Here is a 56,277-nt window from a genome sequence, read left to right as displayed (position 1 = left end):
GCGATGAATTCCCTGGCGCTGATTCAGGCTGGCCGCGAATCGGCATTGTTTCACCTGTACGGGGCGCTGCTGGGGCTGTGTCATGAAATTGCCGGTTTTTATCGTTTGCCCCAGGCTAATGCGTCCCGGGCTGAATCATTGCTGAATCGCGAAGTGCTGCAAAGCATCGCCATTCCTGAAATGGCCGAGATGGTCGAGCTGGCCAACAACCCGGAAACCTGGCTGGCCAAGCTGCTGGCGGCCCATGCCGCGCTGTTTCAGCCGCCAAGGGCGCCGCACAAACCCAAGGGCGATGTGACGCAACCTTTGATCCTGGCGGTAAACCTGGACGAAGAAGAGGCGCCTGAAGAGTTGAGCCGTGAAGAGCTGGAGAATTGGCGTCAGAACCTCAAAAGCCTGGCGATCCGCTTTCGCGAAGGCTTGAACGAGTGCTGAAGGACTGATTTTTTTGACGGACGACACGGAAGGCGGTCCGTACAGGGAAGAGTGTTGTCGGAAATTTCTCTTCGTGATGGCATCTGGTCAAGATCCCGAGCGAAGCCTTGCTGATGCCTATATAATCGCCGCCTTTCGTGGAGAACAAACCTTTATGCCAACGTCCTTTCTAGAAATTGTCGAGTTACCAGACGGCCGTATCGAGCTGCGCAGGGCTGAGGACGAGGGTTCTCTGGTTACTTTGGATTTCTCCGAGGACGCCAAAGCGTTCCTGCAAGGCCAGCACGTAGAAGTCGCCAAAGCGATGCTGAGTGTCGGCGTTCAGATGGCCGGACGCTTGGTTGAAGGTGAATTCGACAAGGATGAGGGCGCGCGGGTTCTTCATTGATCCCCGTTCGTCGAATTCTTTCGAATACCGTTTCAGACCAGCTTCTCTATCCTTGGAGAAGCCCTGCGCTGTTCAGCGTGCACGTACTTACCAGTTAACCCAATCGAATATTCAGGCTTTGCGCGTCCCCGGTCCGGGCGGCGCTGATCAACTGTTGCCGCGAACTTATACTCAACGAGTTGAGCCAGCTGACGACTGTGTGACTGCGGCCGAGACGAAGGGCTTCGCAGGTCAGTTGCTGGGCGCTCTGGGTGCCGCGCGGTTGCAGCAGCAGGATGCGTTCGCGATTGAGGCCGGCGTCCCGCAACCAGGCCTGGGTCAGGCTGGCGGGTGGGGCGATCAATGTCAGCCAGCGTGCATCTTGATCCTGGCTCAATTCCCGCAGGATCGGCGCCAGAAGGTTCAGGCAGTTCCCGGCGGCCCCACGCAGGGACAATTCACTGAAGACTTCGGGTTCGGCGCTCCATGGAGACTCGACCACTTCCTGCAGGATCGGAGCCAGCGGCTGCGCCAGGAATGCTTCGAACAGCAGAGGCAGTTGGGCTTGCTGTGATGTGTGTGGGAACTGCATGGAGCCTCCTTTAGCGGCGAATGACGCCGACACTCAAACCTTCGATCACCAGTTCCTGATCTTTAAGGTTCACTTCGATAGGGGCGAATTCAGGGTTCTCGGCAATCAGCCAAACCTTGCTGCCGTCACGCTTGAAGCGCTTGACGGTCACTTCGTCGCCGATACGTGCCACCACGATCTGGCCATTGCGGGCCTCGCGGGTGGTATGGACGGCCAGCAAGTCGCCGTCGAAAATACCCACGTCCTTCATGCTCATGCCATGCACGCGTAGCAGATAGTCGGCGCGCGGATGGAAAAACGAAGGATTGATGTTGCAGGACTCTTCGACATGTTGCTGGGCGAGGATCGGCGCACCGGCCGCTACCCGGCCAATGATGGGCAGGCTGGAGTCATCGGCCTTGGCTTCGAAACCGGGTATGCGGATCCCGCGGGACGCACCCGGGGTCATTTCGATCGCGCCCTTGCGGGCCAGCGCCTTGAGGTGTTCTTCAGCGGCGTTGGGCGATTTGAAACCCAGTTCCTGAGCGATTTCCGCGCGGGTCGGCGGGTAGCCGTTATCTTCCAGGCAGCGTTTGATGAAGGCCAGGATCTCGGCTTGGCGTGGCGTCAGCTTTAGCATATTGATCGCTCTGTTTTTTTATACAGTGACTGGGATTATATACAGTGAAGCGATCTTGGCAATGCCCGTTTTTTCAGTCGCCGCCGGACGGTCGAACAGCCAGTTGATTGAAGCTTTGCGGTTGTATGGTTAAATGTCTGACCGACCATTCCCAAAACGAACTGCCAGACTTGACAAGGCACAGGTTGAAACGTATGTTTCAAACAAGTGTTTGTCAGGCGGAGTAGCCATGGCCCAGTCGGAAACCGTTGAACGCATTCTTGATGCTGCCGAGCAGTTGTTCGCGGAAAAAGGTTTCGCTGAAACCTCGTTGCGTCTGATCACCAGCAAGGCCGGTGTCAATCTGGCTGCGGTGAACTATCACTTCGGTTCGAAAAAGGCGCTGATACAAGCGGTCTTTTCGCGCTTTCTCGGACCGTTCTGCATCAGCCTCGATAAAGAGCTGGAGCGACGCCAGGCCAAGCCTGAAATCAAGCCCACGCTCGAAGAGCTGCTGGAAATCCTCGTCGAGCAGGCCCTGGTGGTTCAACCGCGCAGCGGCAACGATCTGTCTATCTTCATGCGCTTGCTGGGCCTGGCCTTCAGTCAGAGCCAGGGGCATTTGCGTCGTTATCTGGAAGACATGTACGGCAAGGTGTTCCGTCGCTACATGATGCTGGTTAACGAAGCTGCGCCGCGCATTCCACCGATCGAACTGTTCTGGCGCGTGCACTTCATGCTCGGCGCGGCTGCTTTCAGCATGTCCGGCATCAAGGCCCTGCGTGCAATTGCCGAGACCGACTTCGGGGTAAACACCTCCATCGAGCAGGTCATGCGGTTGATGGTGCCATTCCTCGCTGCCGGCATGCGTGCCGAATCCGGTGTCACCGATACGGCCATGGCCAGTGCACAACTGCGTCCGCGCAGCAAATCGACACCGGTTGCCGCCAAGGTTTGACCGCACATGGGTGGGCGCGGCAGCTGACATCCGTTAAGCTAGCCGCCCATGCCGACTCTCGTTCTGAATCCGTTTCCCATTGATATCGCCGATCTGCCGGGCACTGTCCGCGGCGGCGAATTCGTGTGGGCGGGATTCATCGTTATCAAGGAATCTCTATGACTGCTGGCCTGCAAGGCTCGTTGATGGTGGACGTCGCCGGTACCTGGCTGACGGCTGAAGATCGCCAATTGTTGCGCCAACCCGAAGTGGGCGGTCTGATCATTTTTGCCCGTAACATTGAACATCCGCGGCAGGTCCGCGAATTGAGCGCTGCAATTCGCGGCATTCGCCCCGACCTGCTGTTGGCGGTGGATCAGGAGGGCGGACGGGTGCAGCGCCTGCGTCAGGGCTTTGTACGGCTGCCCGCCATGCGTGCGATTGCCGACAACCCGAATGCCGAGTACCTGGCTGAGCAATGCGGCTGGATCATGGCCACCGAAGTGTTGGCCGTTGGCCTGGATCTGAGTTTCGCCCCGGTGCTGGACCTCGATTACCAGCGCAGTGCCGTGGTTGGCACTCGCTCGTTCGAGGGCGATCCGGAGCGTGCGGCGGTGCTGGCCGGTGCATTCATTCGTGGCATGAACAGCGCTGGCATGGCCGCCACCGGCAAGCATTTCCCCGGGCACGGCTGGGCCGAGGCAGATTCCCACGTCGCGATCCCGAACGACGAGCGCAGCCTCGACGAAATCCGCGCCAACGACCTCGTGCCGTTCGCCAAATTGAGCAAACAGCTGGCTGCTGTCATGCCGGCCCACGTGATTTACCCGCAAGTCGATGCCCAGCCTGCCGGCTTCTCCCGTCGCTGGTTGCAGGACATCCTGCGCGGCGAGCTGCTATTCGACGGTGTCATCTTCAGTGACGATCTGTCCATGGCCGGCGCTCATGTAGTCGGTGATGCCGCCAGCCGCATCGAAGCGGCACTGACCGCCGGTTGCGACATGGGCCTGGTGTGTAACGATCGCGCGGCCGCCGAACTGGCCCTGAGTGCTGTGCAACGCATGAAGGTCAAGCCGTCTGCACGGATTGCGAAGATGCGCGGTCAGTCGTATGCGCGCACCGATTACCGTCAGGACCCGCGCTGGCTGGCAGCCGTCGGCGCGCTCAAAGAAGCTCAATTGATTGATTAAGGACTGTTCGTTATGACGGTTTACGCGATTATCGGTGGTACCGGCCTGACTCAGCTCGAAGGCCTGAGCATCCGTCAGTCATTGGCGGTCGATACCCCTTACGGCGCGCCTTCGGCCGACGTGCAGATCGGCGAATATGCCGGCAAGGAAGTGTTGTTCCTCGCCCGTCACGGCCATCCGCACCGTTTCCCGCCGCATCAGGTGAACTACCGCGCTAACCTCTGGGCGCTGAAGCAGGCCGGGGCCGAGGCGATTATCGCGGTCAACGCCGTGGGCGGGATTCATGCGGCAATGGGCACCGGACATTTCTGCGTGCCGCATCAGTTGATCGACTACACCAGCGGTCGCCAGCACACCTATTTTGCCGATGACCTGGAACAGGTCACGCACATCGATTTCAGCTATCCGTACAGCGAACCGCTGCGGCAGCAATTGATCGCGGCACTGGCGGTTGAAGGCGTTGGATACAGCAGTCATGGCGTGTATGCCTGCACCCAGGGTCCACGGCTGGAAACCGTCGCCGAAATCGCACGCCTGGAGCGTGATGGCTGCGACATCGTCGGCATGACAGGAATGCCGGAAGCGGCATTGGCCCGTGAGTTGGAGCTGGACTACGCCTGTCTGGCACTGGTGGTGAACCCGGCGGCGGGCAAGTCGACAGCGGTGATCACCATGGCCGAAATCGAGCAAGCTCTGCATGACGGGATGGGCAAGGTGAAGTCGACGTTGGCGCGGGTGCTCAAGGGCTGAGTTAGCGTCAGGCCGAGTTGCCCCCTTCGCGAGCAGGCTCGCTCCCACAGGAAAGGTGATCACCCTGTGGGAGCGAGCCTGCTCGCGAAAGCGATCTATCAGGCGAAGCCAATTTCAACGTTTTTCCAGCTTGTCCGGCAAAGGCGCAAACAACGCCTCGATATCATCGCTCTGCAGTTTCCAGTCCCCAGCCTGACGCCCATCCAGCACACCGGCCGCGAGGTCGGATTTTTCTTTCTGCAGATGCTGAATCTTCTCTTCCACCGTACCTCGCGCGATCAGTTTGTAGACGAACACCGGTTTTTCCTGGCCAATGCGGTAAGCGCGGTCGGTCGCCTGGTTCTCTGTCGCCGGGTTCCACCACGGGTCGTAGTGAATGACGGTGTCTGCTTCCGTCAGGTTCAAGCCGACGCCACCTGCCTTCAGGCTGATCAGAAAGATCTGACGTTTGCCGCTTTGGAAGTCCTTCACCGGCGTGCGCCGATCGCGGGTCTGTCCGGTCAGCAAGGCGTAGGCAACGCCGCGTTTGTTCAATTCGTCTTCAATCAACGACAGCATTGAAGTGAATTGCGAGAACAGCAGGATTCGGCGGCCCTCTTCGAACAACTCTTCGAGCATTTCCATCAGGCTGTCGAGTTTGCCTGACGTGCTACCGCGAGCCGGCAGCGCAGCGTCGTTGACCAGGCGCAAATCGCAGCACACCTGACGCAGTTTCAGCAGAGCCTCGAGGATGATGATCTGGCTGCGCGCGACGCCCTTGCGGGTGATCTCGTCGCGGACTTTCTTGTCCATGGCCAGGCGCATGGTTTCGTATACATCGCGCTGGGCCTCGTTGAGTTCGACCCAGTGAATGATCTCGGTTTTCGGTGGCAGCTCGGTGGCCACCTGCTCCTTGGTCCGACGCAACAGAAAAGGTTTGATCCGACCGTTGAGGTGCTGAAGTCGTACCTCGCTGGTGCGCTTTTCAATCGGCACGCGGTAATCGCGGTTGAAGCTCTTCACATCGCCAAGCCAGCCTGGCAGGAGGAAGTGAAACAGCGACCACAGTTCGCCCAAGTGATTTTCCAGCGGCGTGCCGCTCAGGCACAGACGCTGACGGGCGTTCAGCTCACGGGCGGCATGGGCGGCCTTGCTGTTCGGGTTCTTGATGTATTGCGCTTCATCCAGTACCAGGATATGCAGCGGCTGCGCCGCCAGGCGTTCGACATCCTTGGGCAGCAACGCGTAGGTCGTCAGGATCAGGTCGTAATCCGCCAGGTTCTCGAAATGCTTTTTGCGACTGGCGCCATACAACGCCAGCACTTTGAGCTGCGGCGTGAAGTGCGCTGCTTCATCGAGCCAGTTGGGGATCAGGCTGGTGGGCATCACTACCATGCACGGGCGGTCGAGACGTCCGGCGTTTTTCTCGCTGAGAACGTGCGCCAGGGTTTGCAGGGTTTTACCCAGGCCCATGTCGTCCGCGAGAATCCCGCCTACCTCCAGCTGCCGCAACGACTGCATCCAGCTAAGGCCTTCCAGCTGATAGGGGCGCAGTGTCGCGTTCAAGCCTTCCGGGACACTGGCGGTGTAATCCTTGATGTCACGCAGGCGTTGGGCAAAGGTGCGGATCTGTTCGCCGCCCTCCCACAACAGTGGTAAGTCCTCCAGCGGATTCAGGCGCGTGGCGTCGGCCTTGCTCAGGCGCAGCGTGGTTTCGCCCGGCTCTTGCAGATAGAACTCGCCGAGGGTCGCCAGCACCGGTTTCAAGCGGCCGAAGGGCAGGGCGACTTGCAGGGGGCCGTACTCGGAATTCGGTCGATTGGGAATGTTCACCAGGATCAGTTCGTCGTCACGACGTCGGGCCAGGCGTTCCGGATTGAGGATTTCGGTGTGCGAACGCATCAGGTTCAGCAGGATCGGCAACAGGCTCAGGCGCTCACCGTTGACGATGATCCCCAGTTCCAGATCGAACCAGTCGCGCTCCGGCGCCTGTTCGACTGTGGCATACCAGTCATCCACCGCGGTCAGGTCAAAGCCGAAGTCCTCGTTGATCTGCAATTCCCAGCCCTGGGTGCGCAGCTTCGGCAGTTCGTTGAGGGTGAAGGTCAGCCAGGCGCTGTCGTTGACCATCTCGAACAGTTCGCCAGCACTTTCCGGCAAGGCCTTGCTTTGGCGAGTGGCGATCTTGAAGCCGAGGATGCGTAACTGTTCCCTGTAGGACTGTTCCACTTCCGGATGGCGTTTTATCCGCAGCGTCTGGGTCTCCTGACGAATCAGGATGTCGGCGTTTTTCTGCCCGGATACGTACTCATCCAGATAGCTGAAGGACAACGCCGCACGGTGCTGGATGTAGCGCTGCATGCGGCCATTGCGCGGTTCGAAGGCGCTGAACTCGATGCTCGCCAGCCACAGGCGCGGAACCGGTTGCACGTTGTCCACCAGCACTTGCGGCGGCGCCTTCGGACTGCGGTTTTCCAGCACGGCCTGGAGTTTTTCCAGAAGCTCGGCGTCTTTGGCGGCAGCGGGGTAGGCGAGGGTTTCCTGCACTTGCAGCAAGACCGCCGCGCAATGTTTGCAGTTACTGTGGACCGGGCACGTGCAGGTGGCGTCGATCATCAGCAACGTACCTTTGGCTGACTCTCGCAAGCGAATGGTCTGGCGGTAAACGTTACCGCCAGAGCCTTCGCAGGCCGCAATGATCGTAGCGTCGCCGGCCTCGACGATCCTGACGCGGTTCTCCAGCGCGTAGCGGCGGCCACGCTCCAGGCTCTGTTCCTTGAATCGGCTGACCCATGAAGGTGCCAGAGGTTTGCTCAGGGTCGTGGACATGAGGAGTCAATCAGTCCGGAATTTCTTCGGGGACTGGCCGTGGCGCAGGGGCGGTCAGTGAGGTGATCTTGATCAGCAGGCCAAGATGGCCGGCATCGAGGAAGTTCAACTGCCCGTTTTTGGTATGGCTTTCTGTTTTCAAGCGTTCACTAGCGGTGACCAGGCCGTCGGTGTTGATCTGGTTGACCCAGAAGTCGGCGTCGACATCGGTGAAACGCCCCAGCTTGATGCTCAGCGTGCCCTCGATAGGGAATTGGCCGAATTGTTCCTTGCCCTCGCTGATCGCGACTTTGGTGGCTTCCTCGCCAAGGTTCTGTTGCCAGGCCTTGTGCAGCAATACCGTGTATTCATTGCTGGTGGTCAGCTTTTCCACTTCATCGTTAAGGCTTGGGGTGCGCAGGCTGTCGGGGTTGATGTGTTGGGCACCGGCATCCCAGTCTTCCGGCGCGGAACGGGTGATAATCGCCGGCACGGCATTCTGCCGCACCAGAATCATTTCAATCTGATACAGATCATCGGCAAACACCGAGGGGGCGACCAGCGTTAACAACAGGGTCAGTGAGCGAAACAGGCGCATGCGGCGTCCTTCAAGCAGTTTTCGGGATGAGGCGCTCGAACAGCGCCTCTACAGTATTAAAGCGCTCTTCCGGGCGCTCCATCGGGACCATGAACTTGAACATCGTGGCACCTTCGAATTTGTAGCGTTTTGGCTGGCTCTGGATCAGTTTGATCAGGGTCAGCGGGTCGACCGGTGTTTGCGCCGCGAACTCGACCCGACCGCCTTGCGGGCCGCCGTCGACTTTCCTGATGCCCAACAACTCGGCCTGCAGTTTCAGGGCGGTGATGCGTATCAGGTTCTTGGTCGGCTCCGGCAGCAGGCCGAAACGGTCGATCATCTCCACCTGCAGATCCTTGAGGCCATCCTCATCGGTGGCCGAAGCGATGCGCTTGTAGAGAATCAGGCGTGCATGAACGTCCGGCAGATAGTCTTCGGGAATCAACGCCGGTACGCGCAAGTTGACTTCCGGGCCACCGCCCAGCGGTTGATCGAGGTTCGGCTGTTCGCCCTTGCGGATCGACTTCACGGCACGTTCGAGCATTTCCATGTACAGCGTGAAACCGACGGCCTGGATCTGCCCGCTTTGGCCATCGCCGAGCAGTTCGCCGGCACCACGGATTTCCAGATCGTTGGTGGCGAGGACGAAACCTGCGCCGAGGTCCTGAGTATTGGCGATCGCTTCCAGGCGCTTCTCTGCGTCCGGGGTGATTTGCTGGCGCGGCGGTGTCAGCAGGTACGCGTAGGCTTGGTGGTGACTGCGTCCGACTCGACCGCGCAACTGGTGCAACTGCGCCAGGCCGAACTTGTCGGCACGCTCGATGATAATGGTGTTGGCGCTCGGCACGTCGATGCCGGTCTCGATGATGGTCGAGGCGATCAGCACGTTGAAGCGCTTGTGGTAGAAGTCGCTCATCACCTGTTCGAGTTCGCGTTCGCGCATCTGGCCGTGGCCGATGCCGATCCGCGCTTCCGGCACCAGTTCGGCGAGGTCGGCGGCGCATTTCTCGATGGTCTTCACGTCGTTGTGCAGGTAGTACACCTGACCGCCGCGCAGCAGTTCGCGGAGCAGGGCTTCCTTGACCGTACTCTTGTTCTGCTCCATGACGAAGGTCCGTACGGACAGACGACGGGCCGGCGGTGTGGCAATGATCGACAGGTCACGCATACCCGACACCGCCATGTTCAGCGTGCGCGGAATCGGCGTGGCGGTCAGGGTGAGAATGTCGACTTCGCTGCGCAATGCCTTGAGCTGTTCTTTCTGGCGCACTCCGAAACGGTGTTCTTCGTCGATGATCACCAGGCCGAGGTTTTTGATCTTCACGTCGTCCTGCAGCAGCTTGTGCGTGCCAATGACGATGTCGATCTTGCCTTCGGCCAGATCCGCGACCGCGGCGTTCACTTCCTTGGCCGATTTGAAGCGGCTCATCACTTCCACGGTCACCGGCCAGTCGGCGAAGCGGTCGCGGAAGCTGTTGTAGTGTTGCTGGGCGAGCAGGGTGGTGGGCACCAGAATGGCGACCTGACGACCACCGTGCACGGCGATGAAAGCTGCGCGCATCGCCACTTCGGTCTTGCCGAAGCCCACGTCGCCGCACACCAGGCGATCCATCGGCTTCGGAGCGAGCATGTCTTCGCGCACGGCTTCGATGGTGGTTTGCTGGTCGGGGGTTTCTTCGAACGGGAAGCCGGCACTGAAGGTGGCGTAATCGGCTTTCGGATCGGCAAAGGCATAGCCTTCGCGGGCAGCACGGCGCGCATAGATGTCGAGCAGTTCCGCTGCCACGTCGCGCACCTGTTCGGCGGCCTTGCGCTTGGCTTTCTGCCAGGTCTCGGAGCCGAGGCGGTGCAGCGGTGCCAATGCGTCGTCGCTGCCGGTGTAGCGGGCGATCAAATGCAAGTTGGCCACCGGCACGTAGAGTTTGGCGCCCTCGGCGTACTCCAGGGCGAGGAACTCGGCGGCCTGATTGTCGATTTCCAGTGTCGCGAGGCCAAGGTAGCGACCGACACCGTGATCGATATGCACCACCGGTGCGCCTTCGCGCAGCTCGGTGAGGTTCTTGATGACGGCGTCGTTGTTGGCATCGGCGCGTTTCTCGCGGCGACGGCGTTGCATCACGCGCTGACCGAACAGCGGACTTTCGGCAACCAGTGCCAGGGCTGGATCGTCCAGCAGCAAGCCTTCATCCAGTGGCGCAATGGTGATCGCCAGACGCTCTTTGCCGGCGACAAAATCCGGCCAGCTATCGACGGTCTTCGGCCGCAGTTTCAGGCGTTCCAGCAGCTCCAGCAATACTTCACGCCGGCCTGCGGATTCGGCGGTGAACAGCACGCGCCCGGGGAACTCGTCGAGGAAACCCGAGAGTGCCGCCAGTGGCTGGGTGGCCTTGGCTTCGATGGCCAGGTTCGGCAGTTCCCGCGCGGGGAATCGCTCACGGCCGACGCCGGTTTCCACGTCCTGTTGGCTGGCCACCACTCGCGGCCAGTTTTTCAGGCGTGCGAAGCAGTCTTCCACCGGCAGGAACAGTTCGGCGGGCGGCAACAAAGGACGGGAGGGATCGACGCGACGTTCTTCGTAGCGATTGCGCACGTCGTTCCAGAAGTTTTCCGCGGCTTGTTCGATGCCCGGCAGCGAGAACACTTGGGTGTCCTGAGGCAGGTAATCGAACAGCGTCGAGGTTTCCTCGAAGAACAGCGGCAGGTAGTACTCGACGCCGGCCGGGGTAATCCCGCTGTTCAAGTCCTGGAAGATCGGGCAGCGACGGAAGTCGACATCGAAGCGCTCGCGAAACCGTGCCTTGAAGCGAGTGACGGCTTCTTTCTCCAGCGGGAATTCCTTGGCGGGCAACAGCTTGACCGAATCGACCTTGTCGATGGAGCGCTGATTCTCTGGATCGAAGGTGCGCAGTGTCTCGATTTCGTCGTCGAACAGGTCGATGCGATAAGGCAACTTGCTACCCATCGGGAACAGATCGATCAGTGAGCCACGCACGGTGAATTCGCCATGCTCGTACACGGTGTCGACATAACGATAACCGGTGGCTTCCAGCCGGGTGCGCATCTGCTCGACATCGAGCTTCTGGCCCACATCCAGCACCAGGCTGCTGCCGAGCAGGAATTTGGTCGGCGCGAGGCGGTGCAGGGCGGTGGTGATGGGCACCACCAAGACCCCATGACTCAGCTCCGGCAATCTATAAAGAGCCGAGATGCGTTGGGAAATGATGTCCTGGTGCGGCGAGAACAGATCATAGGGCAGGGTTTCCCAGTCGGGGAAATGCAGCACAGGCAAATCCGGGGCGAAGAAACTCAGCTCCTGTTCCAGCCGTTCGGCACTTTGGCTGTCGGCGGTCAGCAGCAGGGTAAAGCGCTTGGCAGCGCTGGCGGCCTCGGCGATGGCCAGGCTCAAGGAAGCACCGGGCAGGTTGCCCCAATGCTGTTTACCTGCCGCGGCAGGGAGAAGCGGTAGACGCAGAACGGGCACGGAAGGTTGAGCTCCAAGCGTTGCGACAAAGTCGGTAATTGTAGCGGTCTCGGGTGCCGGCTGTCAGTTGCAGATGTGTCTATTACGCGGTTGGAACGAAATGTAGTGGTAAAGACAAAATCGGCCTGTTTTTTCGTGAAAATTACCGAGTATGTAGTGGAAAAACCAATCGGTGTTACGGATGGTTACGGACAAGAAGGTGTGGGGCCCAAAAAATTGACAATGCTGGAGGCCCCGGTTTTATTGGGCTTCAGAGGTGCGTAATTTTTTTGAACAGGATTTTGTTACGGACGGTGCGACAAGCGCGCATTGCTACGTGGGGCGCAGAGCGGCATAATGTAGCCCCTTTTTTCTGCCCCTACATGTGGAAGGTTCCCGTGACTCAGAAGCCCGACCAGTGTCTTGGTGAATGGATCGACCGTGAAGCACTCGCAGAAGCGATGATTCCGCTTATCGGTCAGCTCTACCGCAATAACAACGTGGTGAGTTCGATCTATGGCCGCAGCCTGATCAATCGTTCAGTCATTGCGATTCTCAAAGCTCACCGCTTTGCTCGTCACCGTCAGTCCGACGACAGCGAGCTGTCCGTCCACGAAACATTCCCGCTGCTCAAGGCGATGAGCGAGCTCAAGCTCGGCGCCGCTTCGGTAGACCTGGGCAAGCTGGCGGCCAAATTCAAGGCCGAAGCCAATGGCCGTACTGCCGAGCAGTTCGTCCGTGAAGAAATGGCTGACGTGGTTGGTCAGCAGAACGCTTCCGCCCGCAAAGGCACCGACGTTGTCCTGTACGGCTTTGGTCGTATCGGCCGTCTGCTGGCGCGCATCCTGATCGAGAAAACCGGTGGTGGCGACGGCCTGCGTCTGCGCGCCATCGTCGTCCGCAAGGGCGCCGAGAACGATCTGGTCAAACGTGCCAGCCTGCTACGTCGTGACTCGGTCCATGGTCCGTTCGATGGCACCATCACTATTGATGAAGCCAACAACACCATCACCGCCAACGGCAACCTGATCCAGGTTATCTACGCCAAGAGCCCGGCCGAAGTCGACTACACCCAGTACGGCATCGAAAACGCTCTGATCGTCGACAACACCGGTGTATGGCGTGACGCTGACGGCTTGGGCCAGCACCTGGCCTGCCCGGGCGCTGCCCGCGTGATCCTCACCGCACCTGGCAAGGGTGCGCTGAAGAACATCGTTCACGGCATCAACCATGGCGAAATCACTCCGGACGACAAGATCATCTCGGCGGCTTCCTGCACCACCAACGCCATCGTGCCGGTACTCAAGGCAGTCAACGACAAGTACGGCATCGTCAACGGCCACGTCGAAACCGTTCACTCGTTCACCAACGACCAGAACCTGATCGACAACTTCCACAAGGGCAGCCGTCGTGGCCGCGCCGCGCCGCTGAACATGGTAATCACCGAGACCGGTGCCGCCACCGCAGCCGCCAAGGCACTGCCAGTACTCAAGGGCAAGCTGACCGGCAACGCGATTCGCGTACCTACGCCGAACGTGTCGATGGCTATCCTGAACCTGAACCTGGAAAAGGCCACCACTCGCGAAGAAATCAACGAGTACCTGCGCCAGATGGCCATGCACTCGGATCTGCACAAGCAGATCGACTATGTCAGCTCGCAGGAAGTGGTTTCCACCGACTTCGTTGGTTCGCGCCACGCTGGCGTTGTGGATGCCGAGGCGACCATCACTCAAGATAACCGCGTTGTTCTGTACGTCTGGTACGACAACGAATTCGGTTACAGCTGCCAGGTGGTTCGCGTGATGGAAGACATGGCTGGTGTAAACCCGCCAGCATTCCCGCGCTAAGCCTTAGCTGCACATGAAAACGCCCCGACCTTGGTCGGGGCGTTTTTGTTTGTGCGATGGAGCCGCGGGTGTGTTGTCTGGCCCGGCCTCTTCGCGAGCAGGTTCGCTCCCACATTTCTATCGCATAATGGCGGGACTTGGCGTTGTGCCAGAGTTGTTCCATGGGAGGGGGTTCGTTGAATTGGCGGCTGATAGGGATAGTAGTGTTGACTGGCATCCTCTCAGGCTGCGGTAACGGAGACTCCTTGGAGGTCTTCGGCGGCCCGACCATGGGCAGCACCTGGTCGATCAAGTACGTACGCCAGGCCGGTCTTCCCGCTCCTGCAAAGGTACAGATTGAGGTCGAAACAATCCTGACTGAAATCGACCGGCAAATGTCGACCTACCGCAGCGACTCCGATATCGCCCGCTTTAACCAGTTACCCGCCAACCGTTGTCAGAAAATGCCCGCGTCGATCCTCGAATTGATCCGCGTTGGCGAGCAGTTGTCGGAACAAAGCGCAGGATCGTTCGATTTGACCGTGGAGCCGCTGCTCAATCTCTGGGGATTCGGCCCTCAGGCTCGCGAGGAAAAAGTCCCGACTGCCGAAGCGCTTGCCGAGGTGCGGCAGCGAGTGGGTCACGCACATCTACGTATCGATGGCGATCAACTGTGCAAGGATGCCGCCGTCGAAGTCGACTTCAACAGCGTTGCCGCCGGTTATGCGGTCGATAGAATCGCCGCCAGGCTCGCAGCACTGGGCATTCACAATTACCTCGTCGAAGCCACCGGTGAGCTCAAGGCGGCCGGCAAGAAGCTCGATGGCTCACCGTGGCTCATTGCCCTGGAGGAGCCTCGCGACGATCAGCAAGTGGCCGAGCGCATCGTCGCCATCGACGGTTATGGCCTGTCCACCTCCGGCGACTACCGCAATTATTTCCAGCAGGGTGGGCGGCGTTATTCCCATACCTTCGATGCCCGGACCGGTGCGCCGGTCTCACACATGCTGGCCTCGGTCACGGTGATTCATCCTTCTGCGTTGATGGCCGATGGCTTATCTACGCTGTTGCTGATTCTCGGCCCGGAGCGCGGTTGGGATTACGCAGAAAAACATGATATCGGCGCATTTTTTGTGATTCGTGCCGATACAGGTTTCGTCACACGCACCAGTCACGCTTTTGCACGCTTGAGTGGCGGCGAAATCGAGTGATTGCGGCGTTAAAGCATTGAAAACTGGCGTTCTGGTGCAGGCAAAAGTAGCCTACGACGCGACCAAGGGTTAATGTGCGCGGCGTTGACGCTTCTATAGACTGTGTCCGGGTTCTGCACTGGCCCCAAATTGTTCCTTCACGCCACAGATCGGCGTGATTTAGCCGCAGGTGCCGATGGCGCCACGGCCTGTTCTGAGGAGTACGCATGGCTGTCTACAACTACGACGTGGTGGTGCTGGGTTCCGGCCCGGCGGGAGAGGGCGCGGCAATGAACGCCGCCAAAGCAGGGCGCAAGGTGGCGATGGTCGATAGCCGTCGCCAGGTAGGCGGTAACTGCACCCACCTGGGTACCATCCCGTCCAAGGCACTGCGTCACTCGGTCCGGCAGATCATGCAGTTCAACACCAACCCGATGTTCCGGGCCATTGGTGAGCCGCGCTGGTTCTCGTTTCCGGACGTGCTGAAAAGCGCTGAAAAAGTCATCTCCAAACAAGTCGCTTCGCGCACCGGTTACTACGCCCGTAACCGCGTCGACGTGTTCTTCGGCACCGGCAGCTTCGCCGACGAGCAAACCGTCGAAGTGGTCTGCGCCAATGGCGTGGTCGAAAAACTGGTGGCCAAGCACATCATCATCGCCACCGGTTCGCGTCCGTATCGTCCAGCCGACATCGATTTCCACCACCCGCGTATCTACGATAGCGACACCATCCTCAGCCTCGGTCACACCCCGCGCAAACTCATCGTTTACGGCGCCGGCGTGATCGGTTGTGAATACGCATCGATCTTCAGCGGCCTGGGTGTTCTGGTCGAGCTGGTGGATAACCGCGGTCAGTTGCTGAGCTTCCTCGACTCGGAAATTTCCCAGGCCCTGAGCTACCACTTCAGCAACAACAACATCACGGTTCGCCACAACGAAGACTATGACCGGGTCGAAGGCGTGGACAACGGCGTGATCCTGCATCTGAAGTCCGGCAAGAAGATCAAGGCCGACGCCTTGCTTTGGTGCAACGGCCGCACCGGCAACACCGATCAGTTGGGTCTGGAAAACATCGGCGTGAAGGTCAACAGCCGTGGCCAGATCGAAGTCGACGAGGCTTACCGCACCGGTATTCAGAATATCTACGGCGCAGGCGATGTGATCGGCTGGCCAAGCCTGGCCAGTGCCGCCCATGACCAGGGCCGTTCGGCCGCTGGCAGCATCGTCGATAACGGCAGCTGGCGCTTTGTGAATGACGTGCCGACCGGTATCTACACCATTCCGGAGATCAGCTCGATCGGCAAGAACGAGCAGGAGCTGACCCAGGCCAAAGTGCCTTATGAAGTGGGCAAGGCGTTCTTCAAGAGCATGGCGCGTGCGCAGATCGCCGGCGAGCCGCAAGGCATGCTGAAGATTCTGTTCCACCGCGAAACCCTGGAAGTACTGGGCGTGCACTGCTTCGGTTATCAGGCGTCGGAGATCGTGCACATCGGCCAGGCGATCATGAACCAGCCGGGCGAACTCAACACCCTGAAGTACTTCGTCAACACCACGTTCAACTACCCGACCATGGCGGAAGCCTATCGGGTCGCGGCATACGACGGCCTCAACCGGCTTTTTTGAGTGGCTCCGGCCGGTGGCCTGAGCCGGCCGGGGAGACCGATTTCAGCAATTCTCGAGCGTGGCAGTGGCCAAACCGGGAAAGTCTGTAATCAGGCTGTCAACGCCGAAGTCGGCGAGTCTGCGCATCAGTGCGGGCTCGTTGACTGTCCACACCGACACATGCAGCCCCTGTCGCTGCGCCTTCTGCAGGCGTTCCGGCGTGCACAGGGTCCAGTTCAGCGCCAGAATTTCGCAGCCGTAGCTTGCCGCGACCTTCAACGGGTCGAGCCAGGCGTATTCGGCCACCAGTCCCCTGGACACATCCGGCACCAGGTCTACGGCGGCTTTCAGCACTTCGCGCGAGCTCGAGGTGATGGTCACCTTGTCCAGCAAGCCATGCCGTTGCACCATTTCACGGATTGCCAGTACGGTGGTCGCAGCGCGGGTGCGTGAAGCGCTTTTGACTTCCAGTTGCCAGTGATCGAAATCGCATTTTTCGAACAGTTCTTCCAGCGTTGGAATCGGGCAAGGCTTGATCCAGCCGGGCCCGCCCTTGCGTGCGTCGTAGGTCACCAGTTCGGCCGCGGTATGTTCCACCACCTTGCCGCGCCGGTCGGTGGTGCGCTTGAGCGTCGGGTCGTGAATGACCATCAGCTCGCCATCACTGGACAGGTGCAGATCGAGTTCACAGCGGCGTACGCCGTGCTTGAGACATTCCTGAAAACCGGTCAGGGTGTTTTCCGGTGCTTCGCCCTTGGCGCCGCGGTGGCCGTAGATGAGGGTCACGGTTCTTCCTTAAATTAATTGCCTGATTCGAGTAGTTCGCGGGCCTGGCGTCGATCCTGGGCCTGCTTCTGCAAAATATGACGGGCCAGCAACTGCCGCTGGGCATCGGTCAGGTGCTCGAACTCGGTGCCGACGTCGTAACCATCGCCCTTGCGGTCGCAATGGGTGACGCGGGCGCGCAGCAGCAGGCCCAGCGCTTGCGGCATCAGCACCAGCTTGACTGACAGGCGTGCGCCGGCGGCAATCGGGGTGGGGTGCTGAAACTCGATGCCACCCTCGGAGATGATCACCGGCTGCGGCTCGCCGATCTGCCCGAGCACGGTGAGGGCGATCACCTGGCTCAGCAAATCGATGCGCTTGTTCTGGGATTTCAGGAACGCCGAGAGGGTTCGGTCGCGCTCGCTGATCTGGCGCAACAGGTGTTGCGACTCGAATTCGCTCAGGTGCAATTCGCTGAGCACATTGAAGAGTGGGGAAGCATCCTGCAACACTTCCTGGCCTGCGGCTTCGAGAGCGGACAGGGGCCGAATTTCCAGTGCGATCGTGTCCTCGATACGGTAGTATTCGCGGCGATCTTCTTCATCTAATGTCGACATGGCGAACCCATGGTAGCGGCGGTGGTCTGAGTGTAAAGCTGGTTATCGACCCCCGCCACAAGGACGTTCCTTTTCCCTCCGAACAAGCCCCGACATGTTCAGACCTCTCTTCGTATTTATCGGCACGCGTTATACCCGTGCAAAGCGTCGCAATCATTTTGTGTCATTCATTTCCCTGACTTCGATGATCGGTCTCGCCCTTGGCGTGGTCGTGATGATCGTGGTGCTGTCGGTCATGAACGGCTTCGATCATGAGATGCGTACCCGCGTGCTGGGCATGGTGCCCCACGCGACTATCGAAGCCGGTGAGCCGATCAGCGATTGGCAAGGCCTGGCCACCAAGGTCAAGCAGAACCCGCAGGTGACGGCGGTGGCGCCGTTCACCCAGATGCAGGGTTTGCTGACCAACAATGGCAAAGTTTCCAAAGTCCTGCTCAATGCCATCGACCCGGCGCTGGAGCGCCAGGTGTCGATCATCGATAAGTTCATGCAGCAGGGCCAACTCGACGACCTGAAGCCCGGCGAGTTCGGCATCGTCATCGGCGACAAGGCGGCGGCCAAGCTCGGCGCGGCGGTCGGTGACAAGCTGACATTCGTGGCACCGGAAGTCACCGTGACCCCGGCCGGGATGTTCCCGCGCATGAAACGCTTCACCGTGGTCGGCATCTTCCATGTCGGCGCCGGCGAAATCGACGGCTACCTGGGCATCACCAATCTTCAGGATCTGGCGCGGTTGCATCGCTGGAAGCCGGATCAGGTCCAGGGCATTCGCCTGAAGTTCGACGATCTGTTCCAGGCGCCGCGCACCGCGTGGAGCATCGCCCGGGAGCTGGGTGAGGATCACTATTACGCCCGCGACTGGACCCGCACCCACGGCAACCTGTACCAGGCGATCCGCATGGAAAAAGCCATGATCGGCCTGCTCTTGCTGCTGATCGTCGCAGTCGCCGCGTTCAACATCATTTCCACGCTGGTGATGGTGGTGAACGACAAGAAGGGCGACATCGCGATCCTGCGCACCCTCGGCGCCACGCCGGGCACCATCATGCGCACATTCATGGTGCAGGGTACGGTCATCGGCGTGGTCGGTACGGCCATCGGCGCGGTGGTCGGGATCTTCGCCGCGCTGAACGTCAGCGCCGCGATCTCGGCGCTGGAAGGCCTGATCGGGCACAAGTTCCTCAACGCCGACGTGTACTTCATTGATTACCTGCCGTCGCAGGTGCAGAGCCAGGACGTCGTGATGGTCTGCTCCGCGGCGTTGGTCCTGAGTTTCCTCGCCACCCTGTATCCAGCCTGGCGTGCCGCGCGCACCCAGCCTGCGGAGGCGCTACGTTATGAGTGAGTCGGGCATGAGTGATAAAGCAATCTTGAGCTGCCGCAACCTGGGCAAATCCTACGAGGAAGGCCCGGAATCGGTGGAGGTACTGGCCGATTTGCAGCTGGAGCTGCACCCGGGTGAGCGTGTGGCGATTGTCGGCAAGTCGGGTTCGGGCAAAAGTACCTTGCTCAATCTGCTCGGCGGCCTCGATACGCCAACCAAGGGCAGCGTCTGGCTCGACGGCGAAGAACTTTCGGCGCTGAGCGAAAAGAATCGCGGCCTGCTGCGTAACCGTGCCTTGGGCTTCGTGTATCAGTTCCACCACCTGTTGCCCGAGTTCACTGCACTGGAAAACGTCTGCATGCCGTTGTTGATCGGCAAGACCGCGATTCCGGAGGCTCGCAAGCGTGCTACCGCATTGCTGGAGCGAGTGGGGCTGGGGCATCGCCTGGAGCACAAGCCGGCGGAACTGTCCGGTGGTGAACGCCAGCGCGTGGCCATCGCCCGCGCCCTGGTGAACAATCCGGGCCTGGTGATGCTCGATGAGCCGACCGGCAACCTCGACTCCCACACCGCTGAAGGCATTCAGGATTTGATGCTGGAACTCAGTACTTCGATGCGCACGGCGTTCCTGGTGGTGACCCATGACATGAACCTGGCCCGCCAGATGGATCGCGTCCTGCACCTGCAGGAAGGTTGCCTGACCCCTATCTGATTGGTCGAAACCCGACGCCTGAGAAGGTGTCGGGTCTTTTATTTTTATACGGTGCCCCAGCGAATGTTCAGACCGTTATCGATCTTTATCGGCACGCGCTATACCCGCGCCAAGCGCCGCAATCGCTTTGTTTCCTTCATCTCGATGACCTCGATGATCGGCCTCGCCCTGGGCGTGCTGGCGATGATCGTGGTGCTGTCGGTGATGAACGGTTTTCAGCGTGAAATGAGTTCGCGCATCCTCGGCATGGTGCCGCACGCGACCATTGTCGGCGTCAACCCGATTGACGACTGGCAACCGGTGGCCGCCGCCGCGATGAAAAACCCGGAAGTCACCGCGGCCGTGCCGTTCACCGAGATGGAAGGCATGCTGTCTTACAAAGGCACCATGCAGCCGATCCAAGTCAGTGGCGTCGATCCGGCGCTGGAAGGGCAGGTATCGATTGTCGCCAAGCACATCGTCCAGGGGCGGCTGGATGCCTTGAAACCGGGTGAGTTTGGTGTGGTGATTGGCGAAATCACAGCGCGACGCTTTCGCTTGAACGTCGGCGACAAGATCACCCTGATCGTGCCGGAAGTCAGCACGGCACCGGGCGGTATCACCCCGCGCATGCAGCGTCTGAACGTGGTCGGTGTGTTCAAGGTCGGTGCCGAACTGGACGGTTCGATGGCGTTGATCCACGTCGCCGACGCCGCGCAAATGCAGCACTGGAAACCGAATCAGGTGCAGAGCGTGCGTCTGGCGGTAAAGGACCTGTACTCCGCACCACAGGTGTCGAGTACCGTCGCCACTGGTTTGGGTACGGCCTACAAGGCTGACGACTGGACCCACACCCAGGGCAGCCTGTTCAGTGCGATGAAAATGGAAAAAACCATGATCGGCCTGTTGTTGCTGATGATCGTTGCCGTTGCTGCGTTCAACATCATCGCAACCCTGATCATGGTGGTGAACGACAAGGGCGCGGACATCGCGATCCTGCGCACCATTGGCGCCACGCCGCGGCAGATCATGGCGATCTTCATGGTGCAGGGCACGGTGATCGGAATTGTCGGCACTCTGATCGGTGGTGTGCTTGGCGTCATCGCAGCGCTGAACGTAAGTGAGCTGGTGGGCTGGATCGAGCGGGTCAGCGGCCAGCACATCTTCAGTTCCGATGTGTATTTCGTCAGCAACTTGCCGTCTGAATTGCAGGGTGGGGATGTGCTGTTGATCTGCTCGGCGGGGTTCATCATGAGCTTTCTGGCCACCGTTTACCCTGCCTGGCGGGCGGCGAAGATCGAGCCGGCTACCGCGTTGCGCTATTCGTAATCTTCAAGACCGCGATGAGGCCGAACCTGCCGGCCTCAATCCCCCTTCGGTAACTCAATCAAAAACCGCGTCCACCCCTGATCCGATTCACAACGAATCTGCCCACCATGTGCCCGGATGATCGACTGGGTAATCGCCAATCCCAACCCCGCATGCTCACTGCTGCCTTCATGACGCGCCGGATCGGCCCGGTAAAAACGGTCAAACAGACGCGGCAGCAAGTCTTCGGAAATCCCGTCACCGCTATTTTCGACTATCAGGCTCAAGCCCTTGGGCTGATCGTCGATTCGAATCAGTATCTCGCCATCGACCGGGGTAAACCGCAACGCATTGTCCAGCAAATTGGACAGCGCCCGCCGCAGCATGCTGCGGTCGCCCTCGATGCGGGCATTGCCGTCACGGCTCAATTTCACCTGGGCGTCTTCGGCCAGCGGCGCGAAAAACTCCAGCAAAACGTCCACTTCCTCCGCCAGATCCAGCGGTTCGCACTTGGGCATCAACAGGCCATGATCCGCTTTCGCCAGATAAAGCATGTCGTTGACCAGTTGCGCCATCCATTGCAGCTCTTCCAGGTTGCTATGCAGCGCTTCGCGATAGTCCTCGATGGGGCGCGGGCGGGTGAGGGTGACCTGGGTGTGGGTCAGCAGGTTCGACAGCGGTGTGCGCAACTCATGGGCAATGTCGGCGGAGAACGCCGACAGACGCTGAAAAGAATCGTCAAGACGTCCGAGCATGGCGTTGAAATGGTTGGCCATTTCCGCCAATTCCGGCGGCATGTTTTTTTCCGGCAAGCGTGCGTTGAGCGATTGCGCCGAAACACCGCTGGCGACAGCGCTCATGCGTCGCAACGGCCGCAAGCCGCTGCGGGCTGCCCAGGCACCGAGCAGCGCGGTGGCCAGGGCGGACAAGCCCACCGTCAACCAGATCAAATGCTGCATGCGTTGCAAGAAATGCTGGTGATGCGTGATGTCCAGCAGCAGGGTCAATTGCGGCGAATCAGGCTTGTCGGTAAACAACGGTGCATTGAGGACACGGTAATCGGTACCGTCGTTGTTGAACGTCGACAGCCCGGGTTTTTGCGGGAGTTTGTCGGGCAGATTCGCCGAGCTGTCATACCAGTGCTTGCCATCGCTGCCGGTGATGCGCAGCGATAGATCGGCTTGCCGGCTCAACTCATCGGCCAGTCTGACGTTGCTGTCACTCGATTGAATGTCGTGAAGCGCACGCCGCAAACCAATCAACTTGGCATCCAATAGTTGCTGATCGAGTTCAATGAAGTGCACTTCGCTGGCGCGGCTGAACAGCACCCCGGCGAACAGCGACACCACCGCCGTACACGCTGCAAACAGCAACGCCAACCGACTGCTCAGCGAAAGTCGACGCATCAGGCGGGGCGCTCTTCCAGTACGTAACCCATGCCGCGTACGGTGTGGATCAGTTTGTTGGGGAATTCATCGTCGATTTTCAGGCGTAAACGGCGAATGGCGACTTCGATGACATTGGTGTCGCTGTCGAAATTCATGTCCCACACCTGGGACGCAATCAGCGATTTTGGCAGCACTTCGCCCTGACGGCGCAGGAGCATTTCCAGCAGGGTGAACTCCTTGGCGGTCAGGTCGATGCGCCGGCCGCTGCGCTCCACTCGACGGCGGATCAAGTCCAGACGCAAGTCGGCCAGTTGCAGGCTGGTTTCCTGGGTCGCGGCACTGCCACGGCGCAACAGGCTACGCACCCGGGCCAGCAGTTCGGAAAAGGCGAAGGGCTTGACCAGGTAATCGTCGGCGCCGAGTTCCAGGCCGTGAACCCGATCCTCCACGGCATCCCGTGCGGTCAGAAACAGGACCGGCGTGTCCAGACCGGCGCCGCGCACCGCTTGCAGAATCTGCCAGCCGTCGCGACCGGGCAGCATCACATCGAGAATCAGCAGGGCGTATTCGCCGCTGAGCGCCAGTTGCTGGCCGGTGTTGCCATCGGCGACCAGCTCGGTATTGAAACCGGCTTCGGTAAGGCCCTGGCGCAGGTAGTGGCCGGTTTTCGGTTGGTCTTCGACGATCAGCAGTTTCATGGGACTCAGGCTTCTTGATGGAACGAAAGCTTTATACCGTGGGCGACGACGGTGCAGGCCAACCTGACAAAGTTGTAATCCGGCTGTCAGGTTGCGGGCAGTGGTGGCAGTTTAGAGTTTTCCACAGGCTGAACCTTATTTTGTTGGAGTAAGACGATGTTTTTGCGCAAATCCGTGGCGCTGGCGGCCTGTATGTTGGCATTGAGTTCGCCGGTGTGGGCGTCAGGAGTGCATACCTATGACTTCGGTCAACCTCGGCGGCCAAGGCGAGCCGCAGTGTCGAAGTGGTGATGGGCGATATGTCGTTCACCCCCAAGGCCATTGACATCAAGGCCGGAGAGACCGTGCGTTTCGTGCTGGTGAATAAAGGTCAGTTGTTGCACGAATTCAACCTCGGTGACGTGGCGATGCATGCCAAGCACCAGCAGGAAATGCTGCAAATGCAGCAAAGCGGCATGCTCACGCCTACAGGCGTGAAGGCGATGGACCACAGCGCCATGGGGCATGGCATGAAGCATGATGACCCCAATAGCGTGCTGGTGGAACCGGGTAAAACCGCTGAGCTGACCTGGACTTTCAGCAAGGCCACCCACCTGGAGTTTGCCTGCAACATCCCCGGTCATTACCAGGCCGGCATGGTCGGCAAACTGACAGTCAGTCAGTAAGCACTCAAAGGCGGGAGCAAAGGCTGTTAGAATCCGCTGATTCTTCAGTCAGGTTTCCGCCATGCATCCCGCAGCCGAACACTCGCCGCTGGGCAAATCCAGCGAATACATCGCCACTTACACACCGTCCTTGCTGTTCCCGATCCCGCGTACCGCAAAGTGGGCCGAGCTGGGCCTGACGGCTGAAACCCTGCCGTACAAGGGCGTGGATTTCTGGAACTGCTTCGAACTGTCGTGGCTGTTGCCGTCGGGCAAGCCAGTGGTGGCGATCGGCGAGTTCAGTATCCCGGCGGATTCACCGAACATCATCGAATCGAAGTCGTTCAAGCTGTACCTCAACTCGCTGAACCAGACGCCGTTTGCCGACACAGCGAGCCTTGAGGCGACGCTGGTCAAGGACCTGTCAGCGGCAGCCGGCAAACCGGTTGGCGTGCGTGTTCGCAGCCTGAAGGATGTCGAAGCCGAAGGCGTCGTGGCGTTGCCGGGCGTGTGCATTGATGATTTGGATATCAGCGTCAGCAACTACGAGCATCCGCGTCCGGAGCTGCTGCGTTGCGACGAATCGCGCATTGTCGGAGAGAGCGTGCACAGCCATTTGCTCAAATCCAATTGCCCGGTGACCAGTCAGCCGGACTGGGGCAGCGTGGTGGTGGAGTACCGCGGCGCGGCGCTGGATCACGCCAGTCTGCTGGAGTACATCGTCAGCTTCCGTCAGCACTCGGACTTCCACGAACAGTGCGTGGAGCGGATCTTTCTCGATCTGCAGCGTTTGCTGAAACCGGAGAAATTGACGGTGTATGCGCGCTATGTGCGGCGTGGCGGGCTGGATATCAATCCGTATCGCAGTACTGAAGAAATGCAGTTGCCGAACCATCGCCTGGTCCGTCAGTAAAGATTTTCTGTAGGAGCGAGCAAGCTCGCTCCTACATTGCATCCGGTGGATTCAGATCCCCATACTGTGCAGGGCCTGGCCAATCTGTCGCAGGGTGCCGGCAAGGGTCGGGTGTTCGAGTTCGAAGCGTTCGACGGCCAGGTTGACGTTATCGGCGAGGTTGACGTCCTTGGTCTTGGTTTCGAGATCAAGCTCAAGTTTAATCTTTTGCATCAGTGCATCCAGGTCTTCGCGCTCGGCTTCTGTCAGCGGAGGATTCTGTTCCAATTGCTCGCGCAGGGCATTGAGCTGGTCTTGCAGTTCGCGGGCAGACATGGCGTTCTTCCTTTTATCGATAGGCACTGGCATAGACCGTGGCGGCGCACTAAAGATCTATGGCTTCCCTAAGATTAATCCACTCCTGCCCAACCTGCATGCCTTCATCGGTGTGAGGCGGCGATCAGGGCTTTTCGCCCTTGAGCCGACGCAGATTGATATCGGCCAGGCAGGTGTCGAGTTCACCCAGGTGATCGATCACCGAATGCACGCCCAGGCCGAAGAGCTGCATGGTTGCCTTGCCGCGCTTGATGTCCCGTTCCTGCGGGGACAATGCCTGCCATTGAGTGGGTGACAGCCCGCAGAGCGAGCCACAGGACGCCAAACCGATTGTCCACAGGCCGGCGTTGAGTCCCGATTGCAGCAAGCGCGGTTCACCGCTGACCAGTACGCAGCCATCCAGTCGCTCGACGTTCAGCGACATCAGCGCTTGCCAGCACGCATTCGGTGCCGGCCAAGGATTGATTGTTGCAAGTTGTTGCGATGGCGGCGAGGGTTTGATCCATTCCGGCAGCGCTACGGCCAGGGAATGGCTGAGGGCGGGGGATAATTCATCGAGCCAGGCGCAGGGAATCTGCTGGCGCTGCAAGCTGTACACGCTGTCGATCGCCCCAGGGGTGGCTTCGGCGTGTTCGACCGAATAGCCCTCAAGCAGGCGCGTACGCGCGCCGAAATCCACCAGGCAACCACTGAGACCGAAGAGCACGGCGGTCAGGTTTGGTGCGGTTTGAGGCGATGTTTCGGCGTGCGGCATGTCAACGTCCCTGAAATAGCCTCAAAGCTAGGGATCGTCGGTGACAGTTGCATGACATGGGTGTGAATCGCTCACAATCGACAGGCATCATGCTCAGGCGCGCGGCTGCGATGCTGCCTTAAACGGCGTTTACGTCTTATACTAGCGGTCTTTGCGTCGAGCCAAGCGCCCGGCGACTGTACAAATCCAAGGAGTTTTCTATGCGCTGGAGCAATCATCTAGCTCAACTTTGTGTGTGCGCCAGCGCGATGCTGGTTCCGTTCGTTGCCCAGGCAGCGTCGGAAGATGATCCTTGGGAAAGCATCAACCGTCCGATCTACAAGTTCAACGATGTACTCGATACTTATGCACTGAAGCCATTGGCCCAGGGCTATCAGTTCGTGACGCCGCAGTTCCTTGAAGATGGCATCCACAACATGTTCCGCAACGTCGGCGATGTGACCAACCTCGCCAACGATATCCTGCAGGCCAAACCCGCGGCAGCAGGTGTCGACACCGCACGATTGATCTTCAACACCACGTTCGGCCTGCTGGGTTTCTTCGATGTCGGCACCCAAATGGGCCTGCAACGCAATGACGAAGATTTCGGCCAGACCCTGGGTTACTGGGGTGTAGGCAGCGGTCCGTATGTGATGCTGCCGCTGCTTGGCCCTAGCACCTTGCGTGATGCGCCTTCGAAGCTCGTCGACAGTTACACCGGCCCATATCGCTACATGAACGATGTACCGGTGCGTAATTCGGTTTTCGCTCTGAACATTGTCGATACCCGGGCGAACTTGCTGTCCACCGAGAAATTGATCACTGGCGACAAGTACACCTTCATTCGTAACGCCTACCTGCAGAACCGCGAGTTCAAGGTAAAGGACGGCCAGGTCGAAGACGATTTCTGATCCTGACCGATATATCGAAAAAGGCAGCCTTCGGGCTGCCTTTTTTCGTCTGGAACGGGTCAGTTCATCTTCAGGATTGTAAGGCCAAGTTTCTGACCGCCCCCGTGCTGCTCCTTCACCCACACCACTTCGGTGTCGGCTTCGAGCCCTTTGAGCGCGGCGTGTTCGGATTCAATACGCACGCTAAGCCGGTCACCCGCCGTGAACAAACGCGGCGCCTGCAGCTGCATCCCGCTGCTGGAAAGGTCGATGCAGACGGCTGGTACCTCGTCCCCTTCATGAATCAGCGACACATCGGCATCGACCCGCATGCGGATGAAATCGCGCTTTTCGCTATAGTCCCGACTGGTTTGACTCATGGCCTTGATCCTTCCGTTGGGTTACGGTTTTGACGGTTTTTATAACTCCCGGTGCTTTGAAGAGTGTAGACGTCAAGCGACCATCGGCGTGAGCTTGAAACGCCTCGCGGATGGGAGTACCGTCTGCGCCTTAGAAGGGCACCTCTGGTGTACATGTGTGTAGGGCAAACGCTCGAAAACGGTGCGACAGAGAGGCTAGAAAGCGAATCCAGTAGTGTGAGCCGGGCCAAAATCCGAGCCGCTACGCCAACCTAATTCTGGCGCCGTTTGCCCACATGCCAAAAACCAGTGCCACGCTGCTGATAATCGATGATGACGAAGTAGTGCGCGCGAGCCTCGCCGCCTATTTGGAAGACAGTGGTTTCAGCGTCTTGCAGGCCAGTAATGGTCAGCAGGGTCTTCAGGTATTCGAGCAAGACAAGCCCGACTTGGTCATCTGCGATCTGCGCATGCCGCAGATGGGTGGACTCGAACTCATTCGCCAGGTTACCGAGCTGTCACCGCAAACGCCGGTGATCGTGGTGTCGGGTGCCGGCGTGATGAACGATGCGGTCGAGGCGCTGCGCCTGGGGGCGGCGGACTACCTGATCAAACCTCTCGAAGACTTGGCTGTGCTTGAGCATTCTGTGCGTCGGGCGTTGGATCGCGCACGCCTGCTGCTGGAAAACCAGCGTTACCGCGAAAAGCTGGAAAAGGCCAACCGCGAGCTCGCCGCCAGCCTGAACCTGCTCCAGGAAGACCAGAACGCCGGTCGCCAGGTGCAGATGAACATGCTGCCGGTCAGCCCTTGGGCCATTAACGAGTTCAAGTTTGCTCACCAGATCATCCCGTCGCTGTACCTGTCGGGTGATTTTGTCGACTATTTTCGGGTCGACGAGCGTCGGGTTGCGTTCTACCTGGCGGATGTTTCCGGTCATGGCGCCTCTTCAGCCTTCGTCACCGTGCTGCTGAAGTTCATGACCACGCGCCTGCTGTTCGAATCCAAGCGCAGCGGCACTTTGCCGGAATTCAAGCCTTCTGAGGTTCTTGGTCATATCAACCGGGGCCTGATCAGTTGTAAGCTGGGCAAACACGTCACAATGGTCGGTGGAGTCATCGACGAGGAGACAGGTTTGTTGACCTACAGCATCGGTGGTCATTTGCCGTTGCCTGTGTTGTACACCCCCGACAGTGTTTGTTATCTGGAAGGGCGTGGCCTGCCGGTGGGCCTCTTCAACGAAGCCACCTACGAAGACCACGTGCTGGAGTTGCCACCGACGTTCAGCCTGACGCTGATGTCTGATGGCATTCTGGACCTTTTGCCAGAACCCACACTCAAAGAAAAAGAAGCTGCGTTGCCCCAACGGGTCAAGGCAGCGGGCGGCAGCCTGGATGGTCTGCGGCAGGTTTTTGGATTGGCCACGCTAGGGGAGATGCCGGATGATATCGCCCTGTTGGTGTTGAGCAGGAATCTTTAATGAGTACCGGTAGAATCCAGTTCGCCGAGCAGGATGGCACTTTCGTCCTCAAGTTCATCGGTGAAGTTCGCCTGACCCTGTGTTCGGCGTTGGATGCGACTATTGAGAAAATCTTCACCGCGATGAATTTCAACGCGATCGTGATCGATTTGACCGAAACCCGCAGCATCGATAGCACCACGCTTGGCTTGTTGGCCAAGCTGTCGATCCTGTCGCGGCAAAAGGTCGGCCTGCTGCCGACCGTCGTCACCACCCACGAAGACATCACCCGTCTGTTGCAGTCCATGGGCTTCGAGCAGGTGTTCAACATCGTCGACAAGCCTGTGCCTTGTCCTGAGTGCCTGGACGACCTGCCGGATCAGGACCAGTCCGAAGAGGTGGTGCGGATCAAGGTGCTTGAAGCGCACAAGATCCTCATGGGCCTGAACGATTCCAATCGTGAAGCGTTTCATGATCTGGTGAATGCGCTGGAGCGGCATTGATCCGCTGACGTGATGTGGGCCGCAATTGCTCCTTCGCGAGCAGGTTCTTCGTTTGACCATTTAACCCGACAGCACTACAAATCCCCTGTGGGAGCGAGCCTGCTCGCGAAGGCGTCCTTTCAAACCACGCCTGTCAGCGCAAGGTCAGCGAGCTATCAATCGCGCAGAAAAAAGGGCGAACCCACCAGGGTTCGCCCTTTTTGCATTCCAACGGCTCAGATCACAGCTTGGCCTGCAGCAACGCCTCAAGCTTCTCCTGGTCACGAGCAAACTGACGAATCCCTTCAGCCAGCTTCTCGGTCGCCATGGCGTCCTCGTTGGACAACCAGCGGAACTGTGCTTCATTGAGGTTCAGGCGCGCTTCACCGGTATGACCCGGTGCCAGTTTGCGTTCCAGCTTGCCGGTATCCGTCGCCAGTTTGTCGATCAAGTCCGGGCTGATGGTCAACCGGTCACAACCGGCCAACTGCTCGATCTGGCTCAGGTTACGGAAGCTGGCGCCCATCACCACGGTTTTGTAATCGTTGGCCTTGTAGTAGTTGTAGATTCGTGTCACCGACTGCACGCCCGGATCGTCCGCGCCGGTGTACTCGTTGCCGGTGGCTTTCTTGTACCAATCATAGATACGGCCCACGAACGGCGAAATCAGGAACACCCCGGCGTCAGCGCAGGCTGCGGCCTGAGCGAAGGAGAACAACAGGGTCAGGTTGGTCTGGATGCCTTCCTTCTCCAGGATCTCCGCAGCGCGGATACCTTCCCAGGTCGAAGCGATCTTGATCAGCACGCGATCGCGACCGATGCCGGCTTTTTCATACAGCTCGATCAGACGGTGCGCACGCTTCAATACGGCGTCAGTGTCGAACGACAGGCGTGCATCCACTTCAGTGGAAATACGGCCAGGAATGACCTTGAGGATTTCCTGCCCCACCGCGACGCCAAAACGGTCGCTTGCCAGCCCGACATCGCCCTTGCAGTCGCTGACACAAGCATTCAGCAATTGGGCATAAGCGGGAATGGCCGCAGCCTTGAGCAGCAGGGAAGGGTTGGTGGTAGCGTCCACCGGTTTAACGCGAGCGATCGCTTCGAAGTCGCCGGTGTCGGCAACCACGGTGGTCATTTGTTTGAGTTGTTCCAGCTTGGAAGTCATGGGCGTGCTCTGTCCTGTGGGTCTGTTGACATTACCCGAGGGCTGACAGCCACTCAAGGGCGTGTACGTGTATCGACGGCCCCGGCGGCAACAACCTGAAAACGGTTGTTTGAAAGGTGGGGCGCGGTAATCGGTAAATACGATGCCAAAACGGCGCGCGGGTTCAACACAGCTGACCGTTGGCCCCACGGCAGACATCCAGGCCGAATGCTGTTCACTGTTATAAATCGTCAATCAAACGTCATGCAGGTGTTCAATGGAAGTCCGGGCAAGTGCATTCAAGCGAGGTAATTTATAACGTTAGAACATGTCCGATCATCAAGTCCGGATGACGTGTAGTGTAAAGCGGATATGCATCTGTGCTGGGCGGGAATATGACCTCACAAGGAAAACGGATGTCTGGCATTGTGAAGGCCTTCGATGATCTTATTCTCGGTTATACCTTAAAGAAACTCACCGGAGTTTTTGAAGAATTGTTGGCCGTTTCAAGGCAGCACTATCCGGACAATATGACGGGCGTGCTTGGCATGGCGCAGGTCAAAGCGGCGAAGAGCATTCCGGGCTGGTTGAAACGGGTGAAATGCAGTTCGCCCTTCGAAGTTACCCATGTGTTGATCGAGCAAATGAACCAGTCGCGAAAGTTTCAGCACGGCCTGCGCATCGAAGCACAGGCCGTTTTGTTGGAAGCATTGGTGGAAGCAGAGCTGGCGATGGATGAAGCAAGCTATTCAGAATTCGTTGACAGGAATTAGTTCGCTTCGATACAGCGTGATGGGCTATTTCGATTTCAAGATGACTTGTACGGCATTCGCCGCAGGCTTTGATTGACCGTCAGAGGTGTTCAAACCGAAATTTTTCTCCCGGTCGTTACTGCCTGAGTCGTTGTTCTTCCATTCATAAATTGACGTCAGTGCGATATCCAGTTGATGGGTCTCTTTAATGAAACTGGCCAATTTCGATGCTTGGCCCGTAGTGCCTCCGTTCATGAACAGTGACGCAACCCCCCACTCGGAAATGACGCCGGGCAAATGAAAGTTTTCGGATATGAATGTTTGAGCCCGACTGATTTCGGTGCTCGACATGCCATAGGGGTGATATGAAACGGCGCGGATGCACTGGGGATAATCCGTGACGATTTTGCTCAATGCCGCCGTGGATGCGGAACCCTTGGTGGGGGCACGGGCAAACCCGAACCCGATGACCGGGGTTGAGTGTTCTTGCTGTTGTAGGGCGTTGCAGACGGCGCTCATGAAGGGAACGAATGTGGTCTCGAAGTTCCCCGTGGGCCAGTAGGTCGGCAAGTCCGGTTCATTCCAGATCTCAATGGCGACCAGTTGTGTGCGATAGGTGTTTTCCAGGTCGATGATCGCGTTGGCGAATGTCTCGCCGGCAGTGGCCAGATCACTGCTACTGGTGGAATTGGCCAGCGCCTTCGTCGAGCGGATGGTCATCAGCACCGGAAGATCGGCGGATTTTGTGGCGGCAAAGGCCTCGCTGATCAGGGTTCGATACGCCGGGCTTGCCAGGCTGTTGGTCCAAACCCCGAAGCGCACGAACCCGAACCCCGCGTCCTTGATCTGTCGGGCGTCGGTGGCCGAGAAGTTTTGTATTTTTACCTGGACGCCTACTCGCTTGTCTTTTTCGAGGGCGGGGAACGATTCAACCGCATAAGCGTGGATGGACGTGCCGAGTGCTAAAAGTGTCGAAGTGGCCAGGCGTCTAAAACGCATGAGGGTCATGACAGAGTCTCCTGGTGGCAAGCGAATTAATCCTTTCTGTAGATGAAGGAAATACAGCCATATCACCACAGCGTTCGAAATTAAACCTGAAGTAACGAAATGTTATTTTTTGTCGGGGAAATTAGTTATTCCAAAAGATCGTTATTTTTAGTCCGGCTATTCCAGTAGGGCGTTTTTGTGTGTCGTGGTATTTAATATGCTTGCATTAATAGGATTGATCCATCTCTGAATGCGGGACCGACCCTGTCGGGGCGATACATTGGCCAAATCGACACAGTACGGGGAGCGTAGCCTTGTTCAGAAACATACTTATTGTCTGCGTCGGCAATATTTGTCGAAGTCCTACGGCCGAATTATTGCTGCGCAATGCGTTGGAACCCTCCGATATCGTAGTGACCTCCGCGGGCCTGAACGCGCGGGTGGGCGAGCCTATGGAAACCAATGCACGCCAGGTGCTTGAAGAACAGGGAGTCGCTGCCGAAGGATTTAAAGCGCGCCAGATTACCCCAGCCATTGTTAATGAATCCGATCTCATCCTCGTCATGGAAAAGGAACATATAAAGGAAGTGCTCGGTATTGCATCCCACGCAAGAGGCAAAGTGTTTCTTTTGGGCAAGTGGCAGAGTGAGCGAGAAATCAAGGATCCGTATCGTCAAGGAAAAGCTGCTTTCGTCCATGCCCATGCATTGATTAAAGATGCCGTTGGCTCATGGGCGCAGCGCCTCGGACGTTGATGGATGAATTTCAGATTAGTGATAATGGTAAAAGAATAGACATTATGCAGTTACCGTCAGTACTCAGCACCCGGGATAAAGATAGAGACGAGATTGATATTCTCGGCCTGGTAGGCACGTTGATTGATCATAAATGGTTGATTGGTGCCATCACCGGAGCGTTCATGGTCGCCGGTGCCGCCTATGCGGTCCTGGCACCGCCGGTGTATCTGGCTAATGCGTTAGTGCAGGTGGAGCCCAAAAAGAACGACATGCTGGGCTTCTCCGACATCAGCAGCATGCTCGGCGGGCAATCACCGGCGGCGACCGAGATCGGCATCATCAAGTCCCGGACGATCATCGGCAAAACGGTCGATGATCTGCATCTCGATATCGTGGTAACACCCAACACCTTCCCTGTAATCGGCGGCTTTATGGCCAGGCGTTACAAGGGAGATGATGCTGGCGGTGTCGCGCCTGCGCGCCTGGGGCTGAACGGCTATGCATGGGGGGGCGAACGTCTTGAGTTCGCAAAGCTCGATCTGCCGGATGAACTGCTGGGTAAAAAGCTGACGCTGGTTGCCGCCGAGCAGCAACGATTCAAACTGTTCGACGACGACGGCGCCTTGCTGCTGGACGGGGCGACGGGCGAAGAAATCGCACAAAATGGTGTAGCGGTGCACGTCGCAACCATGGCCGCCAATCCCGGCACCCGATTCGAAGTCGTGCGCAACCCTCGCATCGTCACCATTCAGGATTACCAGGACGACCTGGAAGTCTCCGAGCAGGGCAAAGAGTCGGGCATCATCAGCCTGGCACTGGCCAGCACCGACTACGCGTTGGCGGTGAAGATCCTGAACAAGGTCTCGACACTTTATGTGGAGCAGAACGTACAACGTACTTCTGCCGAGGCCGCCCAGAGCCTGGATTTCCTGCAAGCTCAATTGCCGCAAGTCAAAGAGGATCTGGCCAAGGCCAGCAACGCGCTCAATACGTATCAAACGGGTGGCAACACCGTCAACATTTCGCTCGAGACCAAATCCGTACTGGAACAGATCGTGGTGCTGGATACACGCATCTCCGATTTGAAACTCCAGCAGGCGGACATGGACCGCAAGTTCACCCGTGAGCACCCGGCCTATCGCGCCCTGATGACGCAGATGGGCGATTTGAATAGCCAGCGACGCGGTCTGGAGAAAAAAGTCCAGGGGCTTCCCGCGACACAACAAGAGCTGTTGAACCTCACCCGTGATGTAGAAGTGGCCACCCAGATCTACACCCAACTGCTGAACAAATCCCAGGAGCTGGACATCGTCAGGGCAGGGGCGGTCGGTAACGCGCGGCTGATAGATGTGGCCGACGTGGACAAGACCAACCCGATCAAGCCACGCAAGGCCTTGATCGTAGTGATTGCGACTTTCCTGGGCGGATTTGTCGGCGTTGCCCTGGTGCTGGTGCGCAAATCGCTCAGCCGGGGACTCGAAGGGCCGGAAGCCATTGAACAGCTGGGCCTGCCGGTCTATGCGTCTATTCCGTACAGCGCCCTGCAGCAGGAACAGGACACTAAAAAGACCCGGTCGAGCGATGATGCAAACCGCGAGTCCTTTTTGTTGGCGCTGCGCAACCCGACGGACCTGTCCATCGAGTCCATACGCAGCCTGCGCACCTGCCTGCATTTCGCCGGACTGGATGCCACCAACAACCGGATCATGATTTCGGGCCCAAGCCCGGAGGTCGGCAAGACCTTCGTGTCCTCGAACCTGGCCGCTGTCATTGCTCAAAGCGGGCAAAAGGTCGTTCTGATCGATGCCGATATGCGTAAAGGTCATCTGCACAAAACCCTGGCCACCTCGGTCGAGAATGGGTTGTCCGATCTATTGGCCAAGCGCTGCAACCTCGAGCAGGCGATCAATCAGCTCGAGATCGAAAACCTGCACTTCATCAGCCGTGGGCAAGTTCCGCCCAACCCCTCTGAACTGTTGATGCATGCCAACTTCAGAGCGCTCTTGGCAGAACTCAGCGAGCTGTATGACGTGGTCATCATCGACACGCCTCCGCTGCTGGCGGTGACCGATGCCGCGATCGTCGGCCGTGAAGCCGCCATCAATCTGATCGTGACGCGTTTTGGTGTGAACCCGGCCAAGGAAATCGAATTGACGATCCGCCGCTTTGCACAAAACGGCATCGAGTTGAAGGGCGCCATCTTCAACGGCGTGGAGAAGCGGGCATCCAGTTATTACGGTAATGGCGGCTACGGCTATTACAACTACGAATACGCCTCTGACAAATCGTGATGCAAGTCAGGTCGAGAGGGGACGTAGTGACCACTCTCGGTCTTTGATTACTGACGATCAGATTCATGGAGAAGGGTGGGTTGTGAAGAAAATTCTACACGTGGCAGAAACGATCAAGGGTGGCGTTGCGACAGTCATTCGCACGATATCGACACCTCCCGAGGGTGAAGATCAACAGTATGAACTGGTGTATCTGATCCCTCTCGATCAGAAACAGGAACTGCCCGGCATTGATGAGCGCCAGATCAGGACCTTTACGCGAAAGAAGAGGGACGTGCTCTCCCTCCTGCGATTTGCCTGGCAGCTGATCCGCGTCATGTTCAAGGAAAAGCCTGATGTCGTGCATTTGCACAGCACGTTCTCCGGCGTGATCGGACGCTGTGTCTGTCTGGTCATGCGTCCTTGGCGTTCACCCAAAGTCATTTATTGCCCGCACGCCTTTTCGTTCTTGATGGAGAGTTCTCCCGCCAAACAAAAAGTCTATTCGCTGATTGAGCGGCTTTTGCAGAAGGTGACGGACACCATTGTTTGTGTCAGTCAGTACGAGATGGATAAAGCGGCCGACTTCGGTATCGACCGTCATCGCATGAAGCTGATCTATAACGGCATTCCTTATAGGAAGGATGAGAGCAAGCCCGAAGCCGATCCGGATATCCATCTTTTGTTTGTCGGTCGATTGGATTACCAGAAGGGTTTTGATGTCCTGCTCAAGGCGTTCTCCCAAGTGGAGCGAGCCGATCTGAAGCTTACGATCGTGGGCAGCGCAGTCAATTCGGACTCTGTCGAATGCCCGGCCATTGATTCGGTTGTTTATCTGCCTTGGGTGAGCCCGAGCGAGGTGAATGACCTTTATAAAAAGGCCGATGTCTTGATCGTTCCGAGTCGCTGGGAAGGCTTCGCCATGGTGCCCCTCGAAGGCATGGCGATGGGTTTGCCGGTCATTGCCAGCGACTGTACTTCACTTCCTGAATTGGTGACGCATGACGTCACCGGCTACGTGTTCGGTTCCGGCGATCATCAGGCGCTGGCCAGCCTGCTGGTGAATATCAGCAAACATAAGTTGGCAGAACTCGGCGCCGAAGGTCGCAGGGTCGTGCGCGAGCGGTTCAGTGCGACGTTGATGATTCAGCAGACCTACGACGTGTATTGCGCTCAAACTCATTAAGTGAACTCAAGACAATGAACGTAACTATTTTGCATGGCTACAGTGCGTCCAATTCCGGAGATGGACTTCTTGTGGACTTGTCCATTGCCTTGGTACTGCGAAACTTTGGCGCCGACACCACGATCAACGTCGTTGCCTCAGACCCGAAATCATTCAGTTATCTTCCTTATAAACGCTATGGCGCACCGGTCATGGCGGCCAGGGGATTGAAGAGAGTAAAGGAGGCGATCTTCCTCAAGGAGTCTTATTCGGAGCTCGAGGATCTGTTGAGTACGACTGACTTGATTGTGGGCGTGGGCGGCGGCTACATGCGTTCGAAAAGCGCTTTGGAGCATCTCAAACTCAAGCTCGGTCATGCCAAGCAACTGGAAACGGCCATCCTCAGCAAAGTGCCGTCGGTTTACCTTCCACAGAACATCGGCCCCTTTCACGGCGAGAGCCGCCCTATCGTCGAGCACTACGCCAGTGCCGATGCGGTATTCGTGAGGGACAACAGTTCTTTGGCCCTGTTTGAGACCAATGAAAATGTTTATCGCGCGCCAGACCTGGCGGTCCAGGCGTTGGCGAGCAAGATTCTGGCACAACCAAAGTTCATCCATTGTGCCTCATCGCCTGGTGTGGTTTGCGTTGTACTGCGCAAGCCACCGCAATGGAGCAAAGAAAAGAAACGCGACTACGTTGCCAAGCTGAAGCTTCTGTTGAGGAGGCTGCGAGACAAAAGCAAGGTGGTGTGCGCTGTGCAAAGTTCTGTGCGTGGTAACGATGACGGGGCGTTTTACCGCGAGCTCGGTATCACTGAAGAACTGCTGCCTTTGAAAGCGACCCTGTCCAAATATCAACCTGACCTGGTGATTTCGGTGAGGCTGCACGGCGCCATCGAGTCGTTGCTCGCCGGTGTTCCAGCCTTTCACATTAGCTATGAGCGAAAAGGTTTCGGCGCCTATCAGGATATGGGTGTTGAAGACTGGGTGGTCAACGGTGGCGACATTGATGTCGATTACATCATTAACACTGTCTATGCCCCTGATGCGTTATCGCGTTTCGGCAAGAGGCTGACGGATACCTGTAAGGGCATCGAAGCTAAATCGGTAATGATGGACGATATCATCAAAGGGATTATTCGATGATATTTCGCTTGCTGCTTCGCGGAGGTGCGTTAGGCGCGAAGTTTTTGCTGGTACTGGCGGTCACGCGTTATCTGGGCTACGAAGCCGTGGGTTTTTACGGTGTCGTCATGGCTGCCGCGATCATTGCCTCGAAGTTCTACAGCGTAGGCTTCAGTTCTGAAATCAATCGACTGATCAGCATCGGGGGAAGTACACGGCTTGTCGTCGATAAGGTACTGCTGTTGTACCTGGCTGTGGGGTTGGTGTTATCGACGTTGACGGTTGCCCTTTACTCGCTCGTCAGTCATGTCGAGGCGAGTGCGGCGTTGATCGCCTGTGTCACGCTTCTGCTGTTGACTGAACACCTCTCCTTTGAAATCAACTCGTTTGTTTTTTCAGCGCAAAAAGCCAATTGGGGCGCCTTGCTGTTTTTTATAAAAACCGGACTTTGGGCGCTGGCTGCCGTTGGCGGGCTCATGGCAGGGGTGATTTCCACGATCGACAGTGTGCTATGGATGTGGGTGGTCACGAACGTCGTGGTGATGGTTGCCGGGTACCTCATTGTTGTTGACGTCCACCGCGGGCGAGTGGCCAGTGTCATTACCCCGTCTTCTGTCTGGAAAGCAGGGTTGCCGTTTTACCTGGGCGGCGGCCTGATGATATTGAGTCAGTACTTCGAGCGTTTCCTTATCGTCGAAATCGAACCTTATGCGAGCCTCGGCAAGTACGTGTATTCGTGGTCGGCCGCCAACACCCTGCAAGCGTTGTCGTATGCCGTGGTTGCGGTCGTTGGCATCCCGGTCCTTGCCAAGCGCTATAAGGACAATCCACAGGCGCTGACGGTTCGGCAACTGTTCCTGAACCAATGGGTGATGCGTTCCGTGGTGCTATGCGGCGCCGTCGCCGTGTTGATCTACGCCTTTTTCTACATTCTGCTCGATTATGTGGCGGTGGAAGTGCCGCGCCCGGATAACAAAATCCTGTCTGTTCTGATCTTTTCTTTTGCCCTGCGCGCCATCGGCGACATTGTTTGGGGAGGGCTGATTGCCTCGAAAAACAGTCGGGTTTCGGTGATCAGTGCAGCGGTTTGTTTGCTGGTTTCCTTGCCCGTGAGCTATGTGCTCATCAAGCATTTTTCAATTTATGGCGCAGCCTGGGGCAATGTGTTCTCGATTGTCGTGCAACTGGTCGTTATTGCGTTACTGACGCGATTTGCCCGGGAAAAGGGGATTTCGTAATGGCTTTATCTTTGCCGTCCATTGAGTTTCGTGGAAGCAAACTCGACTCATCCCTGTCGTTCCTCATCTTGTTCAGCGGCTTGTTTCTGTCCATTGCAATGCCGCTGCTGATGCACCGTGATCCTGGCCCCGATGCCATGACACTGTGGTCTTCCTACGCGCGTGCGGATAGCTGCAATTTCTGGAATCCCTTTTCTCCCGAGCGCTCTTCTTATGATTGCACGGCCTATGTGCTGCGTCCGACCGGAATCAATCTGGAAAACGCATGGGCCTACGGGATGCTGTGCAACCTGTTTTTGACTGCAATTCCCATCTTTATCTTCAGAAGAATGCCACTGACGATATTCCTGACCTTGTGTCTGTGGGGTGTTGTCAGGTCATTTTTCCTGGAGAACCTGACCAAGGAAATCATTGTTTCGGTGGCCATGATCGCCATCCTGTTGTTCTCATGTTCAAGAAAATACCGCGCCGGATTTTTCTTTTCGGCGTTGTTCTACGGCATCCTGGTCCGACCTTACTGGATACTGTTTTCGCTGGTCTGGGTCGGCGTCTGCATCATGAAAAAACACCTATCGCGGTTCAGTTTTTTCCTGATGTTGTTCGCGTTCTATCTGGCGATTGCAACGGCGATTCAACTGCTGGTGGGCTACTCGGTATCGTCCATCCGAGCCAATAGCAATGAACAACGTACCTTGGGCGAGGAAGGCTCGAAGTCATTGATCATATCGTGGATAAACGGCGGAGACTTTGTGTCACAGGCCCTGGATTCCATGATTATTTTTTTCCGGCTGTCATTCCCTGTGGAACTGATCCTCCTGTCCGGTCTGGGGCAGATCATCTTCGTGGTCCTGATGATGATGACCTCGATGCTGATGTTCAAGATCATGACTTCCCGTGACTACAAGGGCTTGAGCATCGAACCGAAAGTCAAAGAACTGATCGCGATTCCCCTGTCTTTCCTGTTGGTGCAAGGCCTGTTCGAGCCGGACTTCGGCTCCTTTGCACGACATTTCGCCATGGTGGTGCCCGTTCTGTTTGTGGGGCTGGGGCTGCAATTGCGTGCAAAGAAGCCTGAGTTAATTGAAACCAGAATATTGAACTGAGGTTCGTGTTCCATGCAAAGCAAGAACAAGTCGTTGGAAATAGAAACCCTTCGTGGGCTGGCGTGCCTGCTGCTGGTGCTCTATCACGTGATAGGACCGTTGGACGGTGGATTGAAAATAGACTTGGGGTCGCCATTTCGAGTGATTGCAGATTCGATGGTTTACGTCAGGATGCCACTGTTCACCTTTATATCCGGCTACATCTATTCCATTTACAAAGTAAGGGGTAACGATTTTTCCGCTTACTGTGTCGGTAAGGTCAGAAGGTTGATCGTACCGCTGTTTTTTGTCGGCATTCCCTTCTCGCTCCTGCAGGCCGTGGGGCCGGGAGTTAACAAGGACGTGAGCCTGCTCGATGCCTTGTTGTCGTTTTATCTACCGGTCAACCACTTCTGGTTCTTGCAGGCGGTTTTCATCATTTTCATGTTGGTCGGTTTTCTCCAGTGGCGCGGGCTGTTGCGCACACCCTTGCACCTGTATCTGTTGTTTGTGTTTTCGGCGGTGGTGTTCTTGATGCCGGCCTTTCCAGTTGATGCGTTTGGTATCAATGGGGCTGTTTATCTATTGCCTTTCTTTGTGACGGGGATGATCTGCCAGGAAAACGTGGGTGCCTTGAAGCGTTCGCTCAAAGGCATCGGGCCCGTTGTGTTTATCCTGATATCGATAGCCTTGCTCTACATTGCCACGGTGGATCGCGAGCTGATTGTTGATCGCAGAAGCCTCGTCGGATTGCTTGTGGGCTGTGTGTCCTGTGTCGCCCTGTTGTCGACGGACATGCGCTCGCGATTGCTGATCTGGCTTGGCGGGTATTCCTACGCCATCTTCCTTTTCCATGTGCTGTTTGCCGCCACGTCACGTTTTGCGCTGGGTCGTTTGGGTGTCACCGATGAGAGTGTGCTGGTCTTGGGCGGGTTGCTGAGCGGATTGATCGGGCCCGTGCTGCTGGCCAATGTGTTCAGCCGGTTCAGCCTGACTTCGGTGCTGTTTCTGGGTGAGCGCGCGGCTCGTAAATCCACCCCGGAAGCCGGATTGAAGGTGTCTCAATCCTGAGTGCCGATAGAGGAGGGAATCCATGATGGATGTCCCTGCGGTACCTCCCGTTCCGGTTCCCGTGATCGAAGTCAAAAGTGTTCGCCAACGGCTTGCGCAACTGGGTGAAGTCAAAGGGAAGGTGTTGGCGATCTCGGTGATCGGTGACAGCTACAGCGCGGGCCAGGACTTTTATCTCAATCAGCTCACTCAACGATTGGCGAAGGACTTCGGCTTCGCCGGGCCCGGCTATGTCGGATTCAATCATGGCGCGGCACTGGGCGGTACGAACTACAAGTACACCCGCAGCAACCAGCAGTACTTCGGCGGTGAGTGGGATGTTTCCGCGCTCGGGCAGGCGAGTCCCGACAGTCGCACCCTCACCGGGCAGGCGGGGGCCTATCTTGAGGTCGATGCCAGGCAAACCGCTGCCATCAACACGTCCATTGCCCAGGCCAGGTTATTTTACCTGGGCAACGGCAACGTCAATGAACTGCGGTATCGGTGGGGGGCGGGGGATGGCTGGCACCCGTTGCGCCTTGCCGGTTCGGGTGTCCAGGCTGTGGAACTGGCCGGCGTTCCAGCCAGCCCTGATTGGGCACTCAGGATCGAGGTAGTCAGAGGTGCGCCAACGCTGTTCGGCCTGTGGATGGCCAACGACAGTGGCGGCGTCAGGGTCTCCAAACTCGCCGCGTCCGGTGCCGCGTCGGCTGATTTCTATCACCCCGACAGCCAATGGCAGGCGCAGTGGAAGGCGGTCGTTGCAAAGATACCGGCAGACGTTTACCTGATCATGCTGGGCGGCAACGACCAAGGGTTTGGCGTAAAGCCCCAAGCGTATCTGGAGAACATAAAGGGGTTGGTGGGGATGATCCGCGACGTTCATCCGGCGGCGAGCATCCAACTGATCCTGCGCGAGGACACGACGCGATCCAGTGCCTATCCGATGTCGGATTATGCCCAGGTCCTGGAGCCCTGGGCGCGTTCACAGCACCTGGTGTATGCAAGTCTGCAATGCACGTTTGGTCCGGACTTCAAGCGCTATGCCAGCAACGGCCCAACGCCCATGATCGGTCCCGACAAGATCCATCCCATCCCCGGCACAGGAGGGCGGCTTATCGCAGACTTTTTCTATCGTTTGATCGTGGACGGGGTCGAAGCGGTATCGCCCCAGGGTGAGTGTGGCGCAGCGTTGAAATAATCATTCACTGCCCAGGGCAACTCATCCTGTGCTCGAAGCGTTCCAGATGGCCCAGCAGTTCCGCGGTTTTCAGCGGCATCAGATCGGGATCGCGGCGTGTCTCGACATTGATGACGATCGCCGCATCGCCCCGGGGAATGTGAACCCGAAAGCGCCAGTCGACGAAAATCACTTTGAGGCCGTCACGCTCGTCGACATCCAGGGCTTGGTGCGCATAGAAGTTCTTCAGGTAAGCCAGGAGAGGGCGCGGGTCGTTGATTCTTCGGTGGATATCGCCCGATGAGGGGAACACGCCGATGCGCTCCACCAGCAGGGGCGTGTCGGTGCCGATCCTCGCGGTCGAAGCAAACGACGGGTTGTTTGACAGCCACGCCATCGCTCCGAAGTTGCCCGTTTTCAGTTCGATCTCTACCGAGCTTTTTACTGTGTTCATAGTGGTCCGCCTGGATGAAAGAATGGGAACGACAGCTCCGGAGCGGGAGCGATGTGGGGGCTGGTTAAAGGCCCTTGAGATACAGCTGCTCATAACAGAAGTTGGTCGCGTCGATGTAGCCTTCCGCGCTACCGCAATCAAAGCGCAGGCCGTCGAACTTGTAGGCCAGTACGCAACCGTTTTTCGCCTGCTTCATGAGCGCATCGGTGATCTGGATTTCGCCGCCCTTGCCGGGTTGAGTGTCCGCGATCAAGTCAAAAATATCGGGGGTCAGAATGTAGCGCCCGATGATCGCCATGTTGGACGGCGCGTCCTCGGGAGCCGGCTTTTCCACCATGGTGTTGACCCGGTAGATGCCCTCTGAAATCAGGTCCCCGGCGATCACTCCGTATTTATGCGTCTGATCGCGAGGCACTTCCTGGATCGCCACGATCGAGCAGCGGAATTTTTTGTAGAGCTTGATCATCTGCGCCAGGACACCGTCGCCGTGCAGGTTCAGGCACAGGTCGTCGGCCAGCACCACGGCAAAGGGTTCATCACCGATCAACGGTCGACCACTGAGAATGGCATGGCCCAGGCCCTTCATTTCGACCTGGCGGGTGTAGGCAAAGGTGCAGGTTTCGATCAGCTCCCGGGTACTGGCGAGAAACTTTTCTTTTTCGGTGCCGCGAATCTGATGTTCCAGTTCATAACTGATGTCGAAATGATCTTCCAGCGCCCGCTTACCCCGACCGGTCACGATCGCCATGTTCTGAAGGCCGGCATCCCGTGCTTCTTCAACGGCATATTGAATCAAGGGCTTGTTGACGATCGGCAGCATTTCCTTGGGCATTGCTTTTGTTGCAGGCAGGAAACGCGTGCCGTAGCCAGCGGCGGGGAACAAGCATTTACGAATCATAGTGAGTTCCTGGGAAGTCATTGTTCACGACCCGCTGGGATATGACGTAACTTGGGTCGTGAGTTGCGATGTATTGCCAAGTTTACTTAATACATGAGGCGATTGTGGGTGGCAATTGTTAGAGGGTGGGCAGTGGGTAATTGTTATTAGTTGTCGGTATGAATGTTATTTAGTTAGTTTTAGTCGGTATGTGTTCGTGGTGTCGGGTTCTGCAAGGTGCTAATTAAGCAGGATGTTTAATTGCGGTGAGTGAGTGTTTTAAACACGGCGCTTGCCAGTTAGCCCTTCAAATATCCCCATTATGGACCGTTTTATGAAAATACTCGTAACGGGTGGGACCGGTTATATCGGTTCGCACACTGCACTTGCGCTGCTTGAGTCGGGCGCTGAAGTGGTTGTGCTGGATAACCTGAGTAATAGTTCCGCTGCCGCCTTGCATGCGGTGGAGGCCATCTGCGGTAAAACCGCATTAATGATTCAAGGGGATGTCTGCGACCGGGCCTTGCTGGACCGGATTTTCCAAGAGCATTCCATTGATGCCGTGTTGCATTTCGCCGGGCTCAAGGCGGTCGGCGAAAGCGTGCGCAAACCGCTTGAGTATTACCAGGCCAACGTCAGTGGCAGCGTCACGCTCTGCCAGGCGATGGCGGCGGCCGGCGTATTCCGCCTGGTGTTCAGTTCATCGGCCACGGTTTACGGCGCCCCTGAGCAGATGCCGATCCGTGAAGATTTCCCCACCGGTTCCCCCACGAACCCTTACGGGCAGTCCAAGTTGATCGTGGAGAACGTGTTGCAGGATCTGTGTGCGACGGACCCGCGCTGGAGCGTTGCATTACTGCGTTATTTCAATCCGGTCGGGGCGCACCCCAGTGGGCTCATGGGGGAGGATCCCCGCGGTATTCCGAACAACCTGGTGCCCTATATCAGCCAGGTTGCCGTGGGTAGCCTGCAAGAACTGTCGGTTTTCGGTGACGATTACCCCACGGTCGATGGCACCGGTGTGCGCGACTACATTCATGTGGTGGACCTGGCGGACGGACATCTCAAGGCATTGCAGGCGATCTCGGGGCGCACCGGCATCAACATCTGGAACCTGGGCACGGGTGACGGCTACAGCGTCCTGCAAGTGCTGCAGGCATTCGAACAGGCTTCGGGCCGACCAGTGCCTTATCGCGTGATGCCGCGCCGCCCGGGCGACGTCGCCGAGTGTTGGGCCGATCCCTCCAAGGCGGCGCAGGAGCTGGGCTGGAAGGCCACCCGGGATTTGCGGCAGATGATGATGGACACCTGGCGCTGGCAATCCGGGCATCCCGGGGGGTACCAGGGGTAAGGTTTTTTGCGCGAATGTTATTTCCGGTGGAAACGTTAAGGATCGTCGGAAAAATTGACTGGTCATGGGGGCGGTAAGCCCGTACATATAAAGACTGCCGTTCAACGTGTGTCAGTCATGCGGTGTTGGCGACGAATAACGGATTCGATTCGACACCCTGCGGCTTGATCATGTTCTGTAATTAACCGGACACCTGGTATCAATCCAAAGGGGCGAGTATCAGGGAGGAGTTTGATATGCAAAGAATGATGGTAATAGCCCTGTTATCCCTGACCAGCAGTTGGGCGCTCGCCGCAGAAGAACCGCTGACTACGGACACGGCAGTTGTCGGTAGCGTAACCTCTACGGAGGCCGTCCTGGCCGGCACGGCATTGGTTGCAGCGGGAGTTGCAGCGTCCAACAGTGGTGGAAGTTCCAATGGCGGAACCACCGGCACCACCGGCACCACTGGCACTACCGGGACCACCGGTACAAGTAACTGAAAAATCCCGCAGGTTTAAATACAAGATCGCCCGGTTAATCCCGGGTGATCTTGTTTTGGTTTGCCCTTGAATAGCGTAGTGCCATTATGAATCGTCGTTTTCCTTTTTTAATGCTGGCAAGTATTGCTTTGCAAGGTTGCATGTTTTCGCCGGGTCAACATCTAAGTACCAGTGATATCACTCGTGAAGGGTCCAGCGAAAGCAGTCGGGTCGAGCTGATTCCGATCACCCCAAAGCTGATTGCCATGGAAAGAGCCACACCTGCGCGCGATTCACTGCCTGCGGAATTGCTGGCGGCACCGGCCGAGTACCTCATCGGCAATAACGATGTCTTGTACATCACGGTTTGGGATCACCCCGAACTCACCGCGCCTTCGGGGGCGCAGCAGCAGATCGATGCGAACGGACGCCTGGTCCGATCCGACGGCACGCTCTATTACCCTTACATCAAAGAAATCCGGGCCGCTGGCAAGACCATCCAGCAACTGCGATCCGATATCGCCGAGAAGTTGTCGACGTTCATTTCCGATCCGCAAGTGGATGTCGCCGTGTTGCGCTTTGCCAGCCAGAAAGTCGTGGTGTCGGGCGCTGTGCTGAAGGCCGGTCCGCAGCCGATTTCGACCAACCCGCTCAGCGTTGTCGAAGCCTTGGGTTCCGCGGGTATCGATCCGTTGAATGCCGATCTGTCCGGGTTGCTGTTGACGCGCAACGGTCGGGTCTATCCGCTGAACCTCGATGCGCTCAATCAACAGGACTCCGAGTTGCAGAAGGTCTACCTGCGAGGCGGTGACCAGTTGTACCTGCCGTACAACGACAACAAAAAGATTTATGTGATGGGTGAGGTCAATCAGCCGCGCGCGTTGACGTTCAAGACCCGCACCATGAACCTGTCCGACGTTATCGGTTCGGTGGGCGGGTTGAATCAGACCACGTCCAACGGCAACGCCGTGTATGTCATCAGGGGTGTGGAAAACCTGGATGTGGAACCGGCGAAAATCTTTCAGCTGCAAGCCGAATCGCCTACCGCCATGGCCCTCGCCACGCACTTTGATGTCCACCCCAAGGACATTGTTTACGTTGGACCTGCCAACGTCACCCGCTGGAACCGCTTCATCAGTCAATTGGTGCCATCGGCTTCGATTATCGGCATCGGCGCAGCCGCGCAAAACAACATGAGCGAAGCCAACAACCGATAAGGCCTGATCCAACTGTGAGAACGTTGAATGTTAGCGTCTGCTTGATGGCGGCCTTGCTGTTGTGTGGATGTAATCCCCTGATGACGGCCACGTTGACCAACCTGAAAGGGGCGGTCACCGGGCCCGATGAACTGGACGTGACACCGGCCCAGGTGGCCGCGATTCGTTATCCCCAACTCAAACTGACCACCCCTTCCGGCGAGGGGGTGTTGGCGATGGTGCGCCAGCGAGATGACTTGCAGTACTGGGTAGCGTCCGGCAAGCAAGTGCTGTTGCTGCGCGACGGTTTGGCGGTGCGCAGCGTTGGCCTTGGTCTGGAGGGCGATCTGGACGGCACTCGTCTGGCCGACACCTCGCCTTTCAAGCAAGGCCTTCATCGCGTGCCCGATGGCTACAGCAGTCAACGCTGGATCGATCTTTATCACGGCTATGAAACGGGTGTGGCGTTGAACAGCCGTTTTGCGCGACAGCCCATGGAAACCATCAGGATTCTGGACAAGGAATACGCTGTGCTGCGTGTCGATGAGCAGATTGATGCACCGGCGATTGGCCTGCATGCGACCAATCACTATTGGGTCGATCCGGACAACGGTTTCATCCTGCAGAGTGAGCAGCAGCTGACGAAGCAATTGCGGGTGAAGATCGTTCGACTGACCTCTGAACGCGAGGTTGTCCGTTGAAGTTTTCCTCCCTGTTATGGACATGCCTGCTGCTGGTCACCAGCGGTGTGAGCGTGGCGGCGGTGACCGTCAGTGGCGATGTACGCAATCCGGGGCCGGTCGACCTGCCTGCCGGCGCGCGCGTACTGGACGTGATCCGCTCTGCGCAACCCAACCCTGAGGGCTACTGGCTGGCCGCCGCCTGGTTGCGCCAGCCGTTGCTCGACGAGCAGACGCGCCTGAAAGCCGGTGTCCTGTTCGATTTGAAAGTCTTGCAACGTACCGCGTTGCTCTTCGAGCAAACCGGTCGCGCTGCGTTAGCGATGCAATTGCATGAGCAAGTCAGCCGTTGGCCGGTCACGGGACGTCAGGTTGCCATACTGGACCCGATCGCTGTGGAGGTCGGGTTTGCTCGCAACTTCCGTCTCGATGACGGCGACAGCCTGGTCTACCCCATGCGTTCGAACGTGGTTGAAGTGCTGGGCGCCGTCGCGCAGCCGTGCCGGTTCGAGCATCGCGCCATGCTGCAGGCCCGTGATTACCTGCAGGCGTGCGCGCCCCTTGCCGATGCCGACCCCGATTACCTGTGGCTCATCCAGCCCGATGGCGTGACCCGCCGCGTCGGCATTGCGCCGTGGAATCGCGAGAGCGGCCAGGTGCCTGCCGCCGGCAGCAAAATCCTGGTTCCCGTGAGAACCGACGATCTAAATCCGCCCATACCTGAACTGAATCAGCAGTTGGCTGAATTTCTTGCCACACAAACGGCTGAGGTGGTTCCTTGAGTTTACGTTTTGCAGCCGTGTTGTTATTGCCTTGTGGATTGGCCCATGCCGAACCGCGATGGACTCAGAATGATTTTGGCGGGGTCGGGTTGTTGCAGACCCCCACGGCCCGAATGGCGCCTGCGGGCGAGTTGAGCGTCAATGCCAATCGCACCCGTCCGTACAGTCGCTACAGTGTTTCATTGCAGCCATTCGAATGGCTTGAAGGTTCGTTCCGCTACACCGCGATCACCAACCGTCCCTACGGCCCGGAGTCGCTCAGTGGCGACCAGAGCTATAAAGACAAGGCCGTGGACGTCAAGCTGCGCCTGTGGCAGGAAAGCCACTGGGCGCCCGAGCTGGCCCTGGGGTTTCGCGACGTGGGGGGCACCGGGTTGTTCTCCAGCGAATTTCTGGTGGCTAACAAACGCTACGACGACTTCGATTTCAGCGCCGGCATTGCCTGGGGATACCTGGGTAATCGGGGTGACTTCGATAACCCGGCGGGCTGGATCGACGATCGCTTCAAGACCCGGCCTGAGGGCGAGGGCGCCGGTGACGTCAATACCAATGCCTATTTTCGTGGAAGGCCCTCGTTCTTCGGTGGCGTGAGCTACCAGACGCCCTGGGATCCTCTCAGCCTGAAGCTCGAATACGAAGGCAACGACTACAAGAACGAGCCCAAGGACAACGCCATCAAGCAGGACTCGCCGATCAACATTGGCGCGGTGTTCAAGCTGACGGATTCGGTGGATCTCAGCGCCGCCTGGGAGCGCGGCAACACCGCGATGTTCGGCATCACGTTGCACACCAATTTCGTCAGCCGCAAGGCGCCGGCCAAGGCCTACGACCCGCCGGCTGAACGCCTGCCTGCGCAAGCACCGACCACCGCACCGGATCAGGTCAACTGGGCCGACGTGTCCCAACGCCTGCAGAAAAATGCCGGTTACAAGGTCGAACGCATCACTCAGCGGGGGCCGGAACTGTTCGTGTACGGCGAGCAGACGAATTACTTCCATTCGGCAAAAGCCGTTGGCCGTGCCAGCCGTATCCTGGACAACAGCGTCAACGACGACATCGACTGGTTCACCCTGGTGAACAAGCGCTATGACATGCCGCTGGAAGAAACCAGCGTGCCTCGTCAAACGTTCCGCGAAGTGGTCAACAATGAAGAGCCGCTGCAAAGTCTGCATCGCACCACCGAGGTCAACGGGGCGATGCCGCACGCGGAGACGACGCTTTATACCCAGGCGCGTGATCCCTTCAACTACGGTGTCGGCCTGGGCTACAAACAGAACGTCGGTGGTCCTGACGGGTTGCTTTATCAGGTGACGGCCGATGTGGATGCCGAGTACCGCTTCACCCGCAATACCTGGTGGAGCGGTCTGCTCAGCGTGAATCTGCTGAACAACTACGACCACTTTACCTACGATGCACCGAGTGGATTGCCACGGGTGCGCACGGATCTGCGCCAGTACCTGACGACCTCCGACGTCACCATGCCCACCTTCCAGTTCAACCACGCCAAGCAGTTGGATAAGGACCTGTATGGCATGGTTTACGGTGGCTATCTGGAGTCGATGTTTGCCGGCGTCGGTGGTGAGGTGCTGTTTCGTCCGGCAGGTGAGCGCTGGTCGGTCGGCGCGGACCTGAACTATGTTCGCCAGCGTGATTTCGACCAGGGCTTTGGCCTGCGTGACTACTCGACCGTTACCGGCCACGTCACCGGTTATACCGACTTGCCATTCGATGCCCAGGCAGCCGTCAGTGTCGGACGTTACCTGGCGCGGGACTGGGGGGCCACGGTCGACCTGTCGCGCGAATTCTCCAACGGTGTGCGCTTCGGTGCCTGGGCCACCATCACCACCGCGACTAGTGCGGAGTACGGTGAAGGCAGCTTCGACAAGGGCATTTACCTGTCCATTCCTTTCGACGAAATGATGAGCATGTCGACCATGCGCCGCGCCAATATCGTCTGGTCGCCATTGACCCGGGACGGCGGTGCCCGGCTCAACCGCAGCTACTCGCTGCATGCCATGACCGATAGCCGTGACAGTGACCTGTTCTACCGTAACTTCGAGAAAATCACTGAGTGATGGCGGGCGATCTACAGGGCGACAAGCCTTGTAGATCGCAGAGCCCACACGCGAAAGGGAAGACCGTGGCCGGTCCGTACCCTGAGCCTCCAGCGCGGCGCTCGCTGCGTTTCCGACCCCCTATGAAACATCCCTTGGACAGACTGTGCCGGGAACGGGCACGCGTCGCTGATCCTGCGGTTTCGTTTGGCTGGCGCGGCAACTCAATGCAGCCAGCGGAACTCAATCCTTACCCATGAAAAAGGGGACTTGCGTCCCCTTGATGTGTTGCCTGTGCCCGACTATCCGCCCATCAATAGATGTCCTTGGAGAGCAAGGTGAAAGGGGTCTTCACCAGGATTTTCAGGTCCAGCCACAACGACCAGTTGTTGATGTACTTGAGGTCGATCTCGACGCGCTGCTGCATCTTGTCGAGGGTGTCGGTCTCGCCGCGGCATCCACTGATTTGAGCCAGGCCGGTGATGCCCGGTTTGATTCGGTGGCGAGCCATGTAGGCGAGAATTTTGCCGGAGTAGTAGTCATTGTGAGCAACGGCATGCGGACGCGGCCCGACAAGGGCCATGTGGCCTTGCAAGACATTGAACAACTGCGGCAACTCATCGAGCGAGGTACGACGGATGAAGCGTCCGACCGGTGTAATCCGCGAATCGTTACGGCTGGCCTGTTTCACCTCGTGATCGTCATGGACGCGCATCGAGCGAAACTTCCAGACCTTGATCACCTTGCCGTTCCAGCCATGACGGTCCTGTTTGAAGAAGACCGGACCCTGGGAGGTGAGTTTGACCGCCAGGCCAATGGCCAACAGCAGCGGGCTCAGAACGACGATAGCCATCAGTGCCACGCTCTTGTCGAGCAGGCTCTTGCTTAGCGCGGCGGTGGGTTGGCTGGTGAGCGGGCTTTCATTCAAATGGATCGCCGGAAGGCCATCCACATCACTCACCGAGTGATTGAGCAGGGTCAGGCTATTCAGGTCCGGCACCCAGACAACATCGACGTGTGCATCGAGCAAGTCGCCGTACATGGCTTCGATCTGTGCCGCCTCGCTCAGGGGCAACGTGATGTACAGGCGTCGGATCTCGTGGGCCTTGATCAGGTCCAGCAGCGCTTCTTGCGGGCCAACGACAGGAGGTGCATCCGCCTCCAGCAGAGGCGTGGAGTCGGAACTGACCAGGCCAACCAGCGGGAAGTGCTCAAGTGTTCGAAGTTTGCTGGCCAAGCCCAAAGCCAGCTCGCCAGTCCCCACGATGAGCGTTTTGCGCTCACGTTGAAGCGAGCGTTGGTAGTACTTCGAGAAACCCTGCAATGGGACATACAGCAGTGCCTGCCCGACATAACTGCCGATTGCCCAGACCAGAATGATTTGACGGGAAAACAGTTCATTGGCCTTGCACAGGAAGGCCACAATAGCCAACGCCGCCAAAGTCATTGCCCAACCCATCAATAATCGGATCAACCCTTCCAGGTAATTATCCTTCTTGGCATAAACACCACACCATGTATAGGCGGGCACCGATGCCAGTACCGTCAGTGTTGCGCACACACGATAATAAAACTCTACCGTTCCCGTCTGGTTATAAACCAATAGAAGTAACAGGGTGACAACAAAACCCTGACCCAATGCCCACTGTCCCCAGAAGGTCAATCCTTTGAGAGTGGTATTTCGATTGATACGAAGATTGTTAACCATGCGATATCCCCAAAATACGTCCATACGCGAGTCGACAGACAAGAACCAAAGTTGATCTGGCAAGTGTTATTGTTTTTATAAGAGGGCCATCCGTTGACGAACTGAAACGCCAAAGGGCGGCGCTGTCGTCAGTAAACAGATTAAGTTATTGCCGTGAGGGGTGTCTGACGACTTCTAACGGGGCGTTAGTGTGGGTGGCCGATATATCAGGGTGGCAGGGGCGTTATAAATAGTCGATGTTGTAGCAGGGTGATGTGGGTTTTTATCGAAGGAGAGGCCAGGGTGAGAGAGAAGCAGGTCGGTGTGCATTATTGTTATTGTAGTGCACGGCCAGTGGATGTTTTATTTGTTTAGATCAGGCTTTTTCCACGTACGATTTTTTGTATCAGGCAATACCCGCGATTTCTGACTGCACGAAAAAGACGCTCGCCATTGCTGGCATTCTTGAACTTCTCCTGCAGTCGACTCAGGCACATTTCGAGACCTCGATAGTGTTCGGGCTCTCTACCGATACTACGGATAAGGTCATCCTTGCTGACGACACGATCATCATGATGCAGCATTTTCTTGAGCAGTGTGGCCTCCAGGCCAGTCAAGACAATCTCGATATCATCCTTGATCAAAGCGCCGTTGCCATTGCTTAATCGCCAGGTTTCGGCGGCCGAATGAGCGAGGCGATCCCGCGTGTCATCCTTGGCTTCAACTGTAATGGATGCGATGTTATTGCGCTGAGTAGCGGACTGGGCCGCTTGCCACTCGGACTTGAATGTCGAAAGAATGCGCTGTGTATCATGCTTGATAACAGGTGAGACCATTCTTTCCACGTGGGGGTAAATAAACTCCATGAGTTTAGGGGCGGAGGAGGGTGGGGTCACGCCTTCAACAAACATTTTTGCCTGTGAGGTACCGAACGCGTTATAGCGCTTGCTCGATAACAGTGCCTCCAGCTCAAGTTGAAGTGCGGGGCTATGGGTGACTACGACAAAGTATTTTCTCGGGAGGTTTGTGCTGCTTTCCATGTCTCTCTCCTGAATTGCACGCCTGGACGTTGGTTTAAAGGTTGTCGGCAGGGGAGTAATGGCTCCCTTGAAAGTAATCAAAGGGCAACGCTCGCGCCAGTACATGGCTAGCAGCATGCTCGACGCTGTCCGCTATAAAGCAGACTTTGGTGTTATGAGCCTGCAGGGTCATACGCTCATAAAGTCGATTGAAGAGTTCCGGGTTGCTCGTAAGCTTGAGGCTCAAGTCTAGGGATGAAATAGATATCTTGATATAGTCGAATAGATTCAAGGTTGTAAATATCTCGATACTTTCATCGTAGATATTGAAACCGTCGAATGCGATTTCAATGCCGTGATCTTTCAATTGATACACGTTGTGGAGGATTTTCTTTTTATCGGTGAAGCTGACCGCCGGCAGGGGCAGTTCGTTTAGTGCGACCACCAGTGTCTGGCCGAAACCACGCAGGGCGTCACTGCACTGGATCAGCTCCTCGGTGAGGGCGGCATGGGCGAGCGCTGACTGCTCCACGCAGACAAAACGACGGCTCAGGTATTTGTTTTGGCTAGACAGGTTGCGATCTTTCAATGAGAAAGCGATCAGACGGGTCTGCATCAGTGCTTCACTGTAGATGCCATTCATCTGATGTGTCGCCGGTGCGTAGGATGCAAGGGCGGACAGGACCTGACTGTCGTCAGATTTTATTTTGATCTCGCTGCCAAATGGGCAGTCATCGCGTGTAAGAATCAATTGCCGAGACAAGTAATGATTCGCACGCTCGAAGCGAGGCACGCATTCGGTTGCGTTCATGATGCAAAAACTCCATTGCATATTGGTCATCAGGTGGTAGAAATAAAACCCCTGATCAGGCGATATCCATGCCCGCGAATACTTTGAATGGCGTTGGTGCCATACAGATCTTTAATTTTGCCGCGAAGGCGGCTGATCGATTTTTCCAAGGCTCTTGGGTCATAAAAATTGATATTAAGGCCCATGACGTTGGCGATTTCGTCATGACTTAATATGTGGCTTTTCGTCTGAGAGAACGCTTCAAGAATCCGCATTTCTGCAAACGATACATCAAGCTTTTTATCGTCCCCGATCAGGCACATGCGCGTGGGGTCCAAAAGCAGAAGGTCTTTTTTCTGCCATTCCGGACTGCTGAAGATCCCGGAAAATACCTCGGTGTTTTCCTCGGGCATATTGTTGAATTTCATGCAGTAATCGGCGCCGGCAAGATAGTATTTCATCTTGTTGTAGGTGCCCGACCCGGTGATCGCTGCAAAAATGATCGACCCGATATTGTCTGAGCGAAGATCTTCAATCAGGGCAATGCTGTCAGTAATCGCCTGTGGGCTATCAATGATCACAAAAATCCCGCGGTACAACTCCAGGTGCTTGTTTCTATTGAACGAGTTGCTGTAGCACGTTGCTACTACTGGCATATCGGAACCAGCGTGCCTGGTGACTAATTCCTTGAAATTCTCCGCCAGCATGTGGGTCCGCCCAATGGTGAGAATCCCTGTCTGCTCCTTTGCCTGGTTGTGATATGAAGTCGTTGTATTTCCTGTAAGCATCATGCTTTGATCCGGCTGGGTGCTGACATCTGGATGTTAAAGCACCGATTCTCATTTGTGACTGACAATTGGTAACATTTCATCGAAATTTGAAGTGGTCGGCTGGTTTTTTTAACGTTGCGGGTGAATCTGGCGTGATCGTTGGCGTTCTTGAGGTTTGGATGGAGAACTCTACAGCTAAATTGCCCACGTCAAAGCAAACATAGCACTATGCCATCCTTTTCTCGATCTCCCGATTTTCCGGCGCCATAAGCTTGACGCACGGCTGAGTGTTGGTATCGATTCTAAATTGCTATCGAAAATTAATATCCACTGAAATTTTGTGTGTTTTGGCATTAGCTGATGCTGTCTCCGTTAGAGGTGTTTCGTACGAATGAGGGATATATAACTTTTCTTTCGTTAGTTCTGGCGGTGGACATTTGATAACAAACGGTTTTATTGCACGGCTTGATGCGTTTTACTCTCGCGTTCGCCAAGTAGTCATTGTCAGGTCTTGATTGGGGTCAGGCTCGATTCGTTCTTTTCGAGTGGATCCTGTTGCAATGAACTTCAGGCGTTTAAATTGGCAGCAGGCCCTTCATGGAATGTTCATGAGGGTCTAACGGGGGATTGATGGATCTTTGGACCACTGTATCGGTGTTGATTCTGGGATTGGTTGAAGGGCTCACCGAGTTTTTGCCCATCTCCAGCACCGGGCACCAGATTATCGTTGCAGACTTGCTCGACTTCGGCGGTGAGCGGGCAATGGCCTTTAATATCATTATTCAACTGGGCGCCATCCTTGCGGTCGTCTGGGAGTTTCGACACAAGATCCTCGAAATCGTCAGCGGTTTACCCACCCAACGCAATGCACAGCGTTTTACCTTGAACCTGTTGATCGGTTTCATGCCGGCAGTTGTCCTGGGGGTATTGTTCGCCGACAAGATTCACGAATACCTGTTCAACCCGATCACCGTGGCGATGGCCTTGGTGGTGGGGGGGATCGTCATGTTGTGGGCCGAGGAGCGCAACCATGTGGTGTACGTCGATCATGTCGATGATATGCGCTGGCCAGATGCTCTCAAGGTCGGTTTCGCACAATGCCTGGCGATGATTCCCGGCACCTCGCGCTCCGGATCGACCATTATCGGTGGACTGTTGTTTGGCCTGTCACGCAAGGCAGCGACCGAGTTCTCGTTCTTCCTGGCCATGCCGACCATGGTCGGCGCCGCCGTCTATTCCGGCTACAAGTACCGGGATCTGTTCCAGGCCGGCGACTTGCCCGTATTTGCCCTGGGCTTCGTGACGGCGTTCCTGTTCGCCATGATCGCCGTTCGAGGCTTGCTCAAGTTCATCGCCAACCACAGTTACGCGGCATTCGCCTGGTACCGGATCGTATTCGGTCTACTGATCCTGGCCACATGGATATTCGGTTGGGTCAACTGGACGGAAGCAGCGGCGCTCTGAATGTGTGCACTCGGCCGTGGTGTCCCACGGCCGAGTCACGCTTAACGTCCCTCGAGCAACTGCGCCGCCTGATCCAGCAACGCCAACGGTTCCTTGGCCTTGTGAATGTCCACCGACAACAACTGCCGAAACTTGCGCGCCCCCGGAAACCCGGTGCCCAGCCCCAACACATGTCGAGTGATGTGGTGCATCGAACCGCCGGCATCGATGTGCGCAGCGATGTAAGGCCGCAACTGCGCCAGCGCTTCGGCTCGCGTGATCACCGGGGCGGTGCTGCCGAACAGCTGCTGATCCACCTCAGCCATCACATAAGGATTGTGATACGCCTCACGACCCAGCATCACCCCGTCGAAGGTCTGCAAATGCTCGTGGCAGGCTTCCAGCGTCTTGATCCCGCCGTTGAGAATAATCTCCAACTCCGGAAAGTCCGCCTTCAACCGCGCCGCCACGTCATAACGCAAGGGCGGAATGTCCCGGTTCTCCTTCGGCGACAACCCCTCCAGAATCGCAATCCGCGCATGCACGGTAAAACTCGTGCACCCGGCCTCGCGAACCGTGCCGACGAAATCGCACAACTCCTCATAACTGTCGCGGCCGTTAATGCCGATGCGATGCTTCACCGTCACCGGTATCGACACCGCATCGCGCATCGCCTTCACACAATCAGCCACCAACTGCGGATGCCCCATCAGGCACGCGCCAATCATATTGTTCTGCACCCGATCACTCGGGCAGCCGACATTCAAATTCACCTCGTCGTAACCGTGATCCTGGGCCATGCGCGCGCACGCCGCGAGATCCAGCGGCACACTGCCGCCCAACTGCAACGCGAGCGGGTGCTCGGCTTCGTTATGACGCAGGAAACGTTCGTGATCACCGTTGAGGAGCGCACCGGTGGTGACCATTTCGGTGTAGAGCAGGGCGTTTTTCGACAGCAGGCGCAGGAAGAAGCCGCAACTGCGCCAGCGCTGCGGCTCGCGTGATCACCGGGGCGGTGCTGCCGAACAGCTGCTGATCCACCTCAGCCATCACATAAGGATTGTGATACGCCTCACGACCCAGC

Annotated in this window: 52 protein-coding genes and 2 pseudogenes (1 of these 54 only partly in view); 32 read left to right on the top strand and 22 right to left on the bottom strand. The window is 57.4% G+C overall.

What is annotated here, in order from left to right; all coding sequences use genetic code 11:
* Both FFS64_RS25660 and FFS64_RS25655 read left to right on the top strand, forming a co-directional pair.
* On the top strand, positions 1-435 hold the 3' portion of the coding sequence (locus FFS64_RS25660; RefSeq protein WP_137807666.1) for a DUF6586 family protein. Its footprint begins 90 nt before the window's first position; 435 of the gene's 525 nt are visible here — the last part of the coding sequence; the start codon falls outside the window, past its left edge; its stop codon occupies positions 433-435.
* Between the two features lie 154 nt (positions 436-589).
* Positions 590-823, top strand: coding sequence for a hypothetical protein (locus FFS64_RS25655; protein ID WP_095197020.1), 234 nt, complete (start codon positions 590-592; stop codon positions 821-823).
* A 94-nt stretch (positions 824-917) separates the two neighbouring features.
* On the opposite strand, the gene sulA is transcribed toward FFS64_RS25655, so the two are convergent.
* Together sulA and lexA are read right to left on the bottom strand one after the other, a co-directional pair.
* Positions 918-1,394 carry an SOS-induced cell division inhibitor SulA gene (gene sulA, locus FFS64_RS25650; protein WP_137807665.1) on the bottom strand — a complete coding sequence of 159 codons (477 nt, stop codon included), beginning with the start codon at positions 1,392-1,394 and terminating at the stop codon, positions 918-920.
* A 10-nt stretch (positions 1,395-1,404) separates the two neighbouring features.
* Positions 1,405-2,013, bottom strand: coding sequence for a transcriptional repressor LexA (gene lexA / locus FFS64_RS25645; RefSeq protein ID WP_047531364.1), 609 nt, complete (start codon positions 2,011-2,013; stop codon positions 1,405-1,407).
* Positions 2,014-2,242: 229 nt separating this feature from the next.
* Here lexA and FFS64_RS25640 point away from each other — a divergent pair, with 229 nt between their 5' ends.
* The 3 genes from FFS64_RS25640 (at position 2,243) to FFS64_RS25630 (ending at position 4,869) form a co-directional block, all read left to right on the top strand.
* Positions 2,243-2,950 (top strand): TetR/AcrR family transcriptional regulator, encoded by a 708-nt coding sequence (locus tag FFS64_RS25640; protein WP_095197002.1) that lies wholly within the window; start codon positions 2,243-2,245, stop codon positions 2,948-2,950.
* Between the two features lie 158 nt (positions 2,951-3,108).
* A complete protein-coding gene (nagZ, locus tag FFS64_RS25635; protein WP_137807664.1) occupies positions 3,109-4,119 on the top strand; it encodes a beta-N-acetylhexosaminidase in 1,011 nt (336 codons plus the stop codon).
* A gap of 12 nt (positions 4,120-4,131) precedes the next feature.
* Entirely contained in the window at positions 4,132-4,869 is a 738-nt protein-coding gene (locus tag FFS64_RS25630) for an S-methyl-5'-thioinosine phosphorylase (RefSeq protein WP_137807663.1), read from the top strand.
* Between the two features lie 114 nt (positions 4,870-4,983).
* On the opposite strand, the gene FFS64_RS25625 is transcribed toward FFS64_RS25630, so the two are convergent.
* From FFS64_RS25625 to mfd, 3 genes are read right to left on the bottom strand one after another with little or no spacing between them, the layout of a single operon-like run.
* Entirely contained in the window at positions 4,984-7,677 is a 2,694-nt protein-coding gene (locus FFS64_RS25625) for a DEAD/DEAH box helicase (protein ID WP_137807662.1), read from the bottom strand.
* A gap of 10 nt (positions 7,678-7,687) precedes the next feature.
* Positions 7,688-8,254 carry a CsiV family protein gene (locus tag FFS64_RS25620; protein WP_137807661.1) on the bottom strand — a complete coding sequence of 189 codons (567 nt, stop codon included), beginning with the start codon at positions 8,252-8,254 and terminating at the stop codon, positions 7,688-7,690.
* Between the two features lie 10 nt (positions 8,255-8,264).
* Entirely contained in the window at positions 8,265-11,714 is a 3,450-nt protein-coding gene (mfd, locus tag FFS64_RS25615; protein WP_137807660.1) for a transcription-repair coupling factor, read from the bottom strand.
* A gap of 362 nt (positions 11,715-12,076) precedes the next feature.
* Between mfd and FFS64_RS25610 the strand changes: the two genes are divergently transcribed.
* The 3 genes from FFS64_RS25610 (at position 12,077) to sthA (ending at position 16,331) form a co-directional block, all read left to right on the top strand.
* Positions 12,077-13,540 (top strand): glyceraldehyde-3-phosphate dehydrogenase, encoded by a 1,464-nt coding sequence (locus tag FFS64_RS25610; protein WP_137807659.1) that lies wholly within the window; start codon positions 12,077-12,079, stop codon positions 13,538-13,540.
* 161 nt (positions 13,541-13,701) lie between these two features.
* Positions 13,702-14,730, top strand: a complete 1,029-nt coding sequence (locus tag FFS64_RS25605) for an FAD:protein FMN transferase (RefSeq protein WP_137807658.1) — start codon at positions 13,702-13,704, stop codon at positions 14,728-14,730.
* A gap of 206 nt (positions 14,731-14,936) precedes the next feature.
* Complete coding sequence (gene sthA / locus FFS64_RS25600; protein WP_095196994.1) at positions 14,937-16,331, top strand: Si-specific NAD(P)(+) transhydrogenase; 1,395 nt, start codon at positions 14,937-14,939, stop codon at positions 16,329-16,331.
* A 42-nt stretch (positions 16,332-16,373) separates the two neighbouring features.
* Here the strand turns inward: sthA and FFS64_RS25595 are convergent, their stop codons facing one another.
* Positions 16,374-17,096, bottom strand: a complete 723-nt coding sequence (locus tag FFS64_RS25595; RefSeq protein WP_137807657.1) for a glycerophosphodiester phosphodiesterase — start codon at positions 17,094-17,096, stop codon at positions 16,374-16,376.
* 14 nt (positions 17,097-17,110) lie between these two features.
* The gene (locus FFS64_RS25590) at positions 17,111-17,692 is read right to left on the bottom strand and encodes a PilZ domain-containing protein (protein WP_137807656.1); all 582 of its coding nucleotides are present in this window, start codon (positions 17,690-17,692) and stop codon (positions 17,111-17,113) included.
* Positions 17,693-17,786: 94 nt separating this feature from the next.
* Here FFS64_RS25590 and FFS64_RS25585 point away from each other — a divergent pair, with 94 nt between their 5' ends.
* The 3 genes from FFS64_RS25585 (at position 17,787) to FFS64_RS25575 (ending at position 21,036) form a co-directional block, all read left to right on the top strand.
* The gene (locus FFS64_RS25585; RefSeq protein WP_137807655.1) at positions 17,787-19,037 is read left to right on the top strand and encodes a lipoprotein-releasing ABC transporter permease subunit; all 1,251 of its coding nucleotides are present in this window, start codon (positions 17,787-17,789) and stop codon (positions 19,035-19,037) included.
* A gap of 7 nt (positions 19,038-19,044) precedes the next feature.
* A complete protein-coding gene (lolD, locus tag FFS64_RS25580) occupies positions 19,045-19,728 on the top strand; it encodes a lipoprotein-releasing ABC transporter ATP-binding protein LolD (protein WP_171017134.1) in 684 nt (227 codons plus the stop codon).
* A gap of 63 nt (positions 19,729-19,791) precedes the next feature.
* Entirely contained in the window at positions 19,792-21,036 is a 1,245-nt protein-coding gene (locus FFS64_RS25575; RefSeq protein WP_137807653.1) for a lipoprotein-releasing ABC transporter permease subunit, read from the top strand.
* A gap of 35 nt (positions 21,037-21,071) precedes the next feature.
* Here FFS64_RS25575 and FFS64_RS25570 read toward each other — a convergent pair whose 3' ends face one another.
* Positions 21,072-22,421 (bottom strand): heavy metal sensor histidine kinase, encoded by a 1,350-nt coding sequence (locus tag FFS64_RS25570; protein WP_137807652.1) that lies wholly within the window; start codon positions 22,419-22,421, stop codon positions 21,072-21,074.
* On the bottom strand, positions 22,421-23,101 hold the full coding sequence (locus FFS64_RS25565) for a heavy metal response regulator transcription factor (RefSeq protein WP_137807651.1): 681 nt from the start codon (positions 23,099-23,101) through the stop codon (positions 22,421-22,423). Before FFS64_RS25565 ends, FFS64_RS25570 begins: the two co-directional genes overlap by 1 nt.
* A gap of 156 nt (positions 23,102-23,257) precedes the next feature.
* Between FFS64_RS25565 and FFS64_RS25560 the strand changes: the two are divergent.
* Together FFS64_RS25560 and queF are read left to right on the top strand one after the other, a co-directional pair.
* Positions 23,258-23,766, top strand: a pseudogene (locus FFS64_RS25560) (plastocyanin/azurin family copper-binding protein).
* Positions 23,767-23,827: 61 nt separating this feature from the next.
* On the top strand, positions 23,828-24,658 hold the full coding sequence (gene queF / locus FFS64_RS25555) for an NADPH-dependent 7-cyano-7-deazaguanine reductase QueF (RefSeq protein WP_137807650.1): 831 nt from the start codon (positions 23,828-23,830) through the stop codon (positions 24,656-24,658).
* 51 nt (positions 24,659-24,709) lie between these two features.
* Here the strand turns inward: queF and FFS64_RS25550 are convergent, their stop codons facing one another.
* Both FFS64_RS25550 and FFS64_RS25545 read right to left on the bottom strand, forming a co-directional pair.
* Positions 24,710-24,973, bottom strand: a complete 264-nt coding sequence (locus FFS64_RS25550) for a DUF4404 family protein (protein WP_137807649.1) — start codon at positions 24,971-24,973, stop codon at positions 24,710-24,712.
* Positions 24,974-25,097: 124 nt separating this feature from the next.
* Positions 25,098-25,727, bottom strand: coding sequence for an HAD family phosphatase (locus tag FFS64_RS25545; RefSeq protein WP_137807648.1), 630 nt, complete (start codon positions 25,725-25,727; stop codon positions 25,098-25,100).
* Positions 25,728-25,927: 200 nt separating this feature from the next.
* Between FFS64_RS25545 and FFS64_RS25540 the strand changes: the two genes are divergently transcribed.
* Complete coding sequence (locus FFS64_RS25540; RefSeq protein WP_137807647.1) at positions 25,928-26,617, top strand: VacJ family lipoprotein; 690 nt, start codon at positions 25,928-25,930, stop codon at positions 26,615-26,617.
* A gap of 59 nt (positions 26,618-26,676) precedes the next feature.
* Here the strand turns inward: FFS64_RS25540 and FFS64_RS25535 are convergent, their stop codons facing one another.
* Positions 26,677-26,976: a PilZ domain-containing protein gene (locus FFS64_RS25535; protein ID WP_137807646.1), complete on the bottom strand. Its 300-nt coding sequence runs from the start codon at positions 26,974-26,976 to the stop codon at positions 26,677-26,679.
* A 275-nt stretch (positions 26,977-27,251) separates the two neighbouring features.
* On the opposite strand from FFS64_RS25535, the gene rssB reads away from it, so the two are divergent.
* Both rssB and rssC read left to right on the top strand, forming a co-directional pair.
* Positions 27,252-28,433, top strand: a complete 1,182-nt coding sequence (rssB, locus tag FFS64_RS25530; RefSeq protein WP_137807645.1) for a two-component system response regulator RssB — start codon at positions 27,252-27,254, stop codon at positions 28,431-28,433.
* Entirely contained in the window at positions 28,433-28,915 is a 483-nt protein-coding gene (gene rssC, locus FFS64_RS25525; protein WP_137807644.1) for an anti-sigma factor antagonist RssC, read from the top strand. The genes rssB and rssC overlap by 1 nt, the downstream gene beginning before the upstream one ends.
* Positions 28,916-29,135: 220 nt before the next feature.
* Here rssC and tal read toward each other — a convergent pair whose 3' ends face one another.
* A complete protein-coding gene (gene tal, locus FFS64_RS25520; RefSeq protein WP_137807643.1) occupies positions 29,136-30,062 on the bottom strand; it encodes a transaldolase in 927 nt (308 codons plus the stop codon).
* Between the two features lie 395 nt (positions 30,063-30,457).
* Here tal and FFS64_RS25515 point away from each other — a divergent pair, with 395 nt between their 5' ends.
* A complete protein-coding gene (locus FFS64_RS25515) occupies positions 30,458-30,814 on the top strand; it encodes a hypothetical protein (RefSeq protein WP_256660533.1) in 357 nt (118 codons plus the stop codon).
* Between the two features lie 24 nt (positions 30,815-30,838).
* Here FFS64_RS25515 and FFS64_RS25510 read toward each other — a convergent pair whose 3' ends face one another.
* The gene (locus tag FFS64_RS25510; protein WP_137807641.1) at positions 30,839-31,801 is read right to left on the bottom strand and encodes a cellulase family glycosylhydrolase; all 963 of its coding nucleotides are present in this window, start codon (positions 31,799-31,801) and stop codon (positions 30,839-30,841) included.
* Positions 31,802-32,094: 293 nt separating this feature from the next.
* Between FFS64_RS25510 and FFS64_RS25505 the strand changes: the two genes are divergently transcribed.
* The 8 genes from FFS64_RS25505 to FFS64_RS25470 all read left to right on the top strand — a co-directional run bounded on the left by FFS64_RS25505 (position 32,095) and on the right by FFS64_RS25470 (position 41,650).
* The gene (locus FFS64_RS25505; protein ID WP_137807640.1) at positions 32,095-32,535 is read left to right on the top strand and encodes a low molecular weight protein-tyrosine-phosphatase; all 441 of its coding nucleotides are present in this window, start codon (positions 32,095-32,097) and stop codon (positions 32,533-32,535) included.
* Positions 32,536-32,579: 44 nt separating this feature from the next.
* Positions 32,580-34,808 (top strand): polysaccharide biosynthesis tyrosine autokinase, encoded by a 2,229-nt coding sequence (locus tag FFS64_RS25500; RefSeq protein WP_137807639.1) that lies wholly within the window; start codon positions 32,580-32,582, stop codon positions 34,806-34,808.
* An 82-nt stretch (positions 34,809-34,890) separates the two neighbouring features.
* Positions 34,891-35,973 (top strand): glycosyltransferase, encoded by a 1,083-nt coding sequence (locus FFS64_RS25495; RefSeq protein ID WP_137807638.1) that lies wholly within the window; start codon positions 34,891-34,893, stop codon positions 35,971-35,973.
* A 14-nt stretch (positions 35,974-35,987) separates the two neighbouring features.
* Positions 35,988-37,100 carry a polysaccharide pyruvyl transferase family protein gene (locus FFS64_RS25490; RefSeq protein ID WP_137807637.1) on the top strand — a complete coding sequence of 371 codons (1,113 nt, stop codon included), beginning with the start codon at positions 35,988-35,990 and terminating at the stop codon, positions 37,098-37,100.
* The gene (locus tag FFS64_RS25485) at positions 37,097-38,317 is read left to right on the top strand and encodes a polysaccharide biosynthesis C-terminal domain-containing protein (protein WP_137807636.1); all 1,221 of its coding nucleotides are present in this window, start codon (positions 37,097-37,099) and stop codon (positions 38,315-38,317) included. Before FFS64_RS25490 ends, FFS64_RS25485 begins: the two co-directional genes overlap by 4 nt.
* Positions 38,317-39,420, top strand: coding sequence for a hypothetical protein (locus FFS64_RS25480; protein WP_137807635.1), 1,104 nt, complete (start codon positions 38,317-38,319; stop codon positions 39,418-39,420). The genes FFS64_RS25485 and FFS64_RS25480 overlap by 1 nt, the downstream gene beginning before the upstream one ends.
* 12 nt (positions 39,421-39,432) lie before the next feature.
* The gene (locus FFS64_RS25475; protein WP_137807634.1) at positions 39,433-40,470 is read left to right on the top strand and encodes an acyltransferase family protein; all 1,038 of its coding nucleotides are present in this window, start codon (positions 39,433-39,435) and stop codon (positions 40,468-40,470) included.
* 22 nt (positions 40,471-40,492) lie between these two features.
* A complete protein-coding gene (locus FFS64_RS25470) occupies positions 40,493-41,650 on the top strand; it encodes an SGNH/GDSL hydrolase family protein (protein WP_137807633.1) in 1,158 nt (385 codons plus the stop codon).
* A gap of 4 nt (positions 41,651-41,654) precedes the next feature.
* Here the strand turns inward: FFS64_RS25470 and FFS64_RS25465 are convergent, their stop codons facing one another.
* Positions 41,655-42,083 (bottom strand): mannose-1-phosphate guanylyltransferase, encoded by a 429-nt coding sequence (locus tag FFS64_RS25465; protein ID WP_137807632.1) that lies wholly within the window; start codon positions 42,081-42,083, stop codon positions 41,655-41,657.
* A gap of 64 nt (positions 42,084-42,147) precedes the next feature.
* Positions 42,148-42,981: a UTP--glucose-1-phosphate uridylyltransferase GalU gene (galU, locus tag FFS64_RS25460; protein ID WP_137807631.1), complete on the bottom strand. Its 834-nt coding sequence runs from the start codon at positions 42,979-42,981 to the stop codon at positions 42,148-42,150.
* A 313-nt stretch (positions 42,982-43,294) separates the two neighbouring features.
* Between galU and galE the strand changes: the two genes are divergently transcribed.
* From galE to FFS64_RS25430, 6 genes are all read left to right on the top strand, one after another.
* Positions 43,295-44,311, top strand: a complete 1,017-nt coding sequence (gene galE / locus FFS64_RS25455) for a UDP-glucose 4-epimerase GalE (RefSeq protein ID WP_137807630.1) — start codon at positions 43,295-43,297, stop codon at positions 44,309-44,311.
* 236 nt (positions 44,312-44,547) lie between these two features.
* On the top strand, positions 44,548-44,793 hold the full coding sequence (locus tag FFS64_RS25450; RefSeq protein ID WP_137807629.1) for a hypothetical protein: 246 nt from the start codon (positions 44,548-44,550) through the stop codon (positions 44,791-44,793).
* Between the two features lie 86 nt (positions 44,794-44,879).
* Positions 44,880-45,989: a polysaccharide biosynthesis/export family protein gene (locus FFS64_RS25445; RefSeq protein ID WP_372241879.1), complete on the top strand. Its 1,110-nt coding sequence runs from the start codon at positions 44,880-44,882 to the stop codon at positions 45,987-45,989.
* 14 nt (positions 45,990-46,003) lie between these two features.
* Positions 46,004-46,669: a YjbF family lipoprotein gene (locus FFS64_RS25440; protein ID WP_137807627.1), complete on the top strand. Its 666-nt coding sequence runs from the start codon at positions 46,004-46,006 to the stop codon at positions 46,667-46,669.
* Positions 46,666-47,430: a capsule biosynthesis GfcC family protein gene (locus FFS64_RS25435; RefSeq protein ID WP_137807626.1), complete on the top strand. Its 765-nt coding sequence runs from the start codon at positions 46,666-46,668 to the stop codon at positions 47,428-47,430. The genes FFS64_RS25440 and FFS64_RS25435 overlap by 4 nt, the downstream gene beginning before the upstream one ends.
* Positions 47,427-49,505: a YjbH domain-containing protein gene (locus FFS64_RS25430; RefSeq protein WP_137807625.1), complete on the top strand. Its 2,079-nt coding sequence runs from the start codon at positions 47,427-47,429 to the stop codon at positions 49,503-49,505. Before FFS64_RS25435 ends, FFS64_RS25430 begins: the two co-directional genes overlap by 4 nt.
* A 292-nt stretch (positions 49,506-49,797) precedes the next feature.
* Here the strand turns inward: FFS64_RS25430 and FFS64_RS25425 are convergent, their stop codons facing one another.
* From FFS64_RS25425 to FFS64_RS25410, 4 genes are all read right to left on the bottom strand, one after another.
* Positions 49,798-51,192, bottom strand: coding sequence for an undecaprenyl-phosphate glucose phosphotransferase (locus tag FFS64_RS25425; protein ID WP_137807624.1), 1,395 nt, complete (start codon positions 51,190-51,192; stop codon positions 49,798-49,800).
* Positions 51,193-51,542: 350 nt separating this feature from the next.
* Entirely contained in the window at positions 51,543-52,211 is a 669-nt protein-coding gene (locus FFS64_RS25420) for a helix-turn-helix domain-containing protein (protein WP_137807623.1), read from the bottom strand.
* Between the two features lie 34 nt (positions 52,212-52,245).
* Positions 52,246-53,001 carry an EAL domain-containing protein gene (locus FFS64_RS25415; RefSeq protein WP_137807622.1) on the bottom strand — a complete coding sequence of 252 codons (756 nt, stop codon included), beginning with the start codon at positions 52,999-53,001 and terminating at the stop codon, positions 52,246-52,248.
* Positions 53,002-53,030: 29 nt separating this feature from the next.
* Positions 53,031-53,771 (bottom strand): winged helix-turn-helix domain-containing protein, encoded by a 741-nt coding sequence (locus FFS64_RS25410; RefSeq protein ID WP_256660532.1) that lies wholly within the window; start codon positions 53,769-53,771, stop codon positions 53,031-53,033.
* A 609-nt stretch (positions 53,772-54,380) separates the two neighbouring features.
* On the opposite strand from FFS64_RS25410, the gene FFS64_RS25405 reads away from it, so the two are divergent.
* Positions 54,381-55,214 carry an undecaprenyl-diphosphate phosphatase gene (locus tag FFS64_RS25405; protein ID WP_137807621.1) on the top strand — a complete coding sequence of 278 codons (834 nt, stop codon included), beginning with the start codon at positions 54,381-54,383 and terminating at the stop codon, positions 55,212-55,214.
* Positions 55,215-55,255: 41 nt separating this feature from the next.
* On the opposite strand, the gene dusA is transcribed toward FFS64_RS25405, so the two are convergent.
* On the bottom strand, positions 55,256-56,158 hold the full coding sequence (dusA, locus tag FFS64_RS25400) for a tRNA dihydrouridine(20/20a) synthase DusA (protein WP_137807620.1): 903 nt from the start codon (positions 56,156-56,158) through the stop codon (positions 55,256-55,258).
* Positions 56,088-56,277: pseudogene (locus FFS64_RS31485) on the bottom strand (tRNA dihydrouridine(20/20a) synthase DusA); the annotation flags it as partial. The pseudogene FFS64_RS31485 and the gene dusA, both read right to left, overlap by 71 nt.

It is taken from the genome of Pseudomonas sp. G(2018) (assembly GCF_005502415.1).
In the GTDB taxonomy this organism is placed as follows: domain Bacteria; phylum Pseudomonadota; class Gammaproteobacteria; order Pseudomonadales; family Pseudomonadaceae; genus Aquipseudomonas.
This window is presented reverse-complemented; position numbering and strand designations above follow the sequence as displayed.

Excerpts from the sequence above, each read along its gene's own strand:
- FFS64_RS25415 (WP_137807622.1), bottom strand. The coding sequence starts at position 53,001 with ATGAACGCAACCGAATGCGTGCCTCGCTTCGAGCGTGCGAATCATTAC.
- FFS64_RS25475 (WP_137807634.1), top strand. The coding sequence starts at position 39,433 with ATGCAAAGCAAGAACAAGTCGTTGGAAATAGAAACCCTTCGTGGGCTG.
- FFS64_RS25610 (WP_137807659.1), top strand. The coding sequence starts at position 12,077 with ATGTGGAAGGTTCCCGTGACTCAGAAGCCCGACCAGTGTCTTGGTGAA.
- FFS64_RS25465 (WP_137807632.1), bottom strand. The coding sequence starts at position 42,083 with ATGAACACAGTAAAAAGCTCGGTAGAGATCGAACTGAAAACGGGCAAC.
- FFS64_RS25420 (WP_137807623.1), bottom strand. The coding sequence starts at position 52,211 with ATGGAAAGCAGCACAAACCTCCCGAGAAAATACTTTGTCGTAGTCACC.
- FFS64_RS25510 (WP_137807641.1), bottom strand. The coding sequence starts at position 31,801 with ATGACCCTCATGCGTTTTAGACGCCTGGCCACTTCGACACTTTTAGCA.
- FFS64_RS25620 (WP_137807661.1), bottom strand. The coding sequence starts at position 8,254 with ATGCGCCTGTTTCGCTCACTGACCCTGTTGTTAACGCTGGTCGCCCCC.
- sulA (WP_137807665.1), bottom strand. The coding sequence starts at position 1,394 with ATGCAGTTCCCACACACATCACAGCAAGCCCAACTGCCTCTGCTGTTC.
- FFS64_RS25630 (WP_137807663.1), top strand. The coding sequence starts at position 4,132 with ATGACGGTTTACGCGATTATCGGTGGTACCGGCCTGACTCAGCTCGAA.
- FFS64_RS25655 (WP_095197020.1), top strand. The coding sequence starts at position 590 with ATGCCAACGTCCTTTCTAGAAATTGTCGAGTTACCAGACGGCCGTATC.
- FFS64_RS25625 (WP_137807662.1), bottom strand. The coding sequence starts at position 7,677 with ATGTCCACGACCCTGAGCAAACCTCTGGCACCTTCATGGGTCAGCCGA.
- FFS64_RS25405 (WP_137807621.1), top strand. The coding sequence starts at position 54,381 with ATGGATCTTTGGACCACTGTATCGGTGTTGATTCTGGGATTGGTTGAA.
- FFS64_RS25570 (WP_137807652.1), bottom strand. The coding sequence starts at position 22,421 with ATGCGTCGACTTTCGCTGAGCAGTCGGTTGGCGTTGCTGTTTGCAGCG.
- FFS64_RS25575 (WP_137807653.1), top strand. The coding sequence starts at position 19,792 with ATGTTCAGACCGTTATCGATCTTTATCGGCACGCGCTATACCCGCGCC.
- galU (WP_137807631.1), bottom strand. The coding sequence starts at position 42,981 with ATGATTCGTAAATGCTTGTTCCCCGCCGCTGGCTACGGCACGCGTTTC.
- FFS64_RS25565 (WP_137807651.1), bottom strand. The coding sequence starts at position 23,101 with ATGAAACTGCTGATCGTCGAAGACCAACCGAAAACCGGCCACTACCTG.
- rssB (WP_137807645.1), top strand. The coding sequence starts at position 27,252 with ATGCCAAAAACCAGTGCCACGCTGCTGATAATCGATGATGACGAAGTA.
- FFS64_RS25515 (WP_256660533.1), top strand. The coding sequence starts at position 30,458 with ATGTCTGGCATTGTGAAGGCCTTCGATGATCTTATTCTCGGTTATACC.
- tal (WP_137807643.1), bottom strand. The coding sequence starts at position 30,062 with ATGACTTCCAAGCTGGAACAACTCAAACAAATGACCACCGTGGTTGCC.
- FFS64_RS25640 (WP_095197002.1), top strand. The coding sequence starts at position 2,243 with ATGGCCCAGTCGGAAACCGTTGAACGCATTCTTGATGCTGCCGAGCAG.
- FFS64_RS25550 (WP_137807649.1), bottom strand. The coding sequence starts at position 24,973 with ATGTCTGCCCGCGAACTGCAAGACCAGCTCAATGCCCTGCGCGAGCAA.
- lexA (WP_047531364.1), bottom strand. The coding sequence starts at position 2,013 with ATGCTAAAGCTGACGCCACGCCAAGCCGAGATCCTGGCCTTCATCAAA.
- FFS64_RS25590 (WP_137807656.1), bottom strand. The coding sequence starts at position 17,692 with ATGTCGACATTAGATGAAGAAGATCGCCGCGAATACTACCGTATCGAG.
- lolD (WP_171017134.1), top strand. The coding sequence starts at position 19,045 with ATGAGTGATAAAGCAATCTTGAGCTGCCGCAACCTGGGCAAATCCTAC.
- FFS64_RS25585 (WP_137807655.1), top strand. The coding sequence starts at position 17,787 with ATGTTCAGACCTCTCTTCGTATTTATCGGCACGCGTTATACCCGTGCA.
- queF (WP_137807650.1), top strand. The coding sequence starts at position 23,828 with ATGCATCCCGCAGCCGAACACTCGCCGCTGGGCAAATCCAGCGAATAC.
- nagZ (WP_137807664.1), top strand. The coding sequence starts at position 3,109 with ATGACTGCTGGCCTGCAAGGCTCGTTGATGGTGGACGTCGCCGGTACC.
- FFS64_RS25450 (WP_137807629.1), top strand. The coding sequence starts at position 44,548 with ATGCAAAGAATGATGGTAATAGCCCTGTTATCCCTGACCAGCAGTTGG.
- FFS64_RS25410 (WP_256660532.1), bottom strand. The coding sequence starts at position 53,771 with ATGATGCTTACAGGAAATACAACGACTTCATATCACAACCAGGCAAAG.
- FFS64_RS25425 (WP_137807624.1), bottom strand. The coding sequence starts at position 51,192 with ATGGTTAACAATCTTCGTATCAATCGAAATACCACTCTCAAAGGATTG.
- FFS64_RS25535 (WP_137807646.1), bottom strand. The coding sequence starts at position 26,976 with ATGAGTCAAACCAGTCGGGACTATAGCGAAAAGCGCGATTTCATCCGC.
- galE (WP_137807630.1), top strand. The coding sequence starts at position 43,295 with ATGAAAATACTCGTAACGGGTGGGACCGGTTATATCGGTTCGCACACT.
- FFS64_RS25480 (WP_137807635.1), top strand. The coding sequence starts at position 38,317 with ATGGCTTTATCTTTGCCGTCCATTGAGTTTCGTGGAAGCAAACTCGAC.
- FFS64_RS25605 (WP_137807658.1), top strand. The coding sequence starts at position 13,702 with ATGGGAGGGGGTTCGTTGAATTGGCGGCTGATAGGGATAGTAGTGTTG.
- FFS64_RS25470 (WP_137807633.1), top strand. The coding sequence starts at position 40,493 with ATGATGGATGTCCCTGCGGTACCTCCCGTTCCGGTTCCCGTGATCGAA.
- FFS64_RS25490 (WP_137807637.1), top strand. The coding sequence starts at position 35,988 with ATGAACGTAACTATTTTGCATGGCTACAGTGCGTCCAATTCCGGAGAT.
- FFS64_RS25485 (WP_137807636.1), top strand. The coding sequence starts at position 37,097 with ATGATATTTCGCTTGCTGCTTCGCGGAGGTGCGTTAGGCGCGAAGTTT.
- sthA (WP_095196994.1), top strand. The coding sequence starts at position 14,937 with ATGGCTGTCTACAACTACGACGTGGTGGTGCTGGGTTCCGGCCCGGCG.
- rssC (WP_137807644.1), top strand. The coding sequence starts at position 28,433 with ATGAGTACCGGTAGAATCCAGTTCGCCGAGCAGGATGGCACTTTCGTC.
- FFS64_RS25500 (WP_137807639.1), top strand. The coding sequence starts at position 32,580 with ATGCAGTTACCGTCAGTACTCAGCACCCGGGATAAAGATAGAGACGAG.
- FFS64_RS25540 (WP_137807647.1), top strand. The coding sequence starts at position 25,928 with ATGCGCTGGAGCAATCATCTAGCTCAACTTTGTGTGTGCGCCAGCGCG.
- FFS64_RS25445 (WP_372241879.1), top strand. The coding sequence starts at position 44,880 with ATGAATCGTCGTTTTCCTTTTTTAATGCTGGCAAGTATTGCTTTGCAA.
- FFS64_RS25545 (WP_137807648.1), bottom strand. The coding sequence starts at position 25,727 with ATGCCGCACGCCGAAACATCGCCTCAAACCGCACCAAACCTGACCGCC.